This window comes from Algoriphagus sp. PAP.12, from assembly GCF_026652115.1.
Lineage (GTDB): Bacteria > Bacteroidota > Bacteroidia > Cytophagales > Cyclobacteriaceae > Algoriphagus.
Window position 1 is genome coordinate 57672 of sequence record NZ_JAPPSQ010000016.1, and the last position, 56073, is coordinate 113744.

52 protein-coding genes (1 of these 52 cut by a window edge) are annotated in these 56073 nt (G+C 38.9%); 16 read left to right on the forward strand and 36 right to left on the reverse strand.

Going from position 1 to position 56073, the window contains the following annotated elements; genetic code table 11:
• Positions 1-167: the end of an RNA polymerase sigma-70 factor gene (locus tag O0V13_RS16960; RefSeq protein ID WP_268036168.1), read on the forward strand. Its footprint begins 424 nt before the window's first position; only the last 167 of its 591 coding nucleotides appear in the window; its start codon lies beyond the left edge, outside the window; it ends in the stop codon at positions 165-167.
• A 58-nt stretch (positions 168-225) separates the two neighbouring features.
• Here O0V13_RS16960 and O0V13_RS16965 read toward each other — a convergent pair whose 3' ends face one another.
• The 4 genes from O0V13_RS16965 to O0V13_RS16980 form a co-directional block, all read right to left on the reverse strand.
• Positions 226-1173, reverse strand: a complete 948-nt coding sequence (locus O0V13_RS16965) for an aldo/keto reductase (RefSeq protein ID WP_268036169.1) — start codon at positions 1171-1173, stop codon at positions 226-228.
• Between the two features lie 320 nt (positions 1174-1493).
• Entirely contained in the window at positions 1494-1958 is a 465-nt protein-coding gene (locus tag O0V13_RS16970) for a hypothetical protein (RefSeq protein ID WP_268036170.1), read from the reverse strand.
• Positions 1959-2178: 220 nt separating this feature from the next.
• Entirely contained in the window at positions 2179-3429 is a 1251-nt protein-coding gene (locus tag O0V13_RS16975) for a type II toxin-antitoxin system HipA family toxin (protein WP_268036171.1), read from the reverse strand.
• 5 nt (positions 3430-3434) lie between these two features.
• Entirely contained in the window at positions 3435-3722 is a 288-nt protein-coding gene (locus tag O0V13_RS16980; RefSeq protein ID WP_268036172.1) for a helix-turn-helix domain-containing protein, read from the reverse strand.
• Between the two features lie 292 nt (positions 3723-4014).
• On the opposite strand from O0V13_RS16980, the gene O0V13_RS16985 reads away from it, so the two are divergent.
• Positions 4015-4461, forward strand: a complete 447-nt coding sequence (locus O0V13_RS16985; protein WP_268036173.1) for a hypothetical protein — start codon at positions 4015-4017, stop codon at positions 4459-4461.
• A gap of 226 nt (positions 4462-4687) precedes the next feature.
• On the opposite strand, the gene O0V13_RS16990 is transcribed toward O0V13_RS16985, so the two are convergent.
• The 5 genes from O0V13_RS16990 to O0V13_RS17010 all read right to left on the reverse strand — a co-directional run bounded on the left by O0V13_RS16990 (position 4688) and on the right by O0V13_RS17010 (position 12153).
• Positions 4688-6850 carry a S9 family peptidase gene (locus tag O0V13_RS16990; protein WP_268036174.1) on the reverse strand — a complete coding sequence of 721 codons (2163 nt, stop codon included), beginning with the start codon at positions 6848-6850 and terminating at the stop codon, positions 4688-4690.
• 159 nt (positions 6851-7009) lie between these two features.
• On the reverse strand, positions 7010-7768 hold the full coding sequence (locus O0V13_RS16995; RefSeq protein WP_268036175.1) for a DJ-1/PfpI family protein: 759 nt from the start codon (positions 7766-7768) through the stop codon (positions 7010-7012).
• A 71-nt stretch (positions 7769-7839) separates the two neighbouring features.
• The gene (locus O0V13_RS17000) at positions 7840-9180 is read right to left on the reverse strand and encodes a DUF3748 domain-containing protein (RefSeq protein WP_268036176.1); all 1341 of its coding nucleotides are present in this window, start codon (positions 9178-9180) and stop codon (positions 7840-7842) included.
• 103 nt (positions 9181-9283) lie between these two features.
• Complete coding sequence (locus tag O0V13_RS17005) at positions 9284-11293, reverse strand: FG-GAP repeat domain-containing protein (RefSeq protein WP_268036177.1); 2010 nt, start codon at positions 11291-11293, stop codon at positions 9284-9286.
• Positions 11294-11358: 65 nt separating this feature from the next.
• Positions 11359-12153: a cation transporter gene (locus O0V13_RS17010; protein ID WP_268036178.1), complete on the reverse strand. Its 795-nt coding sequence runs from the start codon at positions 12151-12153 to the stop codon at positions 11359-11361.
• 261 nt (positions 12154-12414) lie between these two features.
• Between O0V13_RS17010 and O0V13_RS17015 the strand changes: the two genes are divergently transcribed.
• Positions 12415-13116: a hypothetical protein gene (locus O0V13_RS17015; RefSeq protein ID WP_268036179.1), complete on the forward strand. Its 702-nt coding sequence runs from the start codon at positions 12415-12417 to the stop codon at positions 13114-13116.
• Here O0V13_RS17015 and O0V13_RS17020 read toward each other — a convergent pair whose 3' ends face one another.
• Entirely contained in the window at positions 13117-14382 is a 1266-nt protein-coding gene (locus O0V13_RS17020) for a sulfatase family protein (protein WP_268036180.1), read from the reverse strand. It lies immediately after the preceding gene.
• 263 nt (positions 14383-14645) lie between these two features.
• The gene (locus O0V13_RS17025; protein ID WP_268036181.1) at positions 14646-15551 is read right to left on the reverse strand and encodes an NAD(P)/FAD-dependent oxidoreductase; all 906 of its coding nucleotides are present in this window, start codon (positions 15549-15551) and stop codon (positions 14646-14648) included.
• A 196-nt stretch (positions 15552-15747) separates the two neighbouring features.
• On the opposite strand from O0V13_RS17025, the gene O0V13_RS17030 reads away from it, so the two are divergent.
• The gene (locus O0V13_RS17030; RefSeq protein WP_268036182.1) at positions 15748-16239 is read left to right on the forward strand and encodes a hypothetical protein; all 492 of its coding nucleotides are present in this window, start codon (positions 15748-15750) and stop codon (positions 16237-16239) included.
• Here the strand turns inward: O0V13_RS17030 and O0V13_RS17035 are convergent.
• Together O0V13_RS17035 and O0V13_RS17040 are read right to left on the reverse strand one after the other, a co-directional pair.
• Positions 16236-16931, reverse strand: a complete 696-nt coding sequence (locus O0V13_RS17035; RefSeq protein WP_268036183.1) for a LytR/AlgR family response regulator transcription factor — start codon at positions 16929-16931, stop codon at positions 16236-16238. The two genes, O0V13_RS17030 and O0V13_RS17035, sit on opposite strands and share 4 nt — an antisense overlap.
• Entirely contained in the window at positions 16922-18031 is a 1110-nt protein-coding gene (locus tag O0V13_RS17040; RefSeq protein WP_268036184.1) for a sensor histidine kinase, read from the reverse strand. The genes O0V13_RS17035 and O0V13_RS17040 overlap by 10 nt, the downstream gene beginning before the upstream one ends.
• Before the next feature lie 204 nt (positions 18032-18235).
• Between O0V13_RS17040 and O0V13_RS17045 the strand changes: the two genes are divergently transcribed.
• The 4 genes from O0V13_RS17045 (at position 18236) to O0V13_RS17060 (ending at position 24074) form a co-directional block, all read left to right on the forward strand.
• Positions 18236-19111: an ABC transporter ATP-binding protein gene (locus O0V13_RS17045; RefSeq protein ID WP_268036185.1), complete on the forward strand. Its 876-nt coding sequence runs from the start codon at positions 18236-18238 to the stop codon at positions 19109-19111.
• Complete coding sequence (locus O0V13_RS17050; protein WP_268036186.1) at positions 19111-22671, forward strand: M1 family aminopeptidase; 3561 nt, start codon at positions 19111-19113, stop codon at positions 22669-22671. Before O0V13_RS17045 ends, O0V13_RS17050 begins: the two co-directional genes overlap by 1 nt.
• Before the next feature lie 286 nt (positions 22672-22957).
• Entirely contained in the window at positions 22958-23839 is an 882-nt protein-coding gene (locus O0V13_RS17055; protein WP_268036187.1) for a hypothetical protein, read from the forward strand.
• On the forward strand, positions 23832-24074 hold the full coding sequence (locus O0V13_RS17060; RefSeq protein WP_268036188.1) for a hypothetical protein: 243 nt from the start codon (positions 23832-23834) through the stop codon (positions 24072-24074). The genes O0V13_RS17055 and O0V13_RS17060 overlap by 8 nt, the downstream gene beginning before the upstream one ends.
• 88 nt (positions 24075-24162) lie before the next feature.
• Here O0V13_RS17060 and O0V13_RS17065 read toward each other — a convergent pair whose 3' ends face one another.
• Positions 24163-24885, reverse strand: coding sequence for a DUF6088 family protein (locus O0V13_RS17065; RefSeq protein ID WP_268036189.1), 723 nt, complete (start codon positions 24883-24885; stop codon positions 24163-24165).
• Positions 24886-25349: 464 nt separating this feature from the next.
• Here O0V13_RS17065 and ppsA point away from each other — a divergent pair, with 464 nt between their 5' ends.
• Positions 25350-27743: a phosphoenolpyruvate synthase gene (gene ppsA, locus O0V13_RS17070; RefSeq protein WP_268036190.1), complete on the forward strand. Its 2394-nt coding sequence runs from the start codon at positions 25350-25352 to the stop codon at positions 27741-27743.
• 51 nt (positions 27744-27794) lie between these two features.
• Here the strand turns inward: ppsA and arsS are convergent, their stop codons facing one another.
• The 3 genes from arsS to O0V13_RS17085 form a co-directional block, all read right to left on the reverse strand.
• Positions 27795-28826, reverse strand: a complete 1032-nt coding sequence (gene arsS, locus O0V13_RS17075; protein WP_268036191.1) for an arsenosugar biosynthesis radical SAM (seleno)protein ArsS — start codon at positions 28824-28826, stop codon at positions 27795-27797.
• A gap of 1 nt (position 28827) precedes the next feature.
• Positions 28828-29160, reverse strand: a complete 333-nt coding sequence (locus O0V13_RS17080) for an arsenosugar biosynthesis-associated peroxidase-like protein (protein ID WP_073570760.1) — start codon at positions 29158-29160, stop codon at positions 28828-28830.
• 151 nt (positions 29161-29311) lie between these two features.
• Entirely contained in the window at positions 29312-29908 is a 597-nt protein-coding gene (locus O0V13_RS17085; RefSeq protein ID WP_268036192.1) for an aspartyl/asparaginyl beta-hydroxylase domain-containing protein, read from the reverse strand.
• 245 nt (positions 29909-30153) lie between these two features.
• On the opposite strand from O0V13_RS17085, the gene O0V13_RS17090 reads away from it, so the two are divergent.
• Positions 30154-31683, forward strand: coding sequence for a M20/M25/M40 family metallo-hydrolase (locus O0V13_RS17090; RefSeq protein ID WP_268036193.1), 1530 nt, complete (start codon positions 30154-30156; stop codon positions 31681-31683).
• A gap of 79 nt (positions 31684-31762) precedes the next feature.
• On the opposite strand, the gene O0V13_RS17095 is transcribed toward O0V13_RS17090, so the two are convergent.
• The 12 genes from O0V13_RS17095 to O0V13_RS17150 all read right to left on the reverse strand — a co-directional run bounded on the left by O0V13_RS17095 (position 31763) and on the right by O0V13_RS17150 (position 43996).
• Positions 31763-32062 carry a GNAT family N-acetyltransferase gene (locus tag O0V13_RS17095; protein WP_268036194.1) on the reverse strand — a complete coding sequence of 100 codons (300 nt, stop codon included), beginning with the start codon at positions 32060-32062 and terminating at the stop codon, positions 31763-31765.
• A gap of 103 nt (positions 32063-32165) precedes the next feature.
• On the reverse strand, positions 32166-34577 hold the full coding sequence (locus O0V13_RS17100) for a TonB-dependent receptor domain-containing protein (RefSeq protein ID WP_268036195.1): 2412 nt from the start codon (positions 34575-34577) through the stop codon (positions 32166-32168).
• On the reverse strand, positions 34567-35025 hold the full coding sequence (locus tag O0V13_RS17105) for a PepSY-like domain-containing protein (protein ID WP_268036196.1): 459 nt from the start codon (positions 35023-35025) through the stop codon (positions 34567-34569). Before O0V13_RS17105 ends, O0V13_RS17100 begins: the two co-directional genes overlap by 11 nt.
• Positions 35026-35057: 32 nt before the next feature.
• Positions 35058-36374, reverse strand: a complete 1317-nt coding sequence (porY, locus tag O0V13_RS17110; RefSeq protein WP_268036197.1) for a sensor histidine kinase — start codon at positions 36372-36374, stop codon at positions 35058-35060.
• On the reverse strand, positions 36371-37045 hold the full coding sequence (locus O0V13_RS17115; RefSeq protein ID WP_268036198.1) for a response regulator transcription factor: 675 nt from the start codon (positions 37043-37045) through the stop codon (positions 36371-36373). The genes porY and O0V13_RS17115 overlap by 4 nt, the downstream gene beginning before the upstream one ends.
• 91 nt (positions 37046-37136) lie before the next feature.
• Complete coding sequence (locus tag O0V13_RS17120; protein WP_268036199.1) at positions 37137-38459, reverse strand: sulfatase family protein; 1323 nt, start codon at positions 38457-38459, stop codon at positions 37137-37139.
• Positions 38460-38563: 104 nt separating this feature from the next.
• On the reverse strand, positions 38564-39907 hold the full coding sequence (locus tag O0V13_RS17125; protein ID WP_268036200.1) for a purple acid phosphatase family protein: 1344 nt from the start codon (positions 39905-39907) through the stop codon (positions 38564-38566).
• Between the two features lie 176 nt (positions 39908-40083).
• On the reverse strand, positions 40084-40905 hold the full coding sequence (locus O0V13_RS17130) for an ROK family protein (RefSeq protein ID WP_268036201.1): 822 nt from the start codon (positions 40903-40905) through the stop codon (positions 40084-40086).
• Positions 40906-40962: 57 nt separating this feature from the next.
• Entirely contained in the window at positions 40963-42093 is a 1131-nt protein-coding gene (locus tag O0V13_RS17135; RefSeq protein ID WP_268036202.1) for an FAD-binding domain-containing protein, read from the reverse strand.
• Position 42094: 1 nt separating this feature from the next.
• On the reverse strand, positions 42095-42379 hold the full coding sequence (locus O0V13_RS17140) for a TIGR03643 family protein (protein ID WP_268036203.1): 285 nt from the start codon (positions 42377-42379) through the stop codon (positions 42095-42097).
• 17 nt (positions 42380-42396) lie between these two features.
• Positions 42397-43089 (reverse strand): SDR family NAD(P)-dependent oxidoreductase, encoded by a 693-nt coding sequence (locus tag O0V13_RS17145; RefSeq protein WP_268036204.1) that lies wholly within the window; start codon positions 43087-43089, stop codon positions 42397-42399.
• A 61-nt stretch (positions 43090-43150) separates the two neighbouring features.
• Positions 43151-43996, reverse strand: coding sequence for a helix-turn-helix domain-containing protein (locus O0V13_RS17150; RefSeq protein ID WP_268036205.1), 846 nt, complete (start codon positions 43994-43996; stop codon positions 43151-43153).
• A 191-nt stretch (positions 43997-44187) separates the two neighbouring features.
• Between O0V13_RS17150 and hxlB the strand changes: the two genes are divergently transcribed.
• The 4 genes from hxlB to O0V13_RS17170 all read left to right on the forward strand — a co-directional run bounded on the left by hxlB (position 44188) and on the right by O0V13_RS17170 (position 46929).
• Positions 44188-44772, forward strand: coding sequence for a 6-phospho-3-hexuloisomerase (gene hxlB, locus O0V13_RS17155; RefSeq protein WP_268036206.1), 585 nt, complete (start codon positions 44188-44190; stop codon positions 44770-44772).
• A gap of 47 nt (positions 44773-44819) precedes the next feature.
• Positions 44820-45446, forward strand: a complete 627-nt coding sequence (hxlA, locus tag O0V13_RS17160) for a 3-hexulose-6-phosphate synthase (protein ID WP_268036207.1) — start codon at positions 44820-44822, stop codon at positions 45444-45446.
• A gap of 104 nt (positions 45447-45550) precedes the next feature.
• Positions 45551-46060, forward strand: coding sequence for a DinB family protein (locus O0V13_RS17165; RefSeq protein WP_268036208.1), 510 nt, complete (start codon positions 45551-45553; stop codon positions 46058-46060).
• Between the two features lie 488 nt (positions 46061-46548).
• A complete protein-coding gene (locus O0V13_RS17170) occupies positions 46549-46929 on the forward strand; it encodes a GreA/GreB family elongation factor (RefSeq protein WP_268036209.1) in 381 nt (126 codons plus the stop codon).
• A 77-nt stretch (positions 46930-47006) separates the two neighbouring features.
• Here the strand turns inward: O0V13_RS17170 and O0V13_RS17175 are convergent, their stop codons facing one another.
• From O0V13_RS17175 to O0V13_RS17185, 3 genes are all read right to left on the reverse strand, one after another.
• A complete protein-coding gene (locus O0V13_RS17175; RefSeq protein ID WP_268036210.1) occupies positions 47007-47795 on the reverse strand; it encodes a hypothetical protein in 789 nt (262 codons plus the stop codon).
• 295 nt (positions 47796-48090) lie between these two features.
• Positions 48091-48882 carry a DUF3050 domain-containing protein gene (locus tag O0V13_RS17180; protein WP_268036211.1) on the reverse strand — a complete coding sequence of 264 codons (792 nt, stop codon included), beginning with the start codon at positions 48880-48882 and terminating at the stop codon, positions 48091-48093.
• 157 nt (positions 48883-49039) lie between these two features.
• Positions 49040-49834, reverse strand: a complete 795-nt coding sequence (locus O0V13_RS17185) for an SDR family NAD(P)-dependent oxidoreductase (protein ID WP_268036212.1) — start codon at positions 49832-49834, stop codon at positions 49040-49042.
• Between the two features lie 220 nt (positions 49835-50054).
• On the opposite strand from O0V13_RS17185, the gene O0V13_RS17190 reads away from it, so the two are divergent.
• Positions 50055-50480: a VOC family protein gene (locus O0V13_RS17190; RefSeq protein WP_268036213.1), complete on the forward strand. Its 426-nt coding sequence runs from the start codon at positions 50055-50057 to the stop codon at positions 50478-50480.
• 80 nt (positions 50481-50560) lie between these two features.
• Here O0V13_RS17190 and O0V13_RS17195 read toward each other — a convergent pair whose 3' ends face one another.
• Positions 50561-51337: a hypothetical protein gene (locus O0V13_RS17195; protein ID WP_268036214.1), complete on the reverse strand. Its 777-nt coding sequence runs from the start codon at positions 51335-51337 to the stop codon at positions 50561-50563.
• 51 nt (positions 51338-51388) lie between these two features.
• Positions 51389-52000 carry a hypothetical protein gene (locus tag O0V13_RS17200; RefSeq protein WP_268036215.1) on the reverse strand — a complete coding sequence of 204 codons (612 nt, stop codon included), beginning with the start codon at positions 51998-52000 and terminating at the stop codon, positions 51389-51391.
• A gap of 550 nt (positions 52001-52550) precedes the next feature.
• Here O0V13_RS17200 and O0V13_RS17205 point away from each other — a divergent pair.
• Positions 52551-53330: a glycerophosphodiester phosphodiesterase gene (locus tag O0V13_RS17205; protein ID WP_268036216.1), complete on the forward strand. Its 780-nt coding sequence runs from the start codon at positions 52551-52553 to the stop codon at positions 53328-53330.
• Between the two features lie 764 nt (positions 53331-54094).
• Here the strand turns inward: O0V13_RS17205 and O0V13_RS17210 are convergent.
• Together O0V13_RS17210 and O0V13_RS17215 are read right to left on the reverse strand one after the other, a co-directional pair.
• Positions 54095-55060: a PorP/SprF family type IX secretion system membrane protein gene (locus O0V13_RS17210; RefSeq protein ID WP_268036217.1), complete on the reverse strand. Its 966-nt coding sequence runs from the start codon at positions 55058-55060 to the stop codon at positions 54095-54097.
• Between the two features lie 94 nt (positions 55061-55154).
• A partial coding sequence (locus O0V13_RS17215) for a T9SS type B sorting domain-containing protein (RefSeq protein WP_268036218.1) occupies positions 55155-56073 on the reverse strand: 919 nt, incomplete at its 5' end.

Consider the following 56073-nt stretch of genomic DNA (forward strand, 5'->3'; position numbering starts at 1 on the left):
ATGGACTTTCCAATAAAGAAATAGCAAGTCAGCTAGGTATTACAACTAAGACCGTTGAAAATCATTTGAATTTGGCTCTCCAGGATTTTAAGGAGGTATTTAAAGAAGGAAAAGTGGGAATAGGTCTTTCTGTGATCCTTTTCTTGTGCCAAACTCCAATCCTTTAAATCAGTTATAAAAAATAAACCCTCCTTTTCTAATAGTCTGAAAAGGAGGGTTTTCATATTATGCACTTACGCAATCCAATAATTCCAAATCCACTGGATCTAATTTGACCTTGGTAGCTTCGACTAAAGTTTCCAATTGATAAATACTGGTAGCACTGGCAATAGGCGCTCCAATATTAGGCTGTGCCATCAGCCAGGCCAAAGCAACCGAAGCCACCTTGCACTCATGTTTTTCAGCAATTTTATCCATCGCTTTAATTACTTGAGCTCCTTTTTCATTCAAATATTTCTTTGCCCCTTCCCCTCTAACACTTTTCCCCAAATCCTTTTCACCTCTATATTTACCAGTCAAAAATCCCGCAGCCAAAGCCCAATATGGGAAAACCGAAAGGTCATATTTTTTAACTATTGGTAAATAGGTAGACTCATAGGATTGACGCTCCATCAAATTATAATGAGGCTGTAAGGCCACATAGTTAGGAAGGTTATTTTTTTCAGATACTTCAAAGGACTCCTGGAGTCTTTCAGGTGAAAGATTAGACGCTGCGACATATTTTACTTTTCCTGCCTTGATCAATTCATCATAGGTGGAAAGAGTCTCTTCGACAGGAGTAACTCCATCATCAAAATGCGAATAATAAAGGTCAATTCTATCAGTTTGCAATCTGCTCAGTGATTCATCGACCGACTTAAGAATATGCTTTCTGCTAATATCATATCCATGTTCTTCAGTTTGTGAACCAACCTTTGTTGCGACCACAATTTGATCTCGATTTCCCCTTTCTTTCATCCATTTCCCTATGATCGTTTCCGATGTACCTCCTGTACCATTGACCCACCAAGGATAGGTATCTGCAGTATCTAAAAAGTTAAATCCTGCCTCTACAAAGGCATCCAGAATTTGAAAGGACTCTTTTTCATCTAAAGTCCATCCAAAAACATTCCCTCCCAAATTGATCCTGCCGACTTTCAAGTCTGTGTGGGAGATCGTTACTAACTCACTCATTTTACGTTGGTTTTTGTTTGGTTATGATTAAATCTTAATTGGAAAATTGCCTCCATAAAGACAATTAAAAAACAGACTGCTCCTTTATTTGATTCCTAGAAAAAGGATATAATCAAGCGAATTATCTAAACGATTTATTCTCTATTTAAAAGGGAGAAATGCCCCATCAATGGATCCGATTCAAAAAACCGGGTGAGACCCAAACCTTTCCCAGCACCGTGTGTAATAGTCTCCCATCCCTTGCTGCTTTCATTTAACTAAGATTTTGGACAACAAAGGATTTACACCCTCTTTCTCCTTTTACAGGTTACTAATTCTCATCATTCTCCACAATTGTTAAAGTTTTCGTTACAGCTTTTCCTTTTGCTCCGTCTTATACCAATACTTGCTATTTCTTTTTGTTCTTTAGTGTGTAGTTGATAGGTGAATGAAGTATTATAGCCAAATTCATCATTGTAATTAGAATTAACACGTTCCACAGAGGTATGTAATTCTGTCCAAGCGTTTTCGACTAGTGGCACGAGCTCAGAAATTGTGTTGCCGCTTCTATCTAAAGGAAATTTGAATCGAAAAGTTTCTAAACTGTCGGTCTCTATTATTCCTTCTATATTACTTTTACGAGAAAGTAAATGTGTGGTTAAAAAGCCTGTGCCAAATCGCCCGGTTCTATTAGTTTTCTCTCCACCTTCTACTTCTTTTGAAGAGATTTGATTAATTAAACCCTTTATATCTTTCTCAGTGAAATGAATGCCGTTATGCCTAAAGACTTCTTGGTTTTCATCCAATTCTATTTATACAGATATTTTCCTGTCAGGATAATCTGCAATGCTGTCTTTGGCATTTTGCAATAATTCCCACGCCCATCTTCCCTGGATATTCTCTACAGTTTTATCTAAGTCGTGTAATCGTTTCTTTATTTTATCGGCAATTGACCTATTACCTTCTTCTTTTCTGCCTTCTTCTATTGATTTTATTATATTTATTATGGTCTTGCCTGATTGAATTTTATTCTTTAAACGCCTTAGCCATCAGCTCTATCTCTGCATTTTTTATACCTATTTCCTTGGCAATATTTTTCCAGTCCTTAACTACATAAAGTACTTCATCCAAAATAGTATCCATCTCTTCTTCACTCAAACGAAAATATTCGCCTACGCTTTTTGCCAAATCAAAGTCCAGGGCATTATCGTCCATATCAATATTTAAGGAAAGTCCATCCTTTTCGATGGACGGGTTTAGATCGTAAGCTGGTGATAACATCCAGCCCTTATCGGTCAAAATAAACCCGTGATTACGCAAGTGGTCGTCCGTGTTGGAAATCGCAATATTGAATACAATACGCCGCCAAAGCTGGTGTAGGTTAGCTTCTACATCAACACCGTAATTCTCTATAAACTCGACAATTTCAAGATAACTTGGCGAGGCGTCTTTTATTGAATTTTCGGTATTACCGGTCATTGTCATTGCCGAGGCAAAATGTATCCGATTTTCACCCTTTCTATCAAATCGTTGGGTCAGGAAAGTATGGTATTGGCCGCTAATCTTTTCAACTTTGGATGCTGCCATTTCAATTCCGGAGGCTATGGCCAATCGATAGGCCAAAAACTCCCATAAGGCTTTGTCAATGGTATCGGTTTTTGATGGAAACTTGGCAATCCATAGATTCTTTTGTGTGTCAAAAATATTGGCTTTGGGTCTGGCACCACCCAAAGAGGAACCAGGTGCAATCAAAACAGCTATCCATTTTCTGATGGCTTCACTTTGGTCATCACTTTCCAGTTGTTTGACGGCTTCCTGCAAATCTCCCAAGGACGACCAAGGCGGTGTTGGGGATTGGGCATCATTGTCCAGAAAAGGGCCATCCAAATCCGTTTTAAAACGTAAGGCCCCCATACGGCTTTCATCAAACACACCTAGCAAATAATCTATCTCGTATAAGGTCTTCGGTTTCTCATTATTTGCCCTTGCATCCTGTGCTTCCCTACGCTTCATTAAGGCCTTGCCCCAAGTGTCCGGCATACTGTCCAAGAATATTCCGAAATTCTCTTTGTTGGCTGGGAACTGTGGTCCGGAATAGAATTCAATATCGGGGTCCAAAAGCCGTTGTGTATCCGTTTTTAACCAATCTTTGTCATATTTAAAACTGAAGGCTTTCTTTCCTTTGGCAAAATGTGCGGATAACGTACCTATGAGGGTCGGACCTTCCAAGCCCACCCAGTCTGCAAAAACGTATATATCAAATTTTCCTTCTGCCATCTTTATTATAGTAAATCCAAATCCTGTAGTTTTCTGCCAAATGCATCGTCATTGGCCAGCTTCAAGAAATCATCCTGAAGATTTAGTACCCTAAGCACATTAAAATACAGACCAATGGCCACGGCCGGGTCGCCTTTTTCTATTCGATAAAGGGTAGCCCTGTGAATGCCCGCACGCTCGGAAACCTGCTCTGTCGTGAGCTTTCTTCGCTTTCGTGCCAGTTTGATATTTTCACCGATTTGGTCAAAAATCTTTTGAAACTTTGGTAATACGACTGCCTTTCTTGAATTCATTTGTTGTTTATTTACTACAAAATTAGTATTTTTGTTGTTAATTAGCAACATTTTATGGAAAATCCAGCATTCGAGAGCTACCTTTTGATTTACACGGACAGGAAAGAGTTTAAACTTTATACCAAAAGAGTCTATTCGTAACAATTAATTTAGATAAATCTAATGAAGAGGAATAGCTGAAAGTCCTTAACCTATTAAATTAAAACCAATGCCAAAACGTTACAAAGAATACACGGATATTGAACAAGAATTCTAATTCTATATAGGGCTGCTTTCTGACAGATTTGCGAAAATGGAAGTTCTTGTGAGAGATATGCTTGGGGCTTTTATATCAGATGATGATGTTCTTAATGCTTATCTTTTTGAAAAGAATAGTCTTGATGCTAATATCAAACTCATCAAAACTATTAATATCCGCCACAACTACGAACACGAAATACTCAAAGGAATATTAGAAGAGGTGAATTACATCAAGTCCGAAAGAAATTCATTCATTCACAGTATTTGGTCGGAACCTTCAGCTAAAGACAATGACATCTTTATTTTTTGCAGTAGTCCAAAAATGAAGTTTGAGAAGGAACCTAATGGCAAAAAGAGGTCATTTGGACACGGCAAATCCGTTCGTTTAACCTTTATCAAAAAACTTGTAAGCAGAATAGATGACATTATGGTTTCCCAGGAAGCTTTTGTAGAACGATTAAAAAATTTCGACTTAGAATATTGGATGCCCAAGGGCTAATCGCATTTATTATGCGAAGTAGAAATATGAAAAAAGCCGATAAAATTATTCTTTAAATGAATTTTAGCCAATGCACCTCGGGATGGACACCCACGCTTTACGCTAACACTTCCAAAGCCATGACGTATTCGGGACTTACACCCTAAAGTTATTGCACATGTTGGGTGTACGAAAAAAATAGGCCACTCCGAAAAGAATGGCCTATCAAAACTATAGAATCCAGGACTCAGGGATGAGTCACATATCGCTCAAAGAACTCCACAATTCTTCCGATTCGATCCAATCTTCTATGGATTGCCCCAGACCTGGAAAGTTCATGTCCTTCTTGAGGATATCGGATATATTCAACAGGCTTACCCATGATTTTCAAACTCTTATAAAGCAATTCGGATTGTCTCACTCCTGTTCTCAGATCATTATCCCCATGGAAAATCATCAAAGGGGTCTGGATATCCTGTACATAGGTTTGTGGGCTATTGTATTCCAAAATCTCCTTGGCTCCCTCTTCCCAAGGATATCCGAAATAGTTTGGAACCAATCTCCAAGCATTTCCTTCACCCATGAAAAAGGTCAATTCATAAACTCCTCTTTGAGTCAAAGCTGCCTTGAAACGGTGATCATGACCTACAATCCAAGCTGTCAAATATCCCGCATAAGATCCACCGGTCAATACCAATTGATCTTCATCAATCCATTGATACTCCTCGCCCGCTTTATCCAAAGCTGTCAACACATCCTTTGCAGGCCCATCACCCCAATCCTGATAATTCCCCTTTTGGAAGTCTTTGCCATAGCCTCCACTTCCCCTTGGATTGGCATAGACGATTCCATAGCCTCGACCTGCCAAAACCTGGAATTCATGCCACATACTAGCTTCACCCGGACCCCACATGGCAGTAGGCCCTCCATGCATTTCTAATAGAGTCGGATACTGTTTGCCTTCCTCCAATCCATATGGAGGCATCACCCAATAATCAATCGTAAAACCATCTTGCTTAAACTGATGAGCCTCTGGAAGGGAAACCCATCTGTCTGCCAACCATTTTTCGTTATAATGGGTCAATTGGCTCACATTTTTCCCCATCAAATCAGATTGATACAATTCATTGGGATTGGAAACTTGTACCAAAGAATAAACAATTTCATTTCCATGAACATCATATCCGCCTACTCCAACAGGACCTGTGATTACCGGAGTTACTTTTCCATTTGAAACAGTTGCATTGTATAGGGTAACTCCTCCTTGGTTAGCGCCGGCAAAATAGATGGACTTACTATCATCAGACCATTGCTCTCCACCTAATCTTCTATCCACTTTTTCTGTCAACCATTTGATTCCTGTCCCGTCTGCCTTAGCAACTCCCAACAAACTTTGGTTAAATGATCTATCATCAGTCTTCTGAGCCGAAATCAGAATAGATTTCCCATCTGGAGAGAAGGTAACTCCGCGATACGTATAATCATCGGAGGAAAGGAATTTAGAAATCTGATGATCTCCTAAAGTGATTTTATAAATAGAGGAATTCAATTCCCAATTCAAATCAGGGTGCAAATCACTTTCCACACTGTTAGCCAAGACAAAAGATCCGTCTGGAGACCATGCGACTCCACCGTAACTCTGATAGCCAGAAGTTAGAATTTCAGTTTCACCGGATTTCAAATCATAAACTCCCAAATGTCGAAAGCTGATATCTGTGGAAAGCCCTCTTTCTCCCAAAAAATTCAATCGATCAATGACTCTTGGATCATTTTTGGAGGCATTTTTTGCCAACCAAGCACGAAGCTCATCCACAGAGCCATCCATGTTAGCCTTAGTTGTTTCTTTTGCCAATCCTTCTTTGATAGCTGCATAATCTGGTTCATCTCCATAGGTTCTGCCAGGTCTAGGGTTTTCCCAAGTAGGATCTCCTTCGATTGCCCAATCTGGAACAGAAAAAGAGAACAAAATCTTTGTTCCATCCGGCGACCAAATTGGAGAGGAAGCTCCATTTTTCTCCGAAGTAAGAACTTGAGCTTCTCCTCCATCCAATGGTAAAATCCAAATTTGTGCTTTTCCTTCCCATGCTTTGGTAAAGGCCAATTTTTTTCCGTCTGGAGAAAGAGAAAAATTGGAGATTTCATAGGTTGGGTTATTCAGAACTTTGACATTGGAAGGATCTGCCAAATCCATCATCATCAATTGACTTTTATAGTCAAATTCCCCTCCATTTTTAGCCTCCATGTAATGCTTTACATAAATCACTTTCCCTCCGTCAGGGGTGATTTCTGGGCTCGAAACAGTTACGATATTGGTCAAATCGCTTAACTGAATCGGTTTTTTATCCTGAGCTTGGAGAGAAAGACACCAAAGCCAGAGAAAGGACATCAAAATCCAATTTCTATTTCTCATAAGGTTGATATTTAGGTGGTAAAAACTTCAATTTTCAACCTCAACCTAAAACAAAGAACAGCAAATGAAAAATGAATCCTAAGCAATCGGAAATTTCATCGGATGTTTAGGGAAAATTTGGTGTTTAATGGAAATAAAACAAGAGGAATTCCAAGGAGTTTAATTCTCCCAATTTTGAAGTCTATCCAGATACAAATAGCTCTCAACAAACTTTCTGTGTTCTGTGCTTGTCATGATTTCCAATAGTTCTAATGCAGAAACATAGCTGGCCAAATTTCCATTGGAAGACAAAAATCGGCCATCTCTGACATAGGTCACTTCATTTTCATCCTGAACTAGCAAGTTTGGATATTCCTTTTGCAAATCAGGACCTCCACCTATCCAAGTAACAATCTTATGTCCATCAGCAATACCTGACTCTCCTATCAATTGAGCTCCACCGCAATTGCTGACTACAAAATCCACCTCCTTATTCTTCTCTTTGATAAAATTCACAATCTTCTCATTATGAACCTGCGACCACATATCATAGGCACTTGGAACAAAGATCGCAGTCAGTTTTGGACTGTTTTCAAAAGTATAATCCGGCAAAAGATGAAGGCCTTCTTCAGTTGTGATCGGATTCTTTGTTTCGGCAATGGTAATCACATTGAATAGTTGCTGACCATTCTCAGAAAGCTTAGCGAATACATCAGAGGTGGCAACCACTTCACTCTGCAAGACTCCATTGTACATCAATAGCCCAATAGTTGGAAGAGCAGGATCAAAAGGCTTCAGGTGTGTTGTCAAAGTATCTGAAGATGCCAAAGGATCCAAATGAAGTTGAGTATTCGTGCTTTTTTCTTGACAACCAGTTAATAGTGCTGCACCTACCAAAAGGACTAGGAAAATTTGATCTTTAATTTTTGAAAAATTCATAGAATGATTGGTTTAGATTTCGCGCCAAAGGTAGAACCTACAATCTAAAACCAAACACAAACAAGAATTATTTAATTAAAGGGTTTCAACTCAAAAACCTGGAAATAAGACCCTGATTCTGAAGCTACTTTTCGATTATAAACCAGTCGATCACCTGAATGGGACCAATTGATATTGCAAAGCTCAGAAGTTCCATCACCGGCACTTCCAAAAGTGAAGAACTCACCAGAAGCAACAGAAGCCACTAACACCTGATTATCAAGCCCAAACGCCAACCAATCCCCATCAGGACTTAAACTGAACATCGTTTCGGGTGATTTCGCCAAATGAGTCACTTGAATAGGTTTTCCTCCATTGGGAGAAACAAAAAATATCTGAACTATTCCATCATCTCCTTTGGCGTAAAAGTAAATCCTATCCCCATTGGGAGAACTTCTTAGCCATTGCCTAGGACCTTGAATTCCAGGGAATTTTTGATCAGTTGAGAAAGTAATCCTTCGCTGCTGAATTGATTCTGGCACTTCAGGAAGACTAGTTCTAGTTCCTTTTAAGTTAGGAGATTCCATCAATACTTGAGGGTCTTCAGGCAAATCAGACACAAAGATTTCGGTTACCAGATTTCCATTTTCATCAATCACATCTCCCAAATAAACCAATGCTCGTTTGATTCGTTTTCCTTCAGAATTGATATACCCGTCTGTCCCAATCCAGCATTCTTCATAGGCTTTTTGAATTTCATCAGAGCCTGGTTTAGGTTTTGGAGTTACTCTTGCTGCCAAAACAGAAAAATGTGTCCCCCCGAATTCAGCCTCCATATTTACAGAATCCACTTGGACGGGATGATTCGCTATCATGACTCCGATTGTTCTTAGATCTTTTACTTCTGGATTTGATTGGGATCCTATCTCCAAAACCTCATCATTGTAAGTATAGCTGATCCAATCTCCATCGCCACTGTAACTAAAGGCATGTGTTCCTCCTCTCAATGCACCGATAGTAAATGGTGCACTCACATCTCGAGCATCTGCGTGAAAGGAATTCGGGTTTTGTTTATCAGTCAAATCAAGACCTATAGCTGATCTCCTTGAGATATGATAAGGCGATCCCTGATTGGCATTCAACAATCCTCGAATAAAAAGAACTTCATCTTTGAGGGGATGATAGCTAACAGCCCCAGCACCTGGTCCAAATTGGGATTGATTGGAATTAGAATAAACGCCAATTATTTCCCCACTTTCCAAGTTGAGCAAAGCAACATTACCATTTTCCCCAATTTTGGAATCGTCATTTCTTCCATCAAATACTACCCATTCATCATTGGGAGAAAAGACCTGTCGCTGATTGAGAAAGTGACCTCCTTCTTCAAATGTCAATTGTTTTTCTTGGGCACTAAGATTTGGGATTTTCTCCATGGATTGATTTGGACTCTTGGACTGGCACGAAGTTAAAATCCATACGATGAATAAGGATGAAAAGGCGATGCAATTTTTCAAATTGAATTGAATCTCCACGATCCTATCTCTCCAAATAATAAAAATGTCCGTCTTCAGCCCCTACTAGCACATCCCAAATTCCATTTTCATTCCAATCTACAAAGGTCGGACTGGTGGTATGCCCTGCCAACACATCTTCAGTCAGCTGGCCATGATGCTTGAAATAGACATTACCATCCTCTGTTTTGGTTTGTTCAAAAAGTGAAACATTGACGCTATTGATGAGCATATCCAAATCCCCATCATTGTCCCAATCGAGAAAAGTCAGTTTTCTTCTTCCGCTACTTCCCGCATCACTATCATTCAATCTTAAAAGTCCAGGATTCTCATCTCTTACCTGATCTTTATTGGAAAAAACTGAAGCATTTTCCCCATAAAAAATCCGTTGTCCAGGAGTTAGAACTAATTCTCCATCTTTTGATTTCCTTTCAAAATAGGCCAAATACCCTTCATGGTCCAACATCACCAAATCCATTAATCCATCCTCATTCCAGTCTATTGCCACCGGAGTAGTTCTCCACTGTGGAGCCAGCTCATCGGACTGGGGCTTCCACCAATTCCAGGCAGGTGACGGTACTTCCTGTCCTTCCCAATCTACTTTCACCGATTCAGGCTTTGCCAGATTTCCATTCCCCAAATTCTTCAGCCATTCCACTTTCCCCCATATCCCGTTGAAGATAATATCGCCCTTTCCATCGCCATCCCAATCAGCAACAGACAGCGTGGTATATCCCCATTTAGCCTCTGCTGGACCTTGGATGGAGCCATTTTTCCCTGCTTGCGACCTGAATGGTCTTGCATCCACAGTCAACAAAGCAGGCTCGGCCCATTTGGGGGTTTTGCCGTCTAAAAGATTCTCGATAAAACAGATATATCCGGCGGAATTCCCAGCAATAATATCCAGATCTCCATCCTCATCCCAATCATAGGATACCGGGGTCACTAAAGCTCCGAATTTTAAATTATCCGCCTTCTGCCTAAAGTATTTCGGTGATTCAAATACCGGAATTCCCCCTTTGACTTCACCGGTATTTCTGACCAAGGCCACTCTTCCATCTTCATCTCCCACGACCAAATCAATCTTTCCATCCTGATCCCAATCCAAGGAAACCGGAATAATCATTTCCAGATCCATTTTGATCAGGCCTTCAGAATTCTCCAATAATTGACCGGCTGCAAATTCAGGTTGGGTAGCTGTTCCTACATTTTGGAAGTAGGTCATTTTATCCAAAAACTCTCCGGTAATCAAATCCAGATCTCCATCTCCATCAAAATCAGCCAAATTGGGTGAAGGGGCACCATAAACATCCAAATCTTTCCCCTGCACCTGAATCCTGCCCTTATTTTCATAGGCTCCATCCACATTCTCAATCCAATAGACATAACCATGAAGAGGGCCATTGGTCCAAACCCCATCTTGGTTATAGGCATTATCCCAACCATAATCTGTCCAATCGTCCACTCCCACCAGAATATCCAAATCACCGTCACCATCGTAGTCGGCCATTTTCCATTGATTGAACCGAGGTTTCTTTCCAAAATCCTTTAGAATCTCTTCCGCTGGAAATATGTCTTCCTTTTCTGCACCCAATTGCTCAGTGAAGTTGGTCAACAAAGTTCCTGAACCCATCACTTTCACTCCCTCAGGAGTGTGAGAAACTTGCACTTGAGAAATCGCATCACCTAGCCGAACCGGCGGTTCAAATACTGGAAAATCATCTCCAGAAGAGTTTTCAAAAAAGTACAGGCCGTTAAAGGGTTTATCCGGACAGGACACCAACAAATCCATATCCCCATCCCCATCAAAATCCATGGGAAGTGGCCAAGCCCAAAGACCTACCCCTACAAAGGATGTGGTTCCTGGGTTATTGTATTTGACAATTTGAAATTCGGATTTTTCAGGAATTTGAGTTTCCTCCACTCTTTCTTCAGAAGATTTTGTGCAGGATAAAGCAGCAAAAGCAGAGAATAAAATAAAGGCTTTTATTAATAAAGATGTTTTAAAAAAAGAATCAGAAAAGTTGAATTTCATTTCGGTCTATTTAGGGATTTATGCTAGTATTAATACTGAAACGATTGAAAATAAGACTATTTAGCCTACTTCCCCAATTTCAGGATTCTAATCGCACCCTGCACCACCAAAACGAAAACAATACTACCGATAATCAAATCCGGCAAACTGGAATCTAGCCAGTTAACCAAAAGACCAGCAGCAATAACTCCTAGATTAATGATCACATCATTGGAAGTGAAAATCATACTTGCCTGCATATGGGCCTCCTCTTTACTTTTTGATTTTTGCAATAAATAAAGGCAAAGTGCATTGGCAATCAAGGCAAAAATCGAAACCACAATCATCGTAGAAAAATCCGGAATTTGATCCACTCCAAAAAATCTTCTCAATACCTCAACAAATCCCAAAACAGCCAATGACATCTGAAAATACCCGGCTATTCTCGCTGTTTTTTTCTTCCTAGCAACAGTGGTTCCCACCGCCAAAAGACTCAATCCATAAACCAATGAATCGGCCAACATATCGAGGCTATCAGCCACCAAACCCATTGATTTTGAAATCAGACCAGTGCTCATTTCAATCAGAAAAAACGCAAAATTGATGACCAGAACAGCCCAAAGTAGCTTTCGCTGATGAGAATTATCTTCTCCGGAAAATTCTTCAGAATCTAAAGTTTCTAATACCTTCCCTCCCAAGTTCAAGGAAAGAATTTCTCGATTGATTTCTTCAAAATTGCCTTCATGAAAAACAAAGAGATGGCGATTTGGAATGTCAAAATCCAAATGATGAACTCCTTTCATGCCATCCAATTTCAACCTAATTAGATTTTCTTCTGAGGGGCAATCCATTTTAGGAATTTCAAATTGGGTTTTCTTCATTCTCTATATTCTGTTAATACTATACTTACTTTAAAAATAAACTCAAGCTCAAGATAAAATTGGATAAAAGGGGTATAACTGATAAATTGTAATCCGATCGATTTTTTCCCTTTGTTTTTAGACCTTAATTCTGAATTTCTCGGATGTTTATTTTACGAAAACTCCTAAATCCTTTTTAATTCAAACTTGTATCGATACGATTTTATCAATCCAGAAAAAATCGATGGTTTAATAAAATTTACTCGTTAATCTATTTTTCTCATGTCGTGGAATTTCATTCCCTCTTTTCTATCTGCAACAAGTATCACATTTCTTTTTTTCTTATTTCATGGTTTACTAGGCCGTTTAATAAAGAGAAAGACTGGAAACTCCAAACTTCATTTGATCACAATACATGAAATCGTCTCTTATTCGATTTTCTTACTATTGGGTCTGGGAATCGCCTGGACTGAATTTACTTCTTGGGGTCAAATTGGTCATACTAACCTTTTTATACCGATGATTTCTTTTAATTCGGCTTTTTACATTTGGGGACTTTATACATACTCTTTCCCATTCTCGGTCAAATTACATCACGCATTTTACATCGCTCTTTCCCTATTATTTTCAATTTTCAAATGGGATTATTATTTGATGTTATTTCCATTAATAATGGGATTGATGGAGAGTGTTATTCTAGTAGATGGCCTTAGTATTTTGCTAAGAGAAAACAAGAAATGGAATCTGACATTTTACATTTTTTCTCTTTCCTATAAAGGAATGATCTTGGCAGTTTGTTTATTAATCTCCTTTCTTACTCTATGGAAATCAAATGAATACCCTCCATTGTTGGTTAGTATATTATTGCTTGGAAATTCCATCCATTTCTATTTTTGGTTTGAGTCCTTATCAAAATCCAAAAAAAGAATCCATGCTATATTAAAAACCAAAGCTGATATATCACAAACAATCATGGTCCACTAATTATTTTTCTTTGGGCCTCTGCCAAGGCACCTGGCCTCCTGCCTGAATATGCTTCATCAATAAACGGTTCAATTCCTGGACTTTTTCAGGTTGTTCTTTTGCCAAATCATGTTGCTCACGAGGGTCATCTTTCAAGTTATAAAGCTCCAAAGGCTGATATGGACTGTTTTGAAGTAATTTCCAATCTCCTTTTCTCAAAGCATGATAAGCCTTTCCTCCATATCTGACACCTCCTTCCCTTCTTACAAAATAGAGTTCTCTTGATTCAGGGCTTTCATTACCCAAAAGAGTATTCATAAAACTCCTTCCATCCATATCATCTCTTTGATCTAAGCCTGTCAATTCTACTAAAGTTGGATAGACATCCATGGTCGTATTGACCTGAGAGCTAGTACTTCCAGCTTTGATTTTCCCAGGCCATACAGCCACCATAGGCACTCGAAGACCGCCTTCATACATACTTTGTTTCCCGTCCCTCAAGTCACCATTATTGGCCATATCTGGCAAATGCCCCCCATTATCACTGGTGAAAATGACTAAAGTATTTTCATATTGTCCAGTTTCTTTGAGAGTCTTGATTACTTGGCCGATTCCATCATCCATATGCTCAATCAGAGCTATCAAATTCGCTCTTCTATCGGGTAGGTTTGGATCGCGAGCTTTTACTCGGTCAAGGTATTCTTTTGGAGGCTGCACCGGAAAATGAGGTGCATTGTAGGCCAAATACAGGAAAAATGGATTTTCTTCATCTTCCCGAGATTCGATATAATTCACAGCCCATTGTGAAAATAGGTCCGTTGCATGTCCAGAAGGATCTATTTCCAGCTCATTCAGCCTCATATAATTGAATCCATTTCTTCTTTTGTCTACATAATCCTCCATCATATCTTCCAACCAGCCATGAAAGAGATCAAAACCTTTCTGATTGGGTAGATTTGGACTCGTCAACCCCAGGTTCCACTTTCCAATGTGAGCAGTATGATATCCCGCATCTTTTAATTTAGCTGGCAAAAGAACAGCTGAAGGATCTAAAAAACCCCAATTATCCTCAGGCTTGAATCGGATCAAACCGGGCACTCCAACCCTATCCGGATACCTACCAGTCATCAATGAAGCTCTGGTTGGAGCACAGACAGGGGAATTGGTATAGAAAAAATCAAATCGCATCCCATCTGCTCTCAAAGCATCAATATTGGGCGTTTTCAAGTCTTGAGTTCCATAATATGAAACATCATGATATCCCTGATCATCGGTGAAAATGATCAATATATTGGGTTTTGAATGCGCTTGAGCCTTAGTTGGACTCGATTGTATAATACAAATCAGCAACAAAAATATGGAATGAAATCTTAGAATTTTATTGGCTATTGTCATGGGTGAGAAGGTATTTCCATTGAATTTACCAAATTCTAAGGAGGATCAAATTCCGGCAAGCTCCTACATCCAATCCAATTCTGATATGAATCTTAAAGTAAAAAATAGCCTGTTTTAAAAACAGGCCTAGGTTAATGTTATTCCAGAACTGTATATTAAAACTCTTCATCCACCAAGAACTTATTTATTATGGCTCCAGTGAAATTTCCGGCATAAACCGCGTTGGCAACGGATCGTAATGGAGAGGAATTGTCCCCACAGGCAAAGACACCCGAGACAGTGGTTTCCTGGAATTGGTTTATTTGAATGAAGCCATGCTCATTGAGTTCACATCCTAAAGCTTGAGGAATAGGACTATGTTGGATAAATGGAATGGCAGCATATACAGCATCAAATTCTTGAAAACTTCCATCCTTAAACTGGATCCCTTTAAGAATGCCTTTTTCATTTTCGAATTTCAGAATTGGAGAATCCCACACCTGTATTCCCTTTTCCTTCAACTTTATAAGGTCTTGACCCTCCAACCCGGATTCACCTTGAGTGAATAGATGAAGATTCTTTGTCAGGTTATATACCATGGGAGTTAAATGCATAGCTTTAGCTCCTGATGCAAGGATTCCTGTTTTTTTACCCCTGAATTCATATCCATGGCAATAAGGACAATGGATAATTGTTTTACCCCAGCATTGCGAAAATCCTGGAATTTCCAGCAATTGATCTTTTATCCCAGTAGCAAAGACTAACTTCTTTGAGATAAATGATTGGCCATTCTCGGTTTGAAGAGAAAACCCGAATTCATTTTTTAGAGCTGAAACAGCTTTTTCGGATAAATATTGAACGGTAGGATACCGAAGTACTTGTTCCAAGGCCTCAGACCGAATCAAGTCTGGTGCTTTACCATCTTGAGTTATAAAATTATGACTAAAAGGGGTGGATCGATTACAAGGCTTTCCTGAATCGAGAACAAGGACGTTTCTCATCGATCTTCCTAAGGACATAGCTGCTGAAAGTCCGGCATAGCTTCCTCCGATGATGATGACATCAAATTGGGATTGGTTCATGTTAAATAGTTTTGAATAAAAGAAATGCAATTAAAAAATTACATTATTTATTGCAACATAATTGCATAAACAAAGTTCCCGAACCCCCTATTTTTAAATATTTTAAGAAATCACCGAAAAACCCCATCCTCAATTCTAAAAATTTCGTAAATTATTTCAACAAGATTACTTTTTGCTAAAAACTCAACCAACGCCTATGAAACCATACTTTTTGCTTTCCTTGCTCCTAATTTTTGGATTATTTTCCTGTAGTTCTGAAGAAGAAACTCCATTAACACAGTTGGATGGCACTTATTTGGGAAATTTGTTGGGTTCTGTTGACAATCCCCTATATGTTGAAATGACATTTCAAGGTACTGGCGAATTAAAGATTGAGGAGTATCGATTGAATGAGCAAAACCAAAGATGCTACTACACCATCAGTGAGGGCAACTACACATTGAAGGGGAATGAATTTACCTATACAATCAACTCCTATTGGGGATTGGATCCAGCTGCATTTTCCGAATGCTTTTCTCAATCGGAGTTAATGAAATATTTAGAAAATTCAGGATTGATCCAGGTGGGGACGATTGAATTTAAATCAGAAAATACTGCCTTTTCGATTTCTTACCCTTGCAACGATATTTTAGCAAACGCCAGGGTAAACCTCTGTGCCGGTTATTCAGACTTTGTCCTGCAAGATTAAAATCCCAATAATCGGTTTACTTCCGTTTTGTAGGTGACACCGATTGGAATTTCCTGCTCCTTTACAAAAAGGCGGTTCCCTTCTATCATCTTAATTTGGGCGGTATTTACCAAATAGGATTTGTGGACTCGAAGAAACAGATTTGTCCCCAACTTCGCCTCCAGATCAGAAATCTTATCCGGGCAAATCAACATTCCCTCCTGGTGAAATACTTTGGAATAATTCCCCAATGCCTGGACATAAAGGATAGCGCGCTTTTCCAGTTGAACGAATTTCTTGTCAGACTTCAAAAATATTTTACCTGAATCCTCCTCTTTTGGAATAGGTATAGGTCCTATATCCGGAATAACTTTTTGAATGGATTTGGCAAAGCGGTCCAGACTAAATGGTTTTAGAAGGTAATCCACCACATCCAATTCATAGCCTTCTAATGCGAATTCCTGATAAGCTGTGGTGACAATGACTTTTGGAGGGTTTTTAAGGGATTTCAGAAATTCATAGCCTGTTAATTTAGGCATTTGGATATCCAGAAAGATCAGATCAACGGAAGCTGATTTGAAAAATACCATAGCCTCAAAACCATTAAAAAAGTTTCCTGCCTTTGCTAAGATTGGGAAGTTTTCTGCATATCCCTCAATGATCCTATGGGCGATCGGTTCATCGTCCACAATTACATACTTAATCACTTCCATCGAATCTCCATTTCCACTGAATATTCACCATTTTTTTCACCCCTATTGAGAGAGAATTGGTCCGGATATCTCAATTCAAGTCTCCTCTTCAGATTTTCCAGCCCTATTCCTACCTCCTTTGACCTTCCATCAAAGTTATTTTCCACTTTAAACTTCACTTTTTCCCCCTTGGATTCAAGGAATATCCGGATCCAGCCTTTTTCAGCTAGAGGCTCTAATCCATGTTTAAATGCATTCTCGACCAAAACCAAAAACAAAAGCGGACTGATTCTGTGATCTTCTTGGATTGCTACTTCGAAATTAATATCCGGATCAAAGTGATACCTCATTTTATGTAAATCCAAAAAACTCTCCAAATACTCTACTTCCTCACTGATCAACACTTCCTTTTCTTTCCCTTTGTAAATGGTATACCGCATCATTTCAGAAAGCTTCAATACCATAGGAGCTGCCAAATCTGATTTTTCAACGCAAAGGCCATACAAATTATTTAAGGTATTAAAAAAGAAGTGCGGGTTTATCTGATTTTTCAGCATTTCCAATTCAGCCTCATTTTTGGCTATTTCAAGATTTTTCACACTTTTCCAATGCTCAAAAACCCAAAGCAATAAAAACAAGGGGACGGGAGCAATCAAGAGAAGAATGGCAATCTCATGATTCTGTTCATGATAATTTGACTGAAACCTGAGGACTAAAAAAAGTGCTGCAATCAAGCCATAGGTCCCACCAATCAAAACCCTAAACCGGATAAAAAATCGAGGGTCAATCACCCAAGCAATGCCCATCCAAAATAGAATTAATAGTAAAATTGAGACAGGATTATCCGGCATTGCCATCCATTGATCTATCAACAAAAGCAATGTCAGAAAACCAGCCAACCCTAGAACTTTCCAAAGAAGCATTTTATTGACTTTGAAAGCACTACTGTAAAAAAAGACCAAGCTGGTGACAATCCACCAAGACCCCAAAATCAATCCGTTTTCAAGATAGGCAGTAGAATCGATGTTAATTGCACCCATTCTTGCCATCAAAAAGGTAGTGGATCCAGTAATCAGCAATCCCCAGAACAAAGACTTAAAAACCTTGCTTTTTAAAATCATATTCTAAAAATACCATCTGAATTTCCATCTGAAAATTTATATGTCAAACTGTCCAATTTTGAGGATGAATTTAATCCAAACCTATTTTTTCAGGTTCAAACACCCCTGATTGAACTTCATCCTCAATCTACTGGCACTGATCCTTTATTTTTTATTAGTCTAATCAGTTGCCTGAAATTTAGTTCATCAAAAAAACTCGGAAAGATGAACACACTTGAGCTTCAAAACCTCTCAAAATCCTATTCCAACGGTACATTAGCACTCAATTCCATCAATTTGAAAATCTCTAATGGAATGTTTGGACTTTTGGGTCCCAATGGAGCCGGTAAATCAAGTCTGATGAGAACTATTGCCAGTCTTCAGGAACCCAGTCAAGGGAAGGTTCTTTTTAATAAAAAATCCGTTTCAGATCATCCCGATTTCTTACGTGCATCTCTTGGCTACCTTCCTCAAGAATTCGGGGTATTTCCAAAACTTTCTGCCAAAGAACTACTAAACCATATCGCCATACTCAAAGGGATAGGGAATAAACATGAGAGAACACAGCAAATCGATTTTTTACTAAATCAAACCAATCTTTATTCTGAAAGAAATAAAGCTGTTTCCACCTACTCAGGAGGGATGAAGCAACGGTTTGGAATTGCTCAGGCCCTTTTGGGAAACCCTCAATTGATCATAGTCGATGAACCCACTGCAGGACTGGATCCAGAAGAAAGAAACCGTTTTTTGAACTTGCTCAGCGAGGTAGGAGAAAACAGAATTGTCATCCTCTCCACTCACTTGGTGGATGATGTTCAAGAATTGTGTGCACAAATGGCAATTCTCTTTAAAGGAAAATTATTTGCTCAGGGTAATCCTCAAATCTTGGTTGAAAAGCTAAAGGGAAAAATCTGGTCAAAAAGAATAGAAAAATCAGAACTTAAAAAGTTCTCAGAAAATCACAAGGTCCTATCCAAGCGTCTGAATGCAGGTCAAACTTGGATTCGAGTTTTCTCAGAATTCCCTTTAGAAGGGGAATTTATTCCTGAAAAACCCCAATTGGAAGACTTTTATTTCTACACACTCCAAATCAACTCTTGATGACTTTTCTTTCTTTACTTTCATTTGAGTTCCGGTATTTGTTGAAGAATTGGGCAGTTCCAGCATTTGCATTAGGTTTTGCTGCATTTTCATTTTTACTGGGATTTCAAGGTGCTGTTCCAGCGGGAGTTAATTATACCTCCGAATACGTGCTCTTTTTCAAAATGGGACTTTTAAGCCTTGGAATTGTCTTTGCTTTGATGTTTTTGGTAGATCACTCCATCCTCAGAGAGAAAAAATATGGTATGGAAGGCTTGATTTTTTCCACCCCACTTTCAAAGAAAGACTTCTTCCTGGTTCGATGGCTCGGAATTCATGCAATGACGCTCGTTTTGGTTGTTTGCGCTTTGGTGGGATTCTATTTGGGCATCTATTTTTCAGATTTAGACCCTGAGCGATATGGTCCAATTTCATTTAATTCCAGCCTTTCGGTCATGGGAATATTATTGATTCCATCTACTCTAATTTGTGGGAGTATTATTTTTTGCACTGGACTTTTGAGTAAAAACAGCCTGGCAATTTATGCTTCCTCGGTCTTCATTTATGTACTGTATATTATCTGCTCCATTTATTTCAACTCACCCCTATTAGCCAACACCACCCCAAAATCCACAGAAGACCTTTATTGGGCAGCTTTACTCGATCCTTTTGGTCTTTCTGCCTTTTTTGAGCAAACCACCTATTGGACTCCCTTTGAAAAAAACAACCAATCTGTGTCATTTACAGGTTTACTCTTATGGAATCGTATTTTATGGACAGTCCTTACATCGACTTTTTTGATTGGGGCCTATTTTCGTCTCAATTTGAGACCAGAGCTTAGTGAAAAAGGGAAAACAAAAGAAGCAAAGGAAGAACTTTACCAAAAGCCTAAACAACTTAATCCTATACCCAAACAAATTCAGAATTTGTTTCTAAAGCCCTTTGGAAGTCTACTTCAATTGGACCTTCAATTCATTTTTAAAAACTGGGCTTTCTGGGCCATTGTAGGATTATGGTTCTTGTTGGCTTTCCCGGAAATATATGATAAAATCTATGCTGGCGGTGCTTATGGAGAACAATACCTTCCCAGTTCTACTATTTTGATGGATAGAGTCCAGCAACCCTTACTGATTTTTGGTGTTCTGATTTTGTTATTCTTCTCGGGGGAACTTACCTGGAGAACCAAAGAACAACGATTTGTTGAAATTCTAAGTGCTACTCCAACAGGAAATGGACTACTATTTGGCGCAAGGTTTTCCAGCTTATTACTAAGTCTTACTCTTCTAATTTTTATAACCCTATTCCTTTGCTGGGGTTTCCAAGCTATTCAAGGCCAAATCTCGCACCATAGTCTTGCCTTATTGATCCTATTTCTGCATCCTGGAATCACTTGGTTGATTTATGCCATCCTGTTTTTAATCATCCAAAGCTTCTCCCCTACCAAATATGTAGGAATGGGGATTTCCGTGATTCTATTCGCTTTAGTTCACGGTCCTTTGGGGCCAGCCTTGGGATTAAGCCATCCATTTTTATTTCTAGGAAAAATACCTATACCTGTCTACAGTGATCTTGCTGGTTGGGTCCATGAATGGAAGACATTCTGGTATTATTCCTTTTTATGGATTTTTGTTTCGATGATTCTTTTGACTTTTACTTTTCAAAAAGCACAATGGGGTTGGCAACGAATTCAAAAAACCACCAGAACTTCTATCTCAAAGTTAATTCTAGCTTTTTCAATTCTCTCCTTTTCAATTTTATTGATCTTTGGCTTAATACGATTAAATCAAAAGTCAATCTATCAATCTCCAAAAGAATGGATCCAAAACTCCTATGAGTACGAAGTTTTCTACAAATCCTTTGAGAAAAATCCCATTCTTAACTTCTCTGAACTGAAAATAGACGTAGATCTTTTTCCATCCGAAGGCAAATTCCTTGCACTTGTTTCCGGAAAGCTTCAAAATCCCGGACCGCTTCCTATCAAACAAATGATGGTCACAGAAAAAACACCATTGAAGGACTTCTGGGTAGAATCCTTAGATCACCTAGAGAAAAATGAAAAACTAGGTGTTTCCATTCTGCATTTCGACCATGTAATTGAACCCGGAGAATCTCTTTCTTTTTCATTTGAAACTGGTGATTCTACCCAGATATTTCATTCAGTAAAATCCATACAATCCAATGGTACTTATTTAAACTTCCGTGACTTCGCTCCTTATTTTGGCTACTCGGAATCCAGGGAAATCCAAGATCCACAGGAAAGAAAGCGAAGGAGTTTACCAGAAAAACCAAGTTCTTTTTCTCTTAGAGAGTCCCATGACCGAATCGAAAAAAACTTGGTGAAAGTAAAATTTCAAGCCATAATCAGTACTGAGTCTCCTCAAATAGTTATATCCAGTGGAGATCTCATCAACCAAAGTTCCATCGGGAATAGATCTCATTTTCAATTTCAAAGCCAAGAAAAGATCCTTCCTGCGATTGCATTTTTCTCAGGGAATTATGAAAAAAGCAGTTTGGAAACCAATGGTAAAACCATTCAGGTTTTCTCACTCCCAGAACATTCCGACCAAAACAAGCAACATTTGGAAACCATTTCAAAGGGATTGAATATACTGGAAAATTATTTCGGCCCTTATCCTTATGAAACCTTGGGAGTTGTAGAAATACCTGACTTTTGGGGATTTGGAGGCTACGCCCATCCTGGAGTCATCAGCATGGTTGAAGGCAACTTTTTTCAAATTAAACCCTCGGGAAATAACCAATTTGATCTCCAAAAAAAACGGATCATCCATGAAGTAGCCCATCAATGGTTTGGTCATCTTTTGGCTCCAAAAAATCTTCCGGGTGCAGGATTTTTTGTGGAAGGGCTAGCCAAATATTCAGAGGCCATTTTGATGGAATCACTCAATGGAAAAGGTGATTTGTGGCGATTGACTGATCAAGCCAATCAGGTTTATTTCAGGGGAAAGGCTTCAGCTCAGGAATTGGAAAAACCCATCAGCAAAATGGAGGCTCAAAGCTACTTATCTTATGGAAAGAGTTTGCTGAGCCTTTTGGCAATTGAAGAGGCAATAGGTAGGAAAAAAGTGATTTCGACTCTGAGAAAAGTAATTGATGAAAGTCGAAAATCACCTGATCCTACCCTGACCATGGAACAGTTTCTCCATGAGTTGAAGCAGGGGCTGAATGCTTCGCAACTACTCCAAATAGAGGAAAGTCTTGAAGATATGATTCATTATGAGCTATCAATTAAAGACGTTCAGACCCATCGGATCAAAGGTGGAAAATACCGGACAGAACTCACTTACAAAGCCCTGAAATTCAGAACAAATCGGGATGGATCCATTCACGAAATCCCAATGAATGAACTGATTACTATTTCAGCTCTGAAAAGCCATCCCAAAGACAAGCTTTCCATAGAAGACATCATCCTTGAGACCCAGGTCAAAATACTTTCTGGTGAAGGAAAAATCCAGATTGAATCTGAGTATCAGCCTATATGGATGGGATTGGACCCTTGGGGAACCCGACCCGATCCAAACCGAACTGATAATTTCTTTCCATTCCAGAGAATTTCAGATTAAGAATAAAACGGAAAAATAATGTAACCCCTTTGGGTGCTCTACTTTCCCAAAATGAATAAAGGCCAGTATTCCCCGTCTCAAAGGGAAATCACAGATTGACATTTATCATCGTTTTGAATAATTGAAGGAAGCTATAAATAATTGAGGGTGCTTTTAAAAAACAATCACTGTCCTATCCAGATTTTAGTTTTGGGTAGGATGGGATTTTCTTTATGGGAGCTTTTTATGCTGAAGCTCATCATATGTACTATTTTTATCGCAAACCTAAATATTTGGAAATGCAATTATGGAGGATTTAAATATTAGAGTTTTCATTTTGAAAATGGATCAAAACCGTTATTCACTTTTCGAGGAGACTGTTAATGAGGAATACCGTTTTTCCGAGCCTGTCGATGATTTTGAATTAAGCAGGAGCCTTCCATTACTTTGTTTTATTTTCGACGATCAGGATCGGATAGCCTATATTGCTTTTGCAAAAAAGGGAATGAGAGCTGGTACAAATCCGCGGCGGCTGAATATAATTGACCCCATCAAATTAAAAAATCCGATACCTTCGGATCCCATACTCGAAGAGGTTTCGGGAAAGGTTAGGAACACTGTAAATGAAAAGCTAAGTTATGGAGGACTTCTTCCACCAAGGAGTTCTGAATATTTTATTGATACAGTAATTGATTTATTTCCAAATACTGAAGACATCCTCTCTCAATTTAGTAGGAGAAGTAGGGAAAGATTTAAAAGACTCAGCACCAATACCAAAAAATTGTTAGGCCAACAGAAAGATGCTGTTGCAACAGCAATGACCATTGCAGGTATTGACAGAGGTAGGCTTAGGTCTTGGTCATTAAAAAGTGATTCAGCTCCCGAATCATTTTTGGACGGTTTGCAAGATGTATATTTATTAGAAGATCAAGTTATTGCGAACGATCTAAAGAGCTTTCCAGGATATGATTTTTTGAAATCTCAGTCCCATGGCTCCACTGTTTTTCGTGATGATCGAGTAAACAAGCTGACAGTCGTCTTAGCAAATCGATTACCATTGGAAAAGCAGACTGGAACAGATTTGATCTATTTCAATGAGACCTTTGGGTCATTTGTAATGGTTCAATACAAAATGATGGATTCAGATGATGGTAAAGCAATTTTCCGAAGAACTCAAGAGGATGGATGATTTATTAATAGAACTCCAAAAGGTTCAGCCAGATACACATCACAATGGGTTTCGGTTAAACCCAAATCCTTTCATTCTAAAATTTTGCCCTAGAATTGATTTTGATCCAACTTATGAGGGGTTGGCAAAAGGTATGTATCTACACCTTGACCATTGGAAAATGCTTGAAGCCGACAAAGATTTAGAAGGTGTCCAAGGAGGAAAACAGCTGAACTATGAGAATGTTGGTCGATAATCTTTCTCCACATAGATTTCAGGAATGTCCATTTGTTGAGAAGTAAACTGGATAGCCTGTCGGAAGAGCTGTTTGTTTTCGTGCAATCTCATGTGATATTCCATTTTTCGACAACTGGCCATTCCTCCGCAATTCCCAAAGTATAAGTAGTGATGGGGTTAAGTGATTTACGCAAGGAATCCGTGTCAATGCGGTTTTGAGTGGTATCCAATACAGCTCCCAGGATTGCCCGTGTAGATGGTGGATATTTTAAGGCCAGCTTCATCGCCTTTTGCTTGTCGGCAAATGAAAGGCTGTCGATAATGGAACGGATGCGCTTAAACGCACTGGTTACCGACGTATCAGGAATTTTTTTGATATAGCGGATTGCATCCAAAATCTGAAGCAATGGAATGTTGTCTTGTGTGATCGGGTTTTTTTGCTGGATAAAAGAAATAGTATAGCGTCCCCGCTTCAATTTGGGGCGTATATCATTCTTTCCAATTTGTATGAGGTTGCTGACCTGCGTAGTCAGGCCAAGCTGGCTGTAAATGCTCAAACCTGTAAGATAACCAATCGTCTTTCCATCTCTTTCTAAGAGGTCTTTTACTACCTGATTTAGGTCAGGCTTTAACTTGCCGAAAACTGTTGCTTCAGGCTTATAGAATTTGCCTTTTGCCAGTTTTTCAAGCTTTCCAACACGCACCATTCGGTTCAGGGCTTTTATGACAGCTTCTTTCCCTTCCTGTCCTGAACTGACATCGGAGAAGGTAAAGACATGCCCTTTGGGCAGTCGGTCAATTTTGGTTTCGACTAAATCGGTGACTTTCATACTTGTAATTCTATCACAAAGATAATCACTTGTCCAGTTTTTTCTATAATAAACTGGACAAAAGTTCAGCCTTCTCTAAATAAAAACGTCAAGTTTATTTTGGATTGGCGTCCCCGCCTTTTTCAGGAATGTACTTGCATCAAAAATAAAGCGCGTCTTTCAATCTTTGATAATCAGAAGAGTAAGAGGGCAAGTATCGTCTTTTTTCTCTTTATTTGTCTTAAAGTACAATCTTGATTGAGGCCATAATGAGAGTGATTTTATAGCCTTAAGTTTCGGAATTCCTGTCAAAAAACGGGTACAACACAGCTACACCATTTGGTGGTATTACTGGGTATTATTTGGTTTCTTAATTTTTAAAAACCCTATATTAATATCAATTTAGTCCATTTTGGTTCATATGAAGCCATGCTTAATGAAACTCTTGACCCGATACATAAACGCTCTCTAATCAGATTGCTCCTATGAAAAATTCAATTGATCCCTATTGCATTCCATTATCCCAAGTTTCAAATGAGGATATCGACAAAGTTGGGGGAAAGAATGCCTCTCTCGGTGAAATGACACAAAAATTAGAACCACTTGGAATCAAAATCCCTGAGGGTTTTGCATTGACTGCGAAGGCTTTTCAAGAATATTTGGGACAAAATGACCTATTCAATCCACTGAAAGAACAGGTAGATAAACTTGACAAAGAAGGCCTGAGCAATCTGGCAGAAGTCGGAAAAGCCTGCCGAAATATTATTGGAAAGGGGGAATTCCCCCAAGAAATCATGGATTCCATTTCAAAATTCTATGAACCACTAGCTAGGAAAAATGAAACATTTGCGGTTCGGAGCAGCGCCACTGCTGAAGACCTTCCCACAGCAAGTTTTGCCGGGCAACATGATAGTTTTTTAAACATCAGTGGACTGACAAACCTGATCCATGCTATTCAAAAATGCTACATATCACTTTTCAATGACAGAGCTATTAAATACCGTTTGGATAATGGCTTTGATCAAATGAAGGTCTATTTATCTGTTGGAGTCCAAAAGATGGTCAGATCTGATTTAGGCTCGGCTGGAGTAGCCTTTACTTTGGACCCTGAAAGTGGATTTGATAACATCGTTTATATCACATCTATCTACGGATTAGGAGAAAACATCGTCCAAGGTGCGGTCAACCCTGATGAGTTTTATTTATTCAAACCTTTTCTGAAAGAAAACAAGCCACGAATACTTTATAAAAAACTGGGAGCCAAACAGACTAAAATGGTGTATACAGACAAGGGTTCAAAGCCAATCAAAACTACCCCAACTCCAGCTAAGGATAGGAATAAGTTTTCCTTAACAGATTCAGAAGTGGAAAAACTGGGAATAGACTGTAATAAAATTGAAGAACACTATGGTATGCCCATGGATATTGAGTGGGCAAAAGACGGTAATTCGGGAGATCTGTATATTGTTCAGGCCAGGCCAGAGACAATCCACTCTCAGAAAGATAATAGCACCATTCAGGAGAAAGAATATCGAATTCTGTCTAAGCCAAAACCAATTTGCTCCGGAACTGCAGTCGGCAGGTCAATCATTTCCGGTAGAGTTTGCATAGTGAAAAGTCTTGCAGATGAAAAGAAAGTAAAGGAAGGAGATATTATTGTAGCAGATATTACAAGCCCTGATTGGAATCCAATGCTTCGTAAAGCAGTCAGTATTGTAACCAATAAGGGTGGAAGGACAAGTCATGCCAGTATTGTAGCTAGAGAATTGGGAATTCATGCTGTGGTTGGAACTCAAAATGCCACAAAAAAGCTTAAAAACGGTCAAGTGATTACCGTTTCTTGCATTGAAGGTGACACAGGTTATATCTATGATGGAGAAATCAATTGGGAAGAAAAAGAGGTTTCATTTTCAAGACAAATCACTACCAAAACAGAACCCAAATTCATCCTTGCAAACCCTTTTCAAGCTTTTCATCTCTCTCGATATCCCAACCAAGGTGTAGGTCTTCTTCGAATGGAATTTATAATAGCAGATGTCATTGGAATTCATCCCATGGCTTTGGCCCATTTTGACCGAATACCAAAAGGGCCAGAAAAGATTGCCATTGAAAAAAGAACAGCTCTTTTCAAGAATAAAAAAGAATATTTCATTTCAACTCTAGCTCAACATTTAGGATTGGTCGCAGCTGCCTTTTATCCTAAGGAAGTAATTGTACGGATGAGCGATTTTAAAACAAATGAATATGCTCGGTTATTGGGAGGAAGCTCCTTTGAACCAGATGAGGAAAACCCCATGATTGGTTTTAGAGGAGCATCCAGGTATTATCATGAGAACTATAAAGATGGATTTGCTTTGGAATGTGAAGCTATCAAACTTCTCAGAGATGAAATGGGAATGAACAACATAAAAATCATGATTCCATTTTGTCGCACCCTAGAAGAAGCTGAAAAAGTACTGGAAACTATGAAAGTCTTTGGGTTGGAAAGAGGCAAAAACGGAATGGAAATCTATGTGATGGCAGAGCTACCTAGCAATGCAATTCTAGCAGATGAATTTGCTAAACTATTTGACGGTTTTTCGATAGGATCCAATGATCTTACCCAGCTGACATTAGGAGTGGACAGGGATTCCACCGTCATTCATCACCTCTTTGATGAAAAGAATTCGGCGGTGGAACAATTGATTCAAAGGTTAATTGAAGCTGCACATGCCAATGGAATTAAAATAGGTCTCTGTGGACAGGCTCCAAGTGATTTTCCTGATTTTACACGTTTTCTGGTCTCCCAGAAAATAGACAGTATCTCATTTAACCCCGATGCACTGATAAGCGGGATAGAAAATATCACATTGGCGGAAAAGGAATTATCCAAAGGTTGATTCTTTCAGAGGTATCCATTTCGTACATCACTCAATGGATAACTCGGAAATTTAAGAGGTCTGACCTCCACAACTAGAGCCAAGCCCAGCTGTACAGCCATAGCAATGCTGATCCAATACGATTTCTCTTTTCTCTAAAGCTTTCAAATCGAACTCGGAAACATGCTGAGCATTTCCATTCACTTTTAAATCCAACATCTGATTGAAATCACAATCATAAAGATATCCGTCCCACCCAATGGAAAGGGTGTTTCTACACATCACACCTGAAGCAGCAACAGGGTTAAATGAATCAATCAAAGTCTGCATATATTCCTCATAATTGCCACTTCTAAGCAAATATTCCAAGAATCTGCTGATGGGCATATTGGTAATGACAAAGAGGTTATTGAACTCTACTCCAAATTTCCTTTTGAGTTCACGCTTGTAATCCGCTTCCAAAGAAGCCTGAGGCCCGGGTAAAATTGCACCCGTTGGATTGTAAACCAAATTGAATTCCAAACCAGAACCTTCAATCCCGTACCCTACCTCATTCAATCTTTTCATCGCATCAATGGATCGGTCAAAAACACCGTCCCCTCGCTGTCTATCTGTTCGAAAAGCGGTGTAATGGGGCAATGAAGAGACCACCTCCACTTTATGATCTGCAAAAAACCGAGGAAGATCATGGTACTTTTTATTGGCATTGATGATGGTCAAATTGCACCTGTCAATGATATGTTTTCCCAGTCCGGCAGCTTCCTCTACCAACCAACGGAAATCAGGGTTCATTTCTGGGGCTCCACCTGTTAAGTCCACTGATTGGATATTGGATTTTGCCAAAATATCCAAGCAATACTGCATGGTTTCCCGGGTCATGATCTCTTTTCTATCGGGACCAGCATCCACATGACAATGTTGACAGGTTTGATTGCACATTTTCCCCAGATTCATCTGGAAAATATCGATGCCAGTTGGTTTCAAAGGGAATAATCCAATATTTTGAAGCTTCTCTTTGAAGGGTTCAAACCCATTTTTATTTAATTGCTCGAGCTGTTGGGTACTTTCTGAAAATGCATGCCCTTGGGCCTTCAATGACTTCATATTACATCATTTTCTTTTTGGCCTGATTCATCATCTGAACGCCATGAACCAATGAAGCACCACCTCTAATCGCACCAGCAACATGGACTGCTTCCATCAATTGCTCTTCAGTACAGCCTTTTTCCAAGGTATCTGAAGTATACGCATCAATGCAATAAGGACATTGTACAGTATGGGCAACAGCCAAGGCAATTAGTGATTTTTCACGAGCCGTCAATGCACCTTCCTTGAAGACCTCTCCGTAATAATCAAAAAATTTATCAGCCAAGTCCTTTTGAAAGTCGCCGATTTTACCAAATTTCTTTAAGTCTTCTGGATTGTAGTAGGTTTCCATGTATGTAGGGAAATGTGTTGGTTAATTAAATAGATTTTACAGTTACTCAACAGTAAAACTACTAAGAGGGTTCTAAGAATTTGAACCCTTCAAAACAAAAAACCATTATTCCTCCCGAATAATGGTTCTAAAAATGGTATTCGTAGATCTTCTAAACGCTTTTCGAAATCACATCCCGAATCCAATCATTGGGAATCACATCGATCGTCAAATTAATTCGCTCCTCAGTTCCCAAATTATTCACTCGATGAGGATCATTCAATTTTAGATACCAGCATTCCCCTGGCTTCATGGGAACTAGCTCATCATTTAGAATGAATTCCACTTGATCATTATTGAAAATGGGAATCGTCAAACGAATCATAGATTTTTCTTCCTCCAAAGCCAAAGTAGGATCAGTATGCTCTTTTACAATTGCACCTGGCTCCAATCTGAGCAACCTCACCAAATTAACCGTGGTGTTTTGTCTAAAGAAATCAACCACACTCAACAATGCTGGGGATTGAGTCAATTCCTCAGTATCCAACCAATCCGTCCAAGTGCCATCAGCATAATCCTCTGCTGGTGGAGGAAATGGAATAGAAGCATCTACTTGGTGAGCTGGAGCTCGTAGAGGTATAACACTATAATAAATAAAATTTCTTTGAGCTAGGGCTCCAACATCCCTTTGCAAGGCATTCACATCAAATTCAAAAGGCAATTTGACCCGATCAAACTTCTTAGAATTCGTTTCAGTAATGTTTTCCATCGACTTAATTGTTTTAAAAAATCTGTGATGGAAGATAATAAATTAAGGGGAAAGCTTTGGCAAAAGATCAAACGCTATCCTTTTCATGAAAAAAGCTCTTCCTTCAGATTACCCTCATTTTTGACATTTCTAGCTGTAAATTCATCCCTCTTTTACATGAGCAGCATTTTAGGTCCTGATTTTAAGCTTAAATTGAACGTTATTTTACAAATAGTAAATAAATCATCAACACCAACCCAATATTTATGAAGAGAAAACTTTTACTCATGCCTGCACTACTTTTGGCAGGTTTGACCTTTGCTCAGGAGAAGATTGACCTGGATGCAATTGAAAAAATCAAAAAGGAAGGCTTTGATAATTCCCATGTCGAGGAGATTGCATTCCAATTAGTTGACAAAGCCGGTCCAAGATTAAGCAATTCTGAAGGATATAAAAGAGCAACTGACTATGCTGTAAAACAGCTTTCGGATTGGGGCTTACAAAATGCAACTACTGAGGCTTGGGGAGAATTCGGTAGAGGTTGGGAAATGGAAAAGAGCTACGTGGCTATGACGAAGCCTTATTACATGCCATTTATTGCCATTCCAAAAGCCTGGACTGAAAGCACTAAGGGCGAAGTAAGTGGCAAAGTGGTTTTCTTAGATATCCAAAAGGATGAGGACTTTGAAAAATACAAAGGCAAACTCAAAGGAGCTATCATCGCAATCAAGCCAACAGGGACTCAAGAGCCTACTTTTGAACCGGATGCTGTTCGATTCACAGTGGAGCAATTGCATGGGATGGAACATCCTGCGCCAAGACAAAGCAGCTTCACTCCAGAAATGAGAGCCCAGTTTATGGCACAACGAGCATTTGCTCAAAAAGTAAATGAGTTTATCGCTGAAGAAGGAGCAGCTTTGATCATCAAAGGTGTTAATGGACGCCACGGAACACTATTTACAAGTAGCCCTAGAGGATATTTGAAAGACACTCCAGAAGGTATTCCGGAATTAGAAACAGCTCCTGAAAATGTGAATTTGATGGCTAGATTGATGGAAAATGGCGTAGATGTAGAAGTTGAAGCAGAAATAAAGACTAGGTACCTAAATGATGATATGCAAGGCTATAATGTTATTGCTGAAATCCCTGGTTCTGATCCAAGCCTTAAAGCGGAAGTCGTAATGCTTGGAGGTCACCTAGATTCTTGGCACGGAGCAAATGGCGCAACAGACAATGCAGCAGGCTGTATCGTAATGATGGAGGCAGTTAGAATTCTACAAGCAACAGGTCTTCAACCAAAAAGAACAGTCCGAATTGCTCTTTGGGGCGGTGAAGAACAAGGTCTTCATGGATCTAGAGGGTATGTAAAAAACCATTTTGGAGATCGTGAAACCAAAGAAATGAAACCTGAACATGAGAAAATCTCTGCTTACTACAATATCGATAACGGTACCGGTAGAGTCAGAGGTATCTATCTTCAGGGAAATGCTCAAGTTGAGCCAATTTTCAATGAATGGTTTGCACCATTGGATGATATCGTAGCGGATAGAACTATTACTATCAGCAATACTGGTGGGACCGATCACCAAAGTTTTGATGCCTTGGGAATCCCTGGTTTCCAATTTATTCAAGATCCAATTGAATACCGAACCAGAACACACCATACAAACATGGATACATTCGAACGATTGGAGTTGGATGATTTAAGACAAATGGCCGTGGTTATTGCATCATTTGTATACAACACAGCTCAAAGAGATGAAATGCTTCCAAGGAAACCGATGACCGAAGAATAAAATCCCAAATCCATATAAATGAAAAAGGACCTAGTTTGAATAGGTCCTTTTTGTTTTGAAGAAATATAGACTTTGTATGCTAAACCGATTGAAATTGTCTATTACTTCTTCTAGGGTGTGATTTTGCAACTTTACTCTTGACAGTCTGGACAAAAGGACAAGTGGCAAATTCTTGCCAACCTGATTTTTTGATGAAGTCCAAGGTTTTCATTACCAAGTCTTCACCTATGCCTTTTCTTCTGAATTCTTCTGGAACAAAAGTGAAAAACAGTTCAAATAGATCCTCATTTCTTCTAAAGTAGATATATGCATAAATGTGGTCTTCGACCTCAAATTCAAATCTGCATTTCTTAGGACTATAGAGAAGATCGTAAAACATGATCAATTTGCCTTAAAAGATGAATTCAAATGACTGTTATTTCAACCATCATTTACTCTTTAGACAGGAAAATTGAAAAAGGTCACATCTTCATTCCATTTATTTAAAATTTATAAGAGTAGCCTAATCTTATCACTTGAGTTTCATAATAATCTGAGCTGGTATAGTTAAAGCCTGTCCCATTGATTGTTTTTTTGATCACAAGGGAATTGAATAAATCAGTAGCATTGGCAAAAAGACTTCCTCGTCCATTCTGAATAGCTTTTTTCACTCCTGCATCCACTGAAAAGCGTCCCTCGATTCTTCCCTGAGGGATAATATCTGGCGCCAAATATACTGCGGTCAATTGTGCTTCAGTGTTTTGCCCAAACTTAAAGTTTCCATTTAGTTTTACGTTTCCTGAAAACATTTCCTGCTTTTCAATATCCAAAGTTTGCTCAATGGGATATAAAACATCAACAGAAAAAGCATCAATCTGATTTCTATACCCATTCAGGTTCAAATTTAGGCTAATGCGATCTGATAAATCTTGACTCAAGACGATCTCCATTCCTGAATTATAACTTTTACCGGCATTTTGAGAAATATTGTATATCAAGGTAGAATTATCCACCGTCGTAGCTATCCTTGTTATAGTACCGTCAGAAATCTTGTGATAGGCTGCTGTATACAATGAACCAGTCTCCCATTCATTCTTATATCCCAATTCAAAAGTATTTGTGAATTGAGGCTTTAAGGCGGGATTTCCAACTTTGATGATTTCTGCATCATCATATTTTGGGAAGATCCGGATGTCCACTTCGTCAGGTCTATCTACCCTTCTATTGAAGAAAGCGGACAACTTATTTTTATTATCGAATTTATAAGTCAGTCTTGCATTGGGAAAAGGCTGGAAATAATCATATCCATCACTTCGATAAGTATTATGGTTTGGGTCTACTTCGTATTTTAAGTTGACATATTCCAAGCGCATTCCTAGTTCAGCTTCAAGCTTCCGAACCTCATAAGTATAATTTCCATACACTGCCGGGATAGTTTCCTTGTAAGTGGCCAAACCATCAGCACCTGCATCCAAGACTGAATTAGTTTGAGAAGGATTGAATTGCATATTTGTGGGAATGGTCCTTCTCCTAAATTTGAACCCTGTCTCTAAAAACCCATGTTTAAAAGGTTTACTGTAATCTAAAGTAAAATCAGCCACTTTTTGATCCGCTATCAGAAAAAAGGATTCTTCAGTTGAGAAATCTGAAGTGGAATTTGAAAAGAAATACTTCTCATCCTCCCGATCAAAAGTATAATTGAATCCAATATTCAATTTTTGTCCGGGTTGTGAGAATTTATGTTCATAAGCAACAGATCCCATATATGCTGTCAATACCTCATCTTCCAGAAATTGCCAAAGTCGGTAGCTTTCCCCAGTGTTTCCATTGAAAAAAGGCTGGTCTCCATAGTCCTTGATTGACTCCTGACTAAAAAAGCCTGAGACTGTCAACGTATTTTGATCATTAATCAACCAATCAAGTCCGGCCTTGGAAGTGAAGAAATTTGTATTTCTATTCCTTTTCAATTGTTGATTGATAACAGTTCCATCATCGTAGGTACGAGTAACAAACTCATTCTTATTCAAAGTCTTTGTATACAGATTATCTGCCTGGAGAAAAAGATTGAGTTTTTTCTTTCGATAGTTTAAGGAAAGCGAGGGGTTGATTTTAGGGGTTGCTGAGTATTGAGGACGAATTCCCGGAAGGTTTTCCTTTCTCACCCAAAGGGCACCCAAACCTGTTGTAAGTCCGAACGTCCCATTCAATCCATATTGGTCATCCTTTTTTAGGATAATATTGATAATTCCGGCATTTCCATTTGCATCATATTTTGCAGATGGATTATTGATGATTTCAATTCGCTCCACTGCTGAAGAGGGAATATTTTCCAAACCATTTTGACTACCGAAACCTGTAATCGCAGTTTGCTTTCCATCAATTAAAACCATCACTTGGGAGTTTCCTCGAAGCTGAACCTGACTATCTTGAATCGTAATTCCAGGCAGATTACTCATTGACTGAAGAACTGATCCTCCACTCTGACTAATATTTTGATCCAGAGCATAGGTCTTTTTATCCAAGGCATTGGAAATGGCTTCCGCATTTGCTTGTACTACCACTTCATCAAGCTGTTGCGCATCTTCCTCTAGAAATAAGGAACCCAAATCCAGGTATTCTGAATTGGCTCCGACAAACAAGGGCGATTGCAAAGTTTGAAAGCCCAAAAAAGTCAGTTCAAGAGTATAATCTCCGGGCTTGATTTCAACAAGCGTAAATTGACCATTTTCCTGCGTGATAGTTCCGGATACAAAAGCCGCATCATTGCTTGATTTAAGTACAACATTGGCGAAAGGAATTGGCTCACCTGAACTTTTATCTTTTACTAGTCCAGAAATAGTTACTTCAGAGACTTGTGCAAAAGCTAACAAAGGAAAAAAAAGACAAAAAGCTAATAGACTCAGATTAATCTTCATCAGATTCATTTTCAATTTTCTTCTCAATTTTGCCTCTTGAATCGATCAACACCTCGTATTCATCTTCATCAACTTCAATTCCAAATTCATAAGCTATTCCCTCGGGAGATTCCACTCTTTCAGAAAATTCAAGGTCATAATCAGTAAATTCCTGATTAAGCAAATTAATTATATCTGCTGGTATTTCATCTATAGCTACTTCTGTCTCAGTTTCAAGCCAATCTCCAGAATTTGAAAAATTAGAGGAATATTCATGTCCTTCCAAGGAAAATTCTGCTTCCCACTCCTCTTCATTTTCGCGTCCCCATTCTACATTTTTTGCTTCTGGGAATCTTGAGCCAAACGCTTCCTTTACTGTCATCGGAACCTCTTTGTTGGATTTTTCTGAATCACATGCCTGGAAAGAAAATCCCAAGATGAGGATCCCCATATAAAATTGATTTTTCATTGTTACGAGTATTTTATGTTACTCGGGCAATGTCAGGAAGGATTTGGAAGAAATTTAGAATTTGGAAACCTAAGCTCAAAAACATGAAAAGACTTCAAGAATTTATAGTGAATTTCCCAATTGTTTTGTTTGACTATTTCCTTAACGATTGAAAGTCCTAGTCCACTACTGATTTTTTCGGCGGAAGAAGTAGAAAAACGCTCAAATAAATGCTGAGAATCCAATTCCTTCTCCCCTGAATTTGAGAAAGAAAGAAGATCTTTTTTAAGTACTATTTGAATAGAAGAATCTTTCGGACTATGCCTGATCGCATTTGAAAAAAGGTTATAAATCAAAGTTTCCAGTAGAAAAGAATTTGAAACTATTTCAATGGAATTCTCAACCTTTACTTCCAACAGGATATTCTTTTCCTTTAGATAATCCTCAAAAAGGATCTGGGATGTTTGTATAAATCCATACACATCCAATTCCTCTTTTTCTGAAAGTTGAAAATTCTCCACTTTGGCTAGGACCAAAAGGTTTTTATTGATCCTCGAAAGCCTAGAAAGAGGGGCTTGAATATCTTCCAATAAAGAAAGTGTTTCTGGGCTCAAACCTTTTTCTTGAAATAAAAGATCCATTTTAGATTTGAGCAGGGCTATTGGAGTCTGTAGTTCGTGAGAAGCATTTTCCGTGAATGATTTCTGAAGTCGGTATACATCCACATTATTATTCAAAAGGCTCCTCAACGAATGGTTCATTTCCTGAAACTCGAGAATGTCAGATTCCGGCAAATTAATAGATTGATCTTTGGATAAATTAAAGTCTTTCAATCGCTCAAGAGTGAGGTAAAAAGGTTTCCAGGTTTTCGAAGCTATGGCCCTATTGAGAACCATAAACCCTCCTACCAGGACTATAAAAAACAGGAATGTAACCACTGCTATGGCAAAAACTGTTTCGTCAGATTCCTCTACATTAGTCTCAACAGATATTCTATAATAATTTCCATTCAATTCTATATAAGAAATCAATCCACGAAATCTATCCTCTCCATCATCCACATCAAAGACATTGGGTCTGACAGCTTCAAATACACTGTCTTGAAAACTGGGTTTCTCATTGAGTTTTGTCAAGGAAACTCCCGGGTGGAGATCCCCCCAGATTGACGAAATCTCTTTCAATTCTTCTTCTGAATAGGATTTATTCTGCAGGTTCTCACGGGTATGTTGAAGGGTAAGCCAATTGTTTTCGTCCAATTCTGATATCCAGATATAATCTATCACCAGAAAGTAAACAGGGATACTCACCAATAAAATAACCAGTGAATAGATGGCAAATGCCTTGAGCGGCTTGTGTAGCAATTTGGTCATGCTTCCCATTTATACCCTGTTCCATAGATAGTTTTGATCATCTCACTGCAGCCGGCATCTTTCAATTTTCTTTTCAAGTTTTTGACATGTGCATAGACAAAATCATGGCTATCAAACATATCTGCAAAATCTCCCGAAAGATGTTCTGCCAATGCACTTTTGGAGAGAACACGATTTCTATTCCCTATGAAAAACAGAAGTAAATCATACTCCTTTTTGGTCAAAACCACTTCGATTTCATCCACTTGAACCTTTTTAGCCAAAAAATCAATTTTCAAGTTTTCAAAGGTTTTAACATTTTGGCTATCAAAATGACTTCGACGAATCAATGACTCTATTCGGGCAGCCAATTCGGCTTGGTGAAATGGTTTTGCCAAATAATCATCTGCTCCTAGGTTTAAACCTTTTACTTTATCCTCAAGGGAGTTCTTGGCAGAAATAATAATCACCCCTTCTTGTTTCCCCTCATTTTTCAAAAGTTGTAGCAAATCCAATCCACTCCCTCCTGGTAACATCAAATCCAAAAGGATGCAATCATATTCGTAATTGAGGATTTTTTCAGAAGCAGAATCAAAGTCCTTGGCAATTTCGCAGAGGTATTGTTTTTCAGACAAATACTGAATCACATCCTTTGCCAAGCTCTCTTCATCTTCAATAAGCAGGATTTTCATGATTCTAAATTGGAACCCAATTTGGAAGACTTTTAGAATTTATTGAAATAATTCTGAATGAAATTTGAATTCTTACCTCAGCCAGAGGTATTCATTTAGAAGTCCTCTCCCACCAGTCTTCTAATTCTTGAGTCAATTTCTTTACGACTTCAGGATTTTGGTTTGCCACATTGATTTTCTCAAATGGATCTTTTTTGATCTGATAGAGTTGGACAGCAATTCCTTTTTCCGGTTCGGCTAAAATCAGCTTCCAATCACCAGAAATGATCACACGATGCTCCAGACTTTTCTCAGGGGCATGTACATCCACCATATCATGAGAAAAATCCACTGCATAGATACTTTTTCGAGTTTCCAAAGCAGCTTGATCCAACACATTTATCCCTTCCATGGGAGTCACTCCTTCCAGACCTGTAACAGCTAAGGTGGTTGTTGGAATATCTACGCTACTTACCAAATGGGTAGTATCCACTTTGGGTGCAATACGGCCAGGCCAGTGAAACATGATCGGTGTTCGGATCCCGAAATCGGCAGGATCTTGTTTCGATCCCGGCATAAACTGATTGGTTTGATCGGGGTTTTGAATCCAGCCATTATCAACTACAAATACGACCATTGTATTTTTATCGAGAGAATTTTCTTTTAAAAAGTTCATTAACTCTCCCACCGTCAAATCCAGCCATTCGCACATTGCCCAATATTTGGCAATTGCTTCAGATGGAGCTTTGGGTAAATATTTTTGTAACAATGAATCCGGTGGAGTGTGTGGAGAATGTGGCAAGAATGGCGCATACCAAACCATAAAGGGCTTTTCCTCCTTTCCCGCCAATTGTATAAAATCATAAATCGGCTTCATTCCCTCCCTACCAATTGCCAAACCAGCGTCTCCATGCCTTCCACCGGTTGCAGCATTGCCATGGGTCATTCCATGGGTAAAGCCGGCATCTTTCCAGCTTTTCCCCCACCATTTCCCTGTTTGAAGCGATAGATACCCTGCCTTTCCTAGAGTCTGAGGGATGGTAGGTCTTTTCTGAAATTCATTTAAAAAGATTTGATATTCTTTAGATCTTTCCAACTGCCATTCAGGACTATATCTTCTTTCTTTAGACTCAAAGAGAGGATCATTGCCTGTAATTTTTGTTTGCTGAGGGTAAAGTCCGGTAATCAAAGTTGCCAATGAGGGACTACAAAGGGGAGCTGTTACGTATCCTCGGGTGAAGGTAAGTGACTCTTTTGCCAGCCGATCTATATTAGGGGTTTCAATTTGAGGATGCCCCATAAACCCGAAGTCTGTCCATCCCTGATCATCTGATATGATGTAAATGATATTGGGCTTTTCAGACTGCGCAAAAGCAGAAGAATAAGCAACACCAAGAAAAACTATTAAAAGGTAAGTTATCTTAATTCTTTTCATTAGGAGGTAGGGTCGATTGTCATATTACATGGGCTATTTCTTTAAGTTAAAAAGCTTTAATTTGACTTCTACCCTGCCATATCATGGTCAATGATTTATCTATCCTATTCCTCTAAGCGCTCTGGTGTCTTGGGAATCTGATTGGATAAGTGATTATTTCCATCTTTATCTTTATCCAAAACAAATGCATCATAAAGGTCTCCCCTAGCTGTAAAGGCCTTGTATTCCAACCTATCCTCTTTGATTTGAATCCATTGGAATAACTGTGTATTGAAGGCTTTACGGTCCATCCAAGGATCATTCCCCACATCATACATTTTGGGTCCAGCCACTGAAACAACATACATAGGGCCTTCCCCAATAACATCTTTTCCATCACGATTGAGGACTCTTCCCCTAGCATAAGCATGATCATGGCCCTGAAGAACCAAATCCACTTTATACTTTTCCAATATTGGCTGGATAAACTCAATCATATCCTCATTGATCCGGTCTGGTTTGGTTGAGAAAATCGGATAATGGAAAGTAATCACAGTCCATTTCTTAGGATTTTCGGTCAGTATCTTTTCCAACCATTCCACCTGAAGCATCTTTTTCTCAGGAATTTCATCAATCAATTCCGCGTCCAAAGAGATTACTTTCAACTCTGGATAATTGACCTCATAAGCCACCTCTTCCAACCCTTTTGGACCATTGGTCGGAAGATTGAATTGTGGTCTCCAATGATGAGATAAGGTTACAGGGTTCTTGGCATATTCATGATTTCCCGGTGACATCATGATCGGAGTAGAAGAATGAATGAATCCTCCAGCTTCGAACCACTCTCCCCATTCATAATCAGAATCCTCATGGTTGATCAAGTCTCCTGCATAAAGCATAAAATCTACTCTTGGATACTGAAAATAGGTTTCGCGAATGACCCTACTCCACATCGAAGCCACTTCATTTTGGGCATCTCCAAAGTAAATAAAACTGACATTGTGATCATTTTCAGGCATTTTAAACTGAAACCATTCACTCCAAGCCCGCTCATTACCAACCCGATAAACATAGGTTTCTCCTGCACTTAATCCATCCAAATCCACCTCATGATAGTGGGCTTCTACCTCTGGCTCATCGTCTTGCTGAGTTTTTAGGTAAGAGGTGGTGGCTTTTATTCTTAGAGGAGATTCAGCATGTTCCGGTCCGTCAGTTGCCACTGCAAATTCCAAAAAAGATTCCTTTTCGCTGATCCCAGTTCTCCAATTGATCCCGACAGCTGCAAGTGGATCCTCAGCCAGGTTCAGGATAATTCTATCTGGATTGATTTTCGGCAGATATTGTGGTTTCAGTTTAATTGAAGCCTCATCTTGAGCAAAGACCTGAGCGATTATCAAAAAATTGATACTTAGTGAAAGGAAAAAGATAGAATTAAAATGATTCTTAATTTCTGAAAAGTAAAATGACATTTTCTTATTAAAACCCAAAAGTAAATAGATCAGGCTATTCTTAATAAGATTAAATTCCCACTATTTAATTTAAAAATTATTTGAGAGCCCTACCCTATTTTTAAAACTATAAAATACTTTTAAAAGTACTAAAACTAGAATGGTTAATCATAGAAAGTTTTCAAAATCAGAACTCATTAACTCTGTAGCATCCTTTTAATTGCTCCCAATGCAACAATTTGTTCTCCAGATTTCACCTTTTGAACCATATCTGACTTCCAAAGTTGTGGAATCACATTTTTCTGACAGGAGTCTAGCAAAGCTTCCCAATATCCGGGTAATCGAATAGTACCTCCTCCAATAGAAATTTCATTGGGGTTCAATAAATTGATTAAACCTGCCAATGCTAAGCCCAGATAATATCCCCCTTCTCGGATTACCTCTAAAACCTTTTGATTTCCAATTGAAGCCTCCAAAACCATTTCTTGTGAAGTCATTCCTAATCGATCTGCCATATATTGACCACCAGATAGTTCATCCAACCGCTTCACTTCTCCTTTGTATTGAATTGGAAAATAACCCATCTCCCCAGCCCATCCATCAGCTCCCAACATGGGTTTACTATCTGAGATCAAAGCCGCTCCTATACCTGTCCCCACCATGATAACACCACCAGTAAAGGAATCTTCAACATCCCCATACTCCTGAGACAAGGCTGCTTTAATATCATTGCTTAAGAAGACTTTAAACGGTAAATCATTCCAATCTTGATCTGGAGACCAACCTTTCAAATTTGGTAAAACATCACACTCAACGATTTTATTGTTTTGGACTAAACCAGGCACTGCCAAACCAATACCCTGAATATTGAGTTGATTTTTTTTGATAAAATTTTGGATCGCAGATTTAAAATTCTCTCTATTAAACTCCTTTCCTGTTGGAATTTTTTGTTGGATCTTTCCATAAACTAATAGCATTTTGGTGCCACCCAAATCGATCCCTAAAAATTGATTGTTCATAAACGAGGGTCAAAATCAAATTATTCAATTACCAGAAAAACATCTCAAAGGACTCTTTCATTTATCTTTTGAAATGCCTTTACCTTTACAAACTCGGCTTTCAAAATAAATTTTGCCAACCGATTTCCAATATTTAAAAAATGATGGAAAATAACCAGATACTTCTTCAAACATCCAATCCCTGTTATGCTTTTTCCCATTATAATGCGACACAGTGGGGTGTTCTTTGTAATGAATTTGAGATTGAAATCTGGAATCAAAGACTTCATCAAACTCCCCAACTATTATCTGGATTTCAGGAATATTCCTGGAGAGTTTTAGAATAAACTCCACAGTGTTAGATGAAATCGGATACTTTTGAAAAAAACTAGGTTCCAATAACAAAACCCGATTTGAAGGTTTTTCTGTACCCCATGCAGGATCTAAATTGTAAAAATTGTAAACATAAATCGGAAGATCAGAATTCAGCTTAATTGCTTGACTCTTTGGCAGGAGAGTTTTCAATTCCAAATTTGAGATTTCTTCTAATTGTTCGGGAACAGGGATTTCTTTTATTTCTTCATATGATCTATCCAGAAATGTATTCTTCTGGTCAAAACCCGAAAATCTATTGATGGTTTCTTGGTTGACAAAATACTTTTTGGAGCTAAAAGAACCTGCGACCCATTGCCAACTTAAAGCATTACTTGCCCAATCAGCATCCAGCAGATGATAATACATCCATTTTGCAGGAGTCAACCAATGACTTCTTCCCATGTTGCAAACTAGGCTGGCAACAAACATCCTGGTATGATTATGCATATAACCTGTTTTGTAAAGACGATCAATCCCCTGATCCACAGCTTCAATACCGGTCTTTCCATCTACTACTGCTATGGGCAACAGATGATTGGAAACCCTTTCTTGAACTTGCTTGATATCCCGATCAATTTCGTCACCCAGCGATTTCCAAACCTGCTGAAAATAATCTCTCCAAGCCAGTTCCTTTAAAAAAACATCAATTTCCTCAGGCTTATACCCCCTTCTCAATACTGATTCAGCTATTAGTTTGGTAGAAATTACCCCTCTTGAAATATAAGGAGAAAGATAGGTCACTTTTCCATCAAGATAGTTCCTGGTCTTTCCATAAGCTATGGGATCAACAGCCTCTACTTGTGCTAAAATATTCTTATAGCCAGTCTCAAACATTTTATCTCTTAGAGATTTTATTATGTGTAATTAACCTCTGTCTAGAACATTTAAAACGCTGGATTTCACCAGACCTTTTGCTTTCATGCTTCAGACTTATTTTTTGATTTACCCGCTTTCTCCATCGCTTGAAACTGGAAGACTTCAACACCTTCCTCATTAATTGAATCACTTCCTTCTCCACAATCCCAAACTGGGTTTCAATGGCTTCAAAAGTTGTACGATCCTCCCAGGCCATCTCAATGATTCTATCTAATTCACTTTCACTAAACTTTTCTAATTCCATGATTTAGTTTATTCTTTTTAGCGTATGGTACCTATCCCACCATCCAAATGCAGAACTTGTCCGGTCATCCATTTACTTTCTTCACCTAAAAGAAACAAAGCAGCATTTGCAATATCCTCTGGGCTTCCAATAGCTTTTAAAGGATGCCTTTGCGCATTGGCCTCTCTTTTTTCTGGGGTAGAAAGAATACTCTGAGCCAAAGGAGTATCTGTAATTGAGGGTGCAATGCAATTCACCCTTATTTTAGGTGCTAATTCAGCCGATAAAGCCCGGGTTAAGCCTTCAATAGCACCTTTGCTACTGCTTACTAAACTGTGAAAACTGAATCCATTTTGCACTGCCACAGTGCTAAAAAGAACAATACTCGCCTGTTCAGATTTCTTTAAAGCAGCTAAACTAGCCTGTATGACTTTTACAGCACCTATTACCTGCAATTGATAATCTTTGATAAAATCATCCTCCTTGAATCGATGAAAGGGTTTGAGTTGAATTGATCCGGGGCAGTATATCAAACCATCCAGTTTCTCCGGAATAAATGAGAATTCAGATGATTCTTCCAAGACATTCAAATAATGAATAGTTGAATTAGTAGGAGTACTTTCAGGCTGGTTTTTGTAATAAGTTCCTATTACATGATGGTGTTGTCCCAAACGATTGAAAATTGCATTCCCTATCCCAGTACTACAGCCAATGATCAAGTAATTTTTCATCCATTTAAAACCCTGATCAAGACATTTTGTTTAGAAACTTATTTCAATAGAATACGCTAGCTCAACCTTCTACCAATGTATTCTCATGAGTCAAAACATGGCTTTTGACCTTTTCTTGAAATTGTTGAGGAGTTTGTCCTGTATGTTGCTTGAAAAATCTACTGAAATAAGATCTATCTTGGAACCCTAACTTAAAAGCAATTTCTTTCATCGTATTCTCACTATGGATTATTTGTCTTTTAGCTTCCAAAATCAACCGATCATGAATTAATTGAACTGCTGTCTTATTTAGTTTTTCCTTCAGGATTTGGTTTAAGCGCTTGGCACTAATTCCCAATTTTTCAGCATAAAAATCAGCTGTTCGCTCTGTTAGATATTGTACCTCCAAAAGCATCATAAATTCATAAACTCTCTTTTCATGCAAATCCTGTAAAGTAAAATGATGTTCTTTAAATTGGATAAGCTTCAGTAATAGTACTTTTAAGAGAGCTTTGAGCATTATTAGATTTGCTGCATCTTTTTGATATTCCTCCTCCATCAGACGATAAACGGCCGACAAACTTTTAGCATTTTCTTCATTCACCTGCAAACAGGAAAACTCTCCCTGAATATTGAATATTCTAAAGACATCCAGTAAAAACTCCTTTATATCGTCTTCCAATAGCTCCTTTTTAAACGAGATCAGTACTCCTTTTTTCCCTGCCTTATTCAATTGATGTACACGGTATGGAGGAATCAAGTAAATCCAATCACCCTTTAGTGTCTGAAAATCATGTTGAAGGGCATGAAGAGCCTCTTCATTTTGAAGCCAGACGATTTCAAAAAATTCTCTTCTGATCGGGTCATCCAAGTAGGCAGGAGGGCAATCTGCCAGATCTCTTATAAATATGACTTTATCTTGTAACATATTCCATTCAACTTTCTCTAGATACAATACTCTTGCGGGTATTTTCCAAATAATACCACAATAATAGACAATAACACCATGAGAGATTTGATCATGGGCAAATTATACCACACAAGTATCAGATTGTATACGTCTAAGCCCTGAATCCGATCCTAGTTTTGCAATCCCTATTTCAACAAACCTTTTAAGAAATGGAAGCTACTATCAAGGATACTTTGGTCCATCAGCTCAATCAGGCATCTCAGTCAATCGCTCATGAGCATGAGAGACTCAGAAACCAACTGGATTTCTCAGATTTAGAAGGATTGATATCTGAAATCAAATCTGCAAGACGCATCTTTTTGATTGGAATGGGAAGAAGTGGCTTTATGATGAAAGCTGCTGCCATGCGACTCATGCATTTGGGATACCAAGTCCATGTGGTAGGAGAAACTACAAGTCCTGCAATCGAAAGTGGAGATTTATTGATTGCAGGCAGTGGGAGCGGCACAACCAAAACCATTGTCAATGCAGCCAAAACAGCTCTTTCAGTAGGCGCTCGAGTCGCCTGCTTTACCACTCAAACCAACTCTCCATTGGCTGAACTTTCCGATCAAATTATCAAAATCGAGGCTGCGCAAAAGCAAGAACAGCAAGAGGAAGTTTCTATCCAATATGCTGGAAGTCTGTTTGAGCAAGCCCTGCTATTGACCTTTGACTCGATCATTCAAGTAATGTGGAAATCTATGGGAAGCAGCGCAGATGAGCTCTGGAAAAGACACAGCAATTTAGAGTAATAAGCAAAAATTCAAATACAGACATTTACATAAACCAACAAATACTTATGGCAAAATTACAAGTTGCAATCGACCTATTAAACACAGCTGATGCTATCGCATTGGCGACCCAAGTTGCTCCCTATATCGACATTATCGAATTGGGTACTCCCCTGATCAAAAGTGAAGGACTTTCTGCTATCACTGCAATGAAAGAAGCTTTTCCAGATAAATTGGTCTTTGCTGATTTCAAAACTGCAGATGCTGGTGGATTGGAAGCCGAAATGGCATTTAAAGCCGGTGCGGATAACATTACCATTTTGGGTGCCACAGGTGATTCAACCATTAAAGGAGCAGTAGAAGCAGCAAAAGCTTATGGAAAAGCAGTGGTAGTAGATACTATCGGAGTCAAAGATAGAGTGAAGCGAGCGCAGGAAGTAATAGCATTAGGTGTAGAGTTCGTAGAACTACATGCTGGTTTAGACGAGCAGGCAGAAGAGGGATATTCAGTTCAGGTATTGATAGATGAAGCTTCCAGAGCTGGGGTTCCAGTATCCATTGCAGGCGGAGTCAATAAAAACAGCATCCAAGCAGTTAAAAACTCAGGAGCAGTAGTGGCAGTTGCCGGAGCAGCGATTTATGGCGCTGAGAATCCTGCTGAAGCAGCAAAAGAATTAAAAGCATTATTGCAGTAAAAAACGAAATAGGTCATTCATTTAGCAAAACCTCCAGGAAATATATCTGGAGGTTTTCTTTTTTTCACCTACTCGGATCTCAACAAATGGCTTAACTTTAAACCATGGCAAAACAACCTGAAGTCTGGCTGAGAGGCCCAATTCCTGCCTATCCCATGGAGCTACAGCCAGTAGCCCATGCGATATTGCAAGCTCAAGAAGAAATTCATCAGTTAATGGCGAATTTTCCGAAGGAAAAACTTTGGGAAAAGCCTGCAGGCATGGCCTCACCTGCTTTCCACATCAGGCATATCGGAGGGGTACTGGATCGCATGTGTACCTATGCCAAAGCTGAGCCCCTGACTGAGGAGCAATTCGCTTATCTAAAATCGGAAGGGGTACCAAACGAAGACGTGACAACCCAAGACCTTCTTAATGTACTAAACATTCAAATTGCTTCCTTTTTGACCTTTCTGGAAAATGTAGACCCCAAAACATTAACTGAAAATAGAGGGGTTGGAAGAGCTCAATTACCTTCTACAGTGGGAGGATTGCTATTTCATGCTGCCGAGCACATGCAGCGACATTTTGGACAGTTGTTGGTGACGGTGAAGGTGATACTTCATGCCAGGTAAGTAATAGGTTCATCTTACTTCCTAATCCTCACTCAAAACCCCATAACCTTTCCTGTTCTTCCCCGTTCATTTTTAAAATTGCATTTCGATCATTTTCAGAATTGAAACCCAAATTCACATATAGTCATTTCTATTTTTTTGAAGCTCTAGCTAGATTCATGGATGGGCTTTTATTTTCCAATTTAATTGGGTCCTATCATTCTTTTGCTGTAAAATCTTATTCCTACCAAGGATAAGATCTTCGGATTTTTTCTTTTCAATTATGAGCGAATACGTTGCTATCCCTTTCTGTAATCCCAATAGTCTTTCTAAAAGAGGGAAGTTCTATATTCTCTTGTTTTCATGTAACAAGGCCTTTATCAAGCTGCTCTCCTGTCAATAGGCAAGGAGAGCATCCCTTCTTTTTCTGAAGGCCAATTCCCAATTGGTGTACCGGCGTATATGCGCAATGGGAAAGGTACACTCTTTTCTATCTAAAAATATCAAACATGAAACTTCAATTAAAAGAATCAGATTACCTGATTATTCGATCCTTAATAACTAATTCCAAAACCCAAATCCCTCTAAATGAAAAATTGAAACTTGAAGAGGAAATTCAAAAAAGCAGAATCATCAAAGACAGGAATTTCCCATCGGATGTAGTATGCCTGGGATGCCGGGTTGAAATACTGGATCTGAATTCTATGATAAAAAATACGCTTATCATTGTACTTCCGGAGGAAGCTCGGATCAAAGAGCAAAAAATCTCCTTATTTGCCCCCTTGGCTATAGCTCTTTTGGGTGAAAAAGAAGGTAAAATCATCCAATGGAAAGTCCAAAGAGGAACTTTGAGATTAAAAATCATCAAAGTAGAACAGACAGTGGATTAATTCAAGGGTCATTTCATTTCCGAGGTCCTGAAATGGACCTCGGAAATTGATAAAAGTTTGCCAAGTATTTTGCTATATTATTTTGGAAACAAAAAGATCAATACGGCTCTCCAGCCCCAATCGGCTTTCCCTCCATCAGGAGCAGCAAGGTTTAACCTTGGTCCGACAACAAATTGTGTTTTTTGTTTCCCCAAAGAAGTAACAGCGCTAAAGGTAGGATTGAACCAGACTGTAGAAGTGGATGCACTCCAGTTTTGAGTCCATTCCATATTTGCTCCGACTCCTGCACCTGATTTCCAGTTATAAACCAAAAAAGGCTGAACAAACATCTGACTGACATCTGGACGATCAGCATTACCGGCAACAGACCAAATTTGATTGACTAAGCCTCCCAAAGTCCATCCATTCATCTGTTTCAATGCAACTGCAGTGGGGCCTACGCCAAATTTTTTGGTTGTAAGAAAATCATTGGTTCCCGTTGGTAGTAGAAGTGCAGGACCAACACCCCAAGTTATTTTTTCAGAATTTTTAGGTGAGAAAAATGCGGAAACAACTGCATCCGAAAGACCTGCTTGTTTTTCACCAGGTGCAGTGACATTATATTGCGTAACAACAGGTAGCACCATTCTAGTGATTAGATTAATGTCTTTGGTAATAGAGATAGGCAAGACAGGTTGAATATTCATAGTATTTCTAGTACCCTGCCAATCCCCAATCCCATAATCGGTATTGTTTTGCAATGGTAAAGAAATCAAAGAGGCTATTGGATTAGCAAGTTTTTTTGCAAGCTCTGCCGCATCATCCTGAGCAAATGAACTACCCATGGAAATCAATAAAAATGAAATTAAAAGAAGGTTTTTTTTCATGATTGATGGTCTATTAACTGTTTTCAGAATCAAACTAAGAAATCCCAACATAACAAGTGAATTATATTACAAGTACTGAAAAAATATTGATTGAGTTTTATTTAAATCTCAATTCACTCTTTTTATTTCATTTATTACAACCTTCTTTTATAATTATGTTAGTTGACCTGTATTGATAATTACGAACTAAACTAATTCTTTCTTATATATCAAGCCCTAAACTCAAAAAAATGATTTTAATACTTAGGGTAAAAAAATGCAGGTGTTGCCAATAAATTAAATTTAACCTAAAATTTTAATGGGCAACTGAAAATTCAGATTGATTCAATTGTTCATAAACTCCATCCCACAATTCTATTCTTTTTTGTAGGGATTTTATAACTGCAATTTCAACCTCCGCCCATTTTTGCTCATCGTCTCCACAAAGGTTTTCTGTCATCTGTAAAGCCAAATGACTGTGATGATCTCCATCCACTTCGATATGTCTTTCGAGGTAATATTTGAAAATAGAAACCTGGTCTGGGAATTTTGCATGCATGTCTTTTACAATAGACAAAAACATTCCGGGAATCAAATCTTCTCTCCCGAAAGTAAATACTGCAGCATTTAGGTAATCTTTCTCTCTTGAGATGATATCAAAGGTATAATTCACAAAATCCAATGCATTCTGTGGGGCTTTAGATGCTTGACCTGCCAATTCAAAATCACCTGAACGCTGAAGGGTATGTAAGAAATTCTCTATAGGCTCTACATCTGCACCGCATTGCACCATGGCATCCAGATACATTTCATAGTGACTCTTTCTATTTCCTGATGCGTCGACATCGGACTCTTCTCCGTTCACGATCTCATTGATCAAAAAACGTGTTTCCGGATCACCAACAGGATACCAAGGAACAGTGGTACAGGTCAATTGATTTTGTAGAACTTTTAGAAGTGACATAAAGTCCCAAACAGCAAAAACGTGGGACTGCATAAATAACTGAAGGTCTTCTAAATCCTGAATAGCGCCGTATACCTTATGATTGATGATTGCTTGCCTATACGGCTCGATTGCTTCTTGAATTTTTTGTATCTGAGAGGTCATGACCTTTTAGTGCTAAATTTTACTATTGATGCAAACCCTAATAGTGGTGGAAGGGTTCATAGAATTTTCTTCCTAGCTCATAATCAATGATTTTATTTAATAGATGGAAAAAAAGCCTACAAAACTGTAGGCCCTTCTGGTTAGAGTTCAAATCCTGTTAAATAATATAATTAGCGACACCACCATCTACTCTCAAGGCTGCACCATTGGTTGCTGAAGACAAAGGACTGGCTATATAGGTCACCATATTCGCTACTTCCTCAGCTTCTGCAAATCGCTGGATCAAAGAAGTAGGTCTTCTATTCGCGAAGAAATCCTCCAGAATCGCATCAACAGTTGTGTTGTTTTCTTTTGCCGCATTTTCCAGCTCTCTGATATTCGCTCTGCTATAAGTTGGGCCTGGTAGCACCGAATTGACTGTCACATTACTTCCCTTACTCAATCTGGCCAAGCCTCTTGAAACTGCCAATTGTGCCGTTTTGCTAAATCCATAATGCACCATTTCGGTAGGAATATTCAAAGCAGATTCACTGGAAATGAATATGATTCTCCCCTCATTTTTCTCCATCATTTTCGGGAAATAATGTCTGGAAAGGCGAACCCCACTCATCACATTGATTTCAAACATTTCAAACCATTCTTCGTCCGTGATTTCTTCAAATTCCACTTGATTGAAAATACCCACGTTGTTTACTAGAATATCCACTTCAGGCACTTCCAATAGTAATTGGAGAATATCATCTTTTTTAGAAAAGTCCGCTGCTACTCCAATTATTGACTCGTTCCCAGTTTCTTCTTTTAAAGCCTTCACGGCTTCATCCACAGCACTTTGCTTTCTTCCATTCAAAATTACTTTCGCACCCTCTGCAGCTAGTCCTTTGGCTATGGCATATCCTATACCTGCTGTTGAGCCTGTGACTAATGCTTTTTTTCCTGTCAGTTGTAAATCCATGTTTTTGTGATTGGTTTAACTAAGGTTTAAAATCTTATTGATCTGAAATAAAAATCGATGTTACCTGTCGTGATTATTGATTTATCAGAATTAAGAAAGAAACAGTCTTGAAAGGGAAAGGAGTTCCTATTCCCTCCTATTTGTCGCAAAACACCACTATTATAAAAGAAGAAATCTCTAAATTTCTTCCTTTAAAAATCAATTTTAATCCCAGAATAAAATGGCTCAGATTAACCCGCATATAAACTTCAATGGTAATGCAGAAGAAGCTTTTACCTTTTATAAATCCGCTTTTGGTGGAGAATTTTCAAAAATCATCCGCTTCAAAGATTTGGCTGGACCAGAATTCCCAGTAGCCGAGAAAGAGGCTAATAAAATTATGCACATTGAACTACCTATTGGAAGCTGCAAGTTGATGGGAAATGATGTTCCCGAAATATTAGGAAGAACCAATGAAAATGAAAATAGAAGTAAAATTTCAATAGACACCACTAGTAAAGAGGAAGCCGATCGAATTTTTAATGGACTCTCTGAAGGAGGTCAGATTGAAATGCCCATGGATAATAGCCCTTGGGGAACTTATTTTGGAATGTTTAGAGATAAATATGGAATCGAATGGATGGTAAGTTTTGATCCAAATGGATAAAAAAAAGCACCACAGAATCCCGTGGCGCTTTTACTCTCAAACGAAATAGAGCTATCTATTTCTAGGGGCTAGCAAATATTTTATTTCTTATCTTTTTTGAAATCTCCGTTTTTGAAAACCAAAGCTTCTTTGATATTGGCCAAAATAGCCTCATAGGCTTCTCCATTGCCATCCTCATTATTTGGTCCCACTTCAATCAATCCATCCATATTTCCATCTGAAACAAGGGTTGGTGACACTCCCTCTAGGAATTTATCCATGAAGAAAGTCAACAAAAGTTCTTGAGAACCTTCCACTTCCAGCCCTTGGTTAAACTGGAATACCACTTCATCTTCCAAGTCGATGTACATGACTGCGGGGACTCCAAACCAAGTAGCTTTAGTCACTACTGAATTACCATAGATATCATCTTCTTCAGCAACATCCATAGCTTTTACCAAGTCAAAAGTTACTTTGCCATAAACTCCATTATATGCCAATCCAGAAGCAACTGGAGCCACATAAATTTGTCCATCTTCTACAAGAGTCAATACAACGGGATCTTTTTCTTTGATATGGATGACACTAGGTTTATCCTTTCCTTTATCCTTATTCTTTCCAGTATCCTTATCCTGGCCCTTCAACATCATTTTCAGATTGTCAATTGAAATGGTCACATCTGTAATCTCAAAGTTCCCATAGACAAGATTGTTGATTCTGGCATTGGGATCATCAGTACTATTCCCTACAGTTGCAGAAATAGTGACTTGGCTTTCTCCTTCCACTATCTGTGTATCTTCATTTTCTGTACAAGACCACATGAGGGTTGCAGCAGAAGAAGCAATCATCCATGTTTTCCAATTTTTGAGTGTTTTCATAATTTTTGGTTTGATTAGGTATTGATTAAAATTATTTAAGGGTTATAGTTTTCAATTTTCGCTCGTTCCGATTTCTTTCCATTTGACATTTGAAAATTCACCATTTCGGACTTCCACAAAAGTCCCATTGTATTGATCTTCAGCATCAAATTGGAAGGTTCCCGAAATGGATTGATTGAGAGTATCAAAAGAAGTTACTGTCAGACTCATCAAATTGGCATGATTGGAACTAGCCTTAAAAAGTGTATCAGTTTCATTCTTCGAAGTACGTTCTTCAACCCCTCCCATAACTCCTTCAAAGGAACCAACAATTTCCTCGTTATAAATCCATTCTTGCATAGGATCATCAGTCTGAACCTCTTCTAATGAATTCCCTGCCAACTTAAAACCTACAGCCCTAGCCCCTCCTTGATATTGACTAACACCGAATACCGTGAGAAGAAAAGTTCCGTTTTCTCTTTGCATTTCTGCAATGATAAAATCCATCGCTGCTAAACTCTGATTCCCAGCAGCCTCAAAATCCTCCCCATTGACCTCACATTCAATTTTTCCATTCTTATCACTCTCAGGAAAAATATCCTGAACTAGGTCACATCCACTTACTATATGTAGGAATCCTAGAATAAAAAGCACTACAATGAAACGGTAGAAATGAAATTTCATAAAACTCATTTTAATAGGTTGTAAATAGGCTTTATTAGACTGGTTATTTTGGGTACAATATTCCTCAATCTGTTGGGCTTACTAACAATCTTTCTTTCATTTCAATTACTTCAAATGACCATTAAGGCTATTTAAAGAGACATAAAAGAATCTCTACTATAATAACTCATATCTTATGCCAATACAGCATAACAAAACAATTCATCATACAAAAAAAAATACCCACATTAATATATTGAATTTCAGAGACTTAAATAAAAAAGGTAAGTTTTTATAGATAATAAATTATAGAAATAAAATCAAAAACAATAAACCTAATAAATAATACTAAAAAGAATATTTAAAACTAAAATGAATATTAAAATATATATTTAACTAAATCCTATATAAATTCTTTACAAATCAATCAGCAAATAAATTAGGTAACCTAACAAAACATCATCTAGGAAAGTCTAATATGAAGAATTTGTAAATTCACCAAAACGAAGAAGAGAATTCCGTTTAAATTCCTAATTTAGAATCCAGTATTTCAATAAATCAATAAACATCAATGTCAAAGTTTTTCCTTTTCGCTCTATCATTTTTCATGGTATCCCTCGCTTCTTTTTCTCAAAACAGCTTCAACAAAAACAAAGTGATAGCCCATCGAGGAGCTTGGAAGGCAAATGGGCTACCTCAAAACTCTTTAGCCTCTCTAAATCAGGCAGTGGAATTGGGTTGCGAAGGCTCTGAATTCGACGTATGGATGACTTCTGATGGGAAGTTGGTAGTAAGTCATGATTCAGATCATGATGGTATCCCTATTGAAACCACTACATTAAAAGAATTGAGAAAACACAGACTTTCAAATGGTGAGAAAATACCTACTGTTGAAGAATACCTGAAGAAGGGAATGAAACAGCAAGGGACAAAGCTGATTTTTGAAATAAAACCATCTAAAATCAGTACTGAAAGAAGTGAAGAGCTTGCTGCAAAATGCGTGGCCTTGGTGAAAAAACTGAAAGCTGAAAAATGGGTTGATTATATCACTTTTAGCTATGAAGCTGGCCTAAAAGTAATAGAGCTCGATCCAAATGCCAATGTCGCTTACCTAACGGGAAATAAAAACCCACAAGAATTGAAGGATGCAGGATTTTTTGGATTTGATTACAATATCAAAGTTTTAAAAGACAAGCCTGAATGGATTAAAGAAGCACAAGCCTTGGGACTAACAGTTAATGCTTGGACTGTTAATAGCAAAGAAGATCTTGAATGGCTTTTGGATCAAAATCCTGATTTTATTACTACTGATCAACCGGAATTATTATTTGAGATTTTGAGAAGTAGATAGAAGTGATTGGGAAATTAAAGTTTAATTCAAAAGGCTGAAGTCAGAAAGCTGAAAGATAACAAGGGTTGTGAAGGTTGTGATTGTTGTGTGCCTTCTGCGTTGTTGTAATTTGAAAATTGAAAAATTGCAAAATTGGGAAATCGAATAGGAAGGGTTTAGAGAGTAGCGATTAGAGAGCAGAGATTTGTGAATCATCAATGCTCAATTTTCAATTCTCAATATCGATGAATACCGGTAGAAATCGGCACCTTGGCCGGAAGGGCTGGGATTACTTAGAAGAATATTCCTTTTCAATTTAGCCCAGAAGGGGCGCAACGTTGAATAGCCATACCAGTGGTAGGCAGGCCCGTGGCTTTAGCCCAGGGAAAAATGAAATAAAAGCCATTTCCCTCAGCCATGGGATTCCAATTGACAATCTAACCTAGTGCCGAGGAGAGAACGAATTCAGTAAACAGTGGTCGGTGGTCTGTGTTCAGTCCCTAGACAATAGTCCATGGTCCATAGTGGGAAGTGGGATGTTAAGTCAGAAAGATAAAATAAGAAAGCTAAAAAGGGTTGGAAGAGTTGTGGTTGTTATACGAAGCGCTTTAGTGAACGCTAAATTTCAAATCTCAAAATTCGAATCTCAAATCAATTGGCCCCAAGCACTGAGATTTCTTAGAAATGAAATCGTAAAATAAACAAAGAACCTTCGATTGTAAACTTGGCACATTGTATTTTGTACTAACTACTTGATTCTTGGCTCTCTGCTCTAAGTTCTTGATTTACCACATAATCACCGGTCTACTATCATCCGGTTCATTGTCTCTGAACAGGCTGAAGACTGCCGTGAACTCATGGATCTGCCCCGGTAGATTGTAGGAATAGCCTCCCATCGGGAATTCATACACATAGCCGATCCTCACCCGCTTGGTCACCACGCCCAGCTGCATATTGGTCGCAAAGTCCAGCCTGTGGCCTCCTCCCACCCAGATCTTGTTCATCAATAAGACCTTCAGGTTAAACTCTGTCAGATCCGGTAAGCCCTTTTGGCTTCTGTAGAAGGCATTCGTAATCACTGCCAGATTTGGGCTGATGGCTTCTCTAAAGCCTGCCTGGATCATCTTCGCTGCCGGATAGCCATCCATAAACTCATCCCCCGAAGTGATTTTGCCTCCGTTCACCCGGTGCATCCCGTAAGAGATATAATACTTTGCATGAGTTAGCGCAATCCCCAGATTGAAGTCTACCACATTCATATTGGAAAACTGACCGATGTACTGGCCCAAAGTCTGGTCATTCTGCTCCTCTGTTGTCAGGGAGTTGCCATCCAGTCGGATACTCTGATAGCTCACCCCTGCTCCCAGTCTCAGGTTATGCTTCTCGGTCAAGCGGATTCTAGAGGCGTAGTTCAACATCAGCTCGGTTTCCCGAAACGCTCCATAGGTATCATGAAGCAGATTCAATGAGACTGCATTCTTGCCCGTCAGCTCTGGGTCTCTTTCCCCCGAAAGCTCCCCAAGGTCCAGCTCTGTGCTGAAAAAATAGGTCTTCGGTGCTCCCTCAAAGCCTGACCACTGATTTCTCACAAAGCCTCTCACAGTACTCCCCTCATAGCCTGTCAATCCCGGATTGAAGTAACTCTGGAAGTGACTGAAGTTGGAGATGTATTTGGTCGACTGGGAATAGCCTATCGGGGAGGTTATTAAACCTATCAATATGATCAGTCCTGTAAAATATAATCGTCTCATGTCCGTCTTTTGAAAAATTCTCTTTTGCTCTGATTTCTGATTCTGGAATAAGGGGATGGGAATCTTGTCCCACCCCAATTTGCTTCTTTTGACTTTATTGCCTCAAAAGGTTCAGTACACCTCTTCTTACCTCTCCGGTCTCTTCTACCTCGATCACCCAGTAGTAGGCTCCCACTCCCATCTCTTCTCCTTCAAAAGTGCCATCCCACTTCACATCCGGATCCTCAGTGTAGAACAGACGTCTGCCTCCTCGGTCGAATACCTGGATTCTCGAGCCACTGTAGTATCTCAAGGCCGGTACTCCCCAGGTGTCGTTCACCCCATCAGCGTTAGGTGTAAAGGTGTTCACCACATCCAACTGGCTCAACGGTGTTCTCAGTCTGGTGATCAGGAAGGTTTTCTGGATCACATTGCCTCCTCGGTCTTCTACCTGAAGGACCACCTCAAACTGGGTCTCTCCTGCCCGCTGTTCCTGTGAACTCCAGAACAGGATGCCATCGATCACCTCAAAGAGCTCATTGTCTCCCATGCCTTCCGGAAGGCTCAGGCTATGCTGATCATCCGTCGGGTCAACTACCGTGAAGTAGCCGATCTCCTGGAAGTACTCATCCGGTATACCGATGAATTCATTCTCACTCAAGGTCACATCCGTCGGTGCCGGCTTGGCCAGTACCTCGATGCTCAGCTCGGCCATCAGATCACCTGTATTGAAGATGCCCGGAATGGTGCCGATTGTTCCTGCATAGGCTGTCGTTCCGCTCATCAGTGGATCATAGCCTGTCAGATCCCAGGTCACCCCTACATTCACCATCTCTCCCAAGCCGGTGATCGCCAAGACTTCGGTTGGTAGGTTCAGGCTTGCCTCAGGAGTATTCCAATCCACCTGGATGGATTGAGCTACCAATTCACTGATCGATCTCTCCTGGATATAGTCCGGTACGCCGTCCTCATCTGTATCCTGGGCATCATCCGGATCACTTGGATCGGTTCCCTGCTGCACTTCCACATAGTCA

What these genes read in the sequence shown, in the direction of transcription:
- O0V13_RS16965 (WP_268036169.1), bottom strand. Translation starts at nt 1,173, where the DNA reads ATGAGTGAGTTAGTAACGATCTCCCACACAGACTTGAAAGTCGGCAGG.
- O0V13_RS16975 (WP_268036171.1), bottom strand. Translation starts at nt 3,429, where the DNA reads ATGGCAGAAGGAAAATTTGATATATACGTTTTTGCAGACTGGGTGGGC.
- O0V13_RS16980 (WP_268036172.1), bottom strand. Translation starts at nt 3,722, where the DNA reads ATGAATTCAAGAAAGGCAGTCGTATTACCAAAGTTTCAAAAGATTTTT.
- O0V13_RS16985 (WP_268036173.1), top strand. Translation starts at nt 4,015, where the DNA reads ATGGAAGTTCTTGTGAGAGATATGCTTGGGGCTTTTATATCAGATGAT.
- O0V13_RS16990 (WP_268036174.1), bottom strand. Translation starts at nt 6,850, where the DNA reads ATGAGAAATAGAAATTGGATTTTGATGTCCTTTCTCTGGCTTTGGTGT.
- O0V13_RS16995 (WP_268036175.1), bottom strand. Translation starts at nt 7,768, where the DNA reads ATGAATTTTTCAAAAATTAAAGATCAAATTTTCCTAGTCCTTTTGGTA.
- O0V13_RS17000 (WP_268036176.1), bottom strand. Translation starts at nt 9,180, where the DNA reads ATGGAGAAAATCCCAAATCTTAGTGCCCAAGAAAAACAATTGACATTT.
- O0V13_RS17005 (WP_268036177.1), bottom strand. Translation starts at nt 11,293, where the DNA reads ATGAAATTCAACTTTTCTGATTCTTTTTTTAAAACATCTTTATTAATA.
- O0V13_RS17010 (WP_268036178.1), bottom strand. Translation starts at nt 12,153, where the DNA reads ATGAAGAAAACCCAATTTGAAATTCCTAAAATGGATTGCCCCTCAGAA.
- O0V13_RS17015 (WP_268036179.1), top strand. Translation starts at nt 12,415, where the DNA reads ATGTCGTGGAATTTCATTCCCTCTTTTCTATCTGCAACAAGTATCACA.
- O0V13_RS17025 (WP_268036181.1), bottom strand. Translation starts at nt 15,551, where the DNA reads ATGAACCAATCCCAATTTGATGTCATCATCATCGGAGGAAGCTATGCC.
- O0V13_RS17030 (WP_268036182.1), top strand. Translation starts at nt 15,748, where the DNA reads ATGAAACCATACTTTTTGCTTTCCTTGCTCCTAATTTTTGGATTATTT.
- O0V13_RS17035 (WP_268036183.1), bottom strand. Translation starts at nt 16,931, where the DNA reads ATGGAAGTGATTAAGTATGTAATTGTGGACGATGAACCGATCGCCCAT.
- O0V13_RS17040 (WP_268036184.1), bottom strand. Translation starts at nt 18,031, where the DNA reads ATGATTTTAAAAAGCAAGGTTTTTAAGTCTTTGTTCTGGGGATTGCTG.
- O0V13_RS17045 (WP_268036185.1), top strand. Translation starts at nt 18,236, where the DNA reads ATGAACACACTTGAGCTTCAAAACCTCTCAAAATCCTATTCCAACGGT.
- O0V13_RS17050 (WP_268036186.1), top strand. Translation starts at nt 19,111, where the DNA reads ATGACTTTTCTTTCTTTACTTTCATTTGAGTTCCGGTATTTGTTGAAG.
- O0V13_RS17055 (WP_268036187.1), top strand. Translation starts at nt 22,958, where the DNA reads ATGGAGGATTTAAATATTAGAGTTTTCATTTTGAAAATGGATCAAAAC.
- O0V13_RS17060 (WP_268036188.1), top strand. Translation starts at nt 23,832, where the DNA reads ATGGATGATTTATTAATAGAACTCCAAAAGGTTCAGCCAGATACACAT.
- O0V13_RS17065 (WP_268036189.1), bottom strand. Translation starts at nt 24,885, where the DNA reads ATGAAAGTCACCGATTTAGTCGAAACCAAAATTGACCGACTGCCCAAA.
- ppsA (WP_268036190.1), top strand. Translation starts at nt 25,350, where the DNA reads ATGAAAAATTCAATTGATCCCTATTGCATTCCATTATCCCAAGTTTCA.
- arsS (WP_268036191.1), bottom strand. Translation starts at nt 28,826, where the DNA reads ATGAAGTCATTGAAGGCCCAAGGGCATGCATTTTCAGAAAGTACCCAA.
- O0V13_RS17080 (WP_073570760.1), bottom strand. Translation starts at nt 29,160, where the DNA reads ATGGAAACCTACTACAATCCAGAAGACTTAAAGAAATTTGGTAAAATC.
- O0V13_RS17085 (WP_268036192.1), bottom strand. Translation starts at nt 29,908, where the DNA reads ATGGAAAACATTACTGAAACGAATTCTAAGAAGTTTGATCGGGTCAAA.
- O0V13_RS17090 (WP_268036193.1), top strand. Translation starts at nt 30,154, where the DNA reads ATGAAGAGAAAACTTTTACTCATGCCTGCACTACTTTTGGCAGGTTTG.
- O0V13_RS17095 (WP_268036194.1), bottom strand. Translation starts at nt 32,062, where the DNA reads ATGTTTTACGATCTTCTCTATAGTCCTAAGAAATGCAGATTTGAATTT.
- O0V13_RS17100 (WP_268036195.1), bottom strand. Translation starts at nt 34,577, where the DNA reads ATGAAGATTAATCTGAGTCTATTAGCTTTTTGTCTTTTTTTTCCTTTG.
- O0V13_RS17105 (WP_268036196.1), bottom strand. Translation starts at nt 35,025, where the DNA reads ATGAAAAATCAATTTTATATGGGGATCCTCATCTTGGGATTTTCTTTC.
- porY (WP_268036197.1), bottom strand. Translation starts at nt 36,374, where the DNA reads ATGACCAAATTGCTACACAAGCCGCTCAAGGCATTTGCCATCTATTCA.
- O0V13_RS17115 (WP_268036198.1), bottom strand. Translation starts at nt 37,045, where the DNA reads ATGAAAATCCTGCTTATTGAAGATGAAGAGAGCTTGGCAAAGGATGTG.
- O0V13_RS17120 (WP_268036199.1), bottom strand. Translation starts at nt 38,459, where the DNA reads ATGAAAAGAATTAAGATAACTTACCTTTTAATAGTTTTTCTTGGTGTT.
- O0V13_RS17125 (WP_268036200.1), bottom strand. Translation starts at nt 39,907, where the DNA reads ATGTCATTTTACTTTTCAGAAATTAAGAATCATTTTAATTCTATCTTT.
- O0V13_RS17130 (WP_268036201.1), bottom strand. Translation starts at nt 40,905, where the DNA reads ATGAACAATCAATTTTTAGGGATCGATTTGGGTGGCACCAAAATGCTA.
- O0V13_RS17135 (WP_268036202.1), bottom strand. Translation starts at nt 42,093, where the DNA reads ATGTTTGAGACTGGCTATAAGAATATTTTAGCACAAGTAGAGGCTGTT.
- O0V13_RS17140 (WP_268036203.1), bottom strand. Translation starts at nt 42,379, where the DNA reads ATGGAATTAGAAAAGTTTAGTGAAAGTGAATTAGATAGAATCATTGAG.
- O0V13_RS17145 (WP_268036204.1), bottom strand. Translation starts at nt 43,089, where the DNA reads ATGAAAAATTACTTGATCATTGGCTGTAGTACTGGGATAGGGAATGCA.
- O0V13_RS17150 (WP_268036205.1), bottom strand. Translation starts at nt 43,996, where the DNA reads ATGTTACAAGATAAAGTCATATTTATAAGAGATCTGGCAGATTGCCCT.
- hxlB (WP_268036206.1), top strand. Translation starts at nt 44,188, where the DNA reads ATGGAAGCTACTATCAAGGATACTTTGGTCCATCAGCTCAATCAGGCA.
- hxlA (WP_268036207.1), top strand. Translation starts at nt 44,820, where the DNA reads ATGGCAAAATTACAAGTTGCAATCGACCTATTAAACACAGCTGATGCT.
- O0V13_RS17165 (WP_268036208.1), top strand. Translation starts at nt 45,551, where the DNA reads ATGGCAAAACAACCTGAAGTCTGGCTGAGAGGCCCAATTCCTGCCTAT.
- O0V13_RS17170 (WP_268036209.1), top strand. Translation starts at nt 46,549, where the DNA reads ATGAAACTTCAATTAAAAGAATCAGATTACCTGATTATTCGATCCTTA.
- O0V13_RS17175 (WP_268036210.1), bottom strand. Translation starts at nt 47,795, where the DNA reads ATGAAAAAAAACCTTCTTTTAATTTCATTTTTATTGATTTCCATGGGT.
- O0V13_RS17180 (WP_268036211.1), bottom strand. Translation starts at nt 48,882, where the DNA reads ATGACCTCTCAGATACAAAAAATTCAAGAAGCAATCGAGCCGTATAGG.
- O0V13_RS17185 (WP_268036212.1), bottom strand. Translation starts at nt 49,834, where the DNA reads ATGGATTTACAACTGACAGGAAAAAAAGCATTAGTCACAGGCTCAACA.
- O0V13_RS17190 (WP_268036213.1), top strand. Translation starts at nt 50,055, where the DNA reads ATGGCTCAGATTAACCCGCATATAAACTTCAATGGTAATGCAGAAGAA.
- O0V13_RS17195 (WP_268036214.1), bottom strand. Translation starts at nt 51,337, where the DNA reads ATGAAAACACTCAAAAATTGGAAAACATGGATGATTGCTTCTTCTGCT.
- O0V13_RS17200 (WP_268036215.1), bottom strand. Translation starts at nt 52,000, where the DNA reads ATGAAATTTCATTTCTACCGTTTCATTGTAGTGCTTTTTATTCTAGGA.
- O0V13_RS17205 (WP_268036216.1), top strand. Translation starts at nt 52,551, where the DNA reads ATGTCAAAGTTTTTCCTTTTCGCTCTATCATTTTTCATGGTATCCCTC.
- O0V13_RS17210 (WP_268036217.1), bottom strand. Translation starts at nt 55,060, where the DNA reads ATGAGACGATTATATTTTACAGGACTGATCATATTGATAGGTTTAATA.